Below are 56,489 nucleotides of genomic sequence, written 5' to 3' on the forward strand. Positions count from 1 at the left end.
TCGGCGGTGTGCGCCATGCCGGAGCCCAGGCCGCCCATGGTGAACGACGGCCGGATCACCACCGGCAGGCCCAGCTCGGCGACGGTGGCCTCGACCTCGTCCATCGAGTGGCAGACCCGGGAGCGGGGCACCAGGCCGGCCGGGTCGTCGAGGCCGAGCCGGACGCCCGCCTTGGCCACGATGTCCTTGAACAGCTGCCGGTCCTCGCCGCGGCGGATCGCCTCGATGTTCGCGCCGATCAGCTCGACGCCGTACTTCTCCAGCACGCCGGACTCGTGCAGCGCGACCGCGGTGTTCAGCGCGGTCTGCCCGCCGAGGGTGGGCAGCACGGCGTCCGGGCGCTCCTTGGCGATGACCAGCTCGACGAACTCCGGGGTGATCGGCTCGACGTACGTGGCGTCGGCGAACTCGGGGTCGGTCATGATCGTCGCCGGGTTCGAGTTGACCAGGCTGACCCGGATCCCCTCGCTGCGCAGCACCCGGCAGGCCTGGGTGCCGGAGTAGTCGAACTCGCAGGCCTGCCCGATCACGATCGGCCCGGAGCCGATCACCAGGATGTGCTTGAGGTCGGTCCGCTTAGGCATTCGTGCGCCCCTCGCTGTGGTTGCGGCCCTCGATGAGCTCGGCGAAGCGGTCGAAGAGGTAGTCCGCGTCGTGCGGGCCGGCCGCCGCCTCTGGGTGGTACTGGACGGTGAAGGCGGGCACGTCCTTCGCCCGCAGCCCCTCGACCACGTTGTCGTTGAGGCAGACGTGACTGACCTGGACGCCGCCGAACCCGGTCTCGATCACCTGGTCGGGCACGACCGCGCCCTGCCGGGCAGCCGGGACCTCGACCGCGAAGCCGTGGTTGTGGCTGGTCACCTCGACCTTGCCGGTCGCCCGGTCGAGCACCGGCTGGTTGATCCCGCGGTGGCCGTAGCCGAGCTTGTAGGTGCCGAAGCCCAGCGCCCGGCCGAGGATCTGGCTGCCGAAGCAGATGCCGAACAGCGGGATCTCGCGGCGCAGCACCTCGCGGGCCAGCGCGACCGGGCCGTCCGCGGTGGCCGGGTCGCCGGGGCCGGGCGAGAAGAAGACCGCGTCGGCGCCGGTGGCCAGCAGGTCGTCGATGGTCGAACCGGCGGGCAGCACGTGCGTGGTGACCCCGCGCGCGGCCAGCCGGCGCGGCACGTTGCGCTTGATACCCAGGTCCAGCGCGGCCACCGTGTACCGGTGCTCGCCCTCGGCGGCGACCACGTACGGCTTGGCGGTGGTGACCTCGGCGGAGAGGTCGGCGCCGACCATCGGCGGGGACTGCCGGACCCGGGCCAGCAACGCCCGCGGATCGGTCTCCACGCTGGAGACCCCGACCCGCATCGCGCCGCGCTCGCGCAGGTGCCGGGTCAGCGCCCGGGTGTCCACCCCGCTGATGCCGACCACGCCCTCGGTGGCGAGCCGGTCCTCCAGCCCACCGGTGGCCCGCCAGTTGGAGCCGATCCGGGCCGGGTCGCGGACCACGTAGCCGGCCACCCAGATCCGGCCGGACTCGTCGTCCTCGCCGTTGACGCCGGTGTTGCCGATGTGCGGCGCGGTCTGCACCACCACCTGCCGGTGGTAGGAGGGGTCGGTCAGGGTCTCCTGGTAGCCGGTCATGCCGGTGTTGAAGACCGCCTCACCGAAGGTCTCCCCGACGCTGCCGTACGCCTCGCCGTGGAACGTCCGCCCGTCCTCCAGGACGAGGATCGCGGGCCTGCGCTTCGCCATCACTTGACAGCCTTTCCGTCCAGGACCGTCGGCTCGCCGCGCAGGAAGGTCGCCACGATGCGACCCGGCAGCGTCATGCGGGCGTACGGGGTGTTGCGGCTGCGGCTGGCCAGTTCGGCCGGCTCGATCACCCGGCGGGCGGCCGGGTCGACCAGGGTCAGGTTGGCCGGCGCGCCGGGGGCCGGGTCGACGCCGTGGGAGTCCAGCCCGGCGATCCGGGCCGGGATGCGCGACATCCGCTCGGCGATCAGGTCCCACCCCGGGCCGAGCACGTCGAGGGCGATCGACAGCGCCGTCTCCAGGCCGAGCATGCCCGGCCGGGCGTACGCCCACTCGCACTCCTTGTCCTCCACCGCGTGCGGGGCGTGGTCGGTGGCGATGATGTCGATCACCCCGTCCACCAGCGCGGCACGCAGGGCGGCGACGTCGGCGGCGGTGCGCAGCGGCGGGTTGACCTTGTAGACCGGGTCGTAGGTCTCGGCACGCTCGTCGGTCAGCAGCAGGTGGTGCGGGGTCACCTCGGCGGTGACCCGGACCCCGCGGGCCTTGGCGTGCCGCAGCACCTCGACGCTGCCGGCGGTGGAGACGTGGCAGACGTGCAGCCGGCTGCCCACGTGCTCGGCGAGCAGCACGTCCCGGGCGATGATCGCCTCCTCGGCCACCGCCGGCCAGCCGGTCAGCCCGAGGCGGGTGGAGACCTCCCCCTCGTGCATCTGCGCGCCCTCGGTCAGCCGGGGCTCCTCGGCGTGCTGGGCGATCACCCCGTCGAACGCCTTGACGTACTCCAGCGCCCGGCGCATCAGCCGCGGGTCGGCCACGCAGTGCCCGTCGTCGGAGAAGATCCGTACCCGGGCCGCCGAGTCGGCCATCGCACCCAGTTCGGCCAGCCGCTCGCCGGCCAGCCCGACGGTGACCGCACCGATCGGCTGCACGTCCACCAGCCCGGCCTGCCGGCCGAGCCGCCAGACCTGTTCGACCACGCCCGCGGTGTCGGCCACCGGCGAGGTGTTGGCCATCGCGCAGACCGCCGTGTAGCCGCCCAGGGCGGCGGCCCGGGAGCCGGACTCCACGGTCTCGGCGTCCTCCCGGCCCGGTTCGCGCAGGTGGGTGTGCAGGTCGACCAGGCCCGGCAGGGCGACCAGTCCGGTGGCGTCGACCACCGTGGCGCCGGCGGCGGTCAGCCCGGCGCCGGCCTCGGCGACGACGCCGTCGCGGATCAGCAGGTCGGTCGGCGCGGCCCCCACCACGCTGACCCCCTTGATCAGGTACGTGGTCATGAGTTGTTCCCCCCGAGCAGCAGGTAGAGGACGGCCATCCGGACGGAGACCCCGTTGGCGACCTGTTCGACGATGGTGGAGCGGGGCGAGTCGGCGACCTCCGGCGTGATCTCCATGCCCCGGTTCATCGGGCCGGGGTGCATGACGATCGCGTGCTCGGGCAGCCGGCGCATCCGCGGGCCGTCCAGCCCGTAGCGGCGGGCGTACTCGCGGGCGGACGGGAAGTAGGAGTCGTTCATCCGCTCCCGCTGCACCCGCAGCATCATCACCACGTCCGAGCTGGGCAGCACCGCGTCCAGGTCGTAGGAGACGTCGGTGCCGGGGGCGAGCGCCTGCGCGATGTCGACCGGGATCAGCGTGGGCGGCCCGACCAGGGTCACCTTGGCGCCGAGGGTGGACAGCAGCAGCACGTTGGAGCGGGCCACCCGGCTGTGCAGCACGTCCCCGACCACCGCCACCGAGAGGCCGGCGAGCCGGCCCAGCCGGGCGCGCATGGTGTACGCGTCCAGCAGCGCCTGGGTCGGGTGCTCGTGGGTGCCGTCGCCGGCGTTGACCACCGAGCCGTCGACCCAGTTGGCGAGCCGGTGCGCGGCGCCGGAGGCGGGGTGGCGCACCACCACCGCGTCGGCCCCCATCGCCTGCAGGGTCAGCGCGGTGTCCTTCAGGCTCTCGCCCTTGGCGACGCTGGACCCCTTGGCGGAAAAGTTGATCACGTCGGCGCTGAGCCGCTTCGCCGCCGCCTCGAAGGAGATCCGGGTGCGGGTGGAGTCCTCGTAGAAGAGGTTGACCACGGTGCGGCCGCGCAGCGCGGGCAGCTTCTTGACCTCGCGGCCGGCGACGGTGGCCATCTCGGCCGCGGTGTCCAGGATCTGGGTGGCGGTGGCGGCGTCCAGGTCGCCGCCGGAGAGCAGGTGCCGGATCATGCGGGCGTCCCCCCGTACAGCTTGACCTCGTCGGCGCCGTCGGTCTCGGCGAGCGTCACCTTGACGCTCTCGGCCAGCGAGGTCGGGATGTTCTTGCCGACGTAGTCGGCGCGGATCGGCAGTTCCCGGTGGCCGCGGTCGACCAGGACGGCGAGCTGCACCGAGGCCGGGCGGCCGACGTCGTTGAGCGCGTCCAGCGCGGCCCGCACGGTGCGGCCGGAGAAGAGCACGTCGTCGACGAGGACGACCCGCTTGCCGTCGATGCCGCCGGGCGGCAACTGGGTGGGCCCGACCGCGCGGGTGGCGTGCCGGCGCAGGTCGTCGCGGTAGAGGGTGATGTCGAGCACGCCGACCGGGACGGCCACGTCCTCGAAGGTGCTGATCCGGGCGGCGAGGCGCTTCGCGAGCGGGGCGCCCCGGGTGGGGATGCCGAGCAGCACGGTGTCGGCGGCGCCCTGGGTCTTCTCGAGGATCTGGTGGGCGATCCGGTCGACCACGCGCTGGACGTCGGCGCTGGTGAGAATCACCTTCACCGAGGGTTGTCGGGCGATCGGCGACCGGGCAGCCGGTGGGTAGGCCACGGCGGACCTCCTTCCCCGCCTCACGGGACGGGTCGTTAAAGGACGTCGGATCCTCCCGCCGGACCGTACCCGGCCCGGCGAGGGCTGCAGCCACGTTACCAGTGGTCACGGCCCGGACCGCCGCCGGCCACTGAGCACCTGGTCAGCCCGGCGAAATGGGGATAACTCCCCCGGCGTACCCAACGGGAAGGTCACGACCACTTGACCAGGTGTCGCAATCCCCGTACCGTCACGCTCCGTAGCGATAGCTGGGAGAACCCCGAGCAGCACTGGGAGTGTCCGAATGCCCTCTGAATACGCCAAGTCGCTGGGCGCCCGCCTGCGCTCCATCCGCCAGCAGCAGGGCCTGTCCCTGCAGGGGGTGGAGGAGAAGTCGAACGGGCGGTGGAAGGCGGTGGTGGTCGGCTCGTACGAGCGCGGCGACCGGGCCGTCACGGTGTCCAGGCTGGCCGAGCTGGCCGACTTCTACCGAGTTCCCGTCTCGGAGCTGCTGCCCGACGGCAGCGGGGTGCGCCACGAGCCGACCAGCAAGATCGTTCTCGACCTGGAGCGGCTCTACGACGAGGCCTCGGAGGACCTGGCCTACGTCGCCCGGTACGCCCGCGCCATCCAGCAGCAGCGCGGCGACTACAACGGCCGGGTGCTCTCCATCCGCGCTGACGACCTGCGCGCGCTGGCGATCGTCTACGACGCCTCGCCGTCCGGCCTGATCGAGCGGCTGACCGAGCACGGTGTGCTGGTCGCCGACCCCCGGGCCTTCTTCGCCTCCTGACCGCTGTCGCACCGAAAGGGCCCGTGCCGTCCGGCACGGGCCTTTCGTGGTCGGTGTCGCTTTACGCGGGAGGCGGACCGGCCGCGGTCAGCGGGTGGCGTACTCCGCGATCCGGCCGAGCACGCCGTTGAGGAAGCGCGGCGAGTCGTCGGTCGACATCTGCCGGGCCAGCTCCACCGCCTCGCTGATCGCCACCGCGTCGTCGATCTCGTCGACGTAGAGCAACTCGTAGACGGCGGTCCGGGCCAGGTTGCGGTCGACCGCCGGCATCCGGTCGAGCGTCCAGCCCTCGGCGTAGCTCGCGATCAGCTCGTCGATCCGGTCGAGGTGGGCGGCGACGCCCTCGACCAGGCTCACCGTGTAGTCGAGGTGCTCCGGGCGGGGCTTCTCGATCCGCTCGAGGTAGCCCGCCAGCACCTCCACCGGCGGCCGGTCGCGCAGGTCGGCCTCGTAGAGCACGTCCAGCGCCCGCTTGCGCGCCTTGCGGCGCGCCGGCATCTGCTGTTTGGGACCCTCGGCCATCAGGCGCGGCCGAGGTAACGGCCGTCGCGGGTGTCGACCTTGATCTTCTCACCGGTGGTGATGAAGAGCGGCACCTGCACGGTCGCACCGGTCTCGACGGTGGCCGGCTTGTTGCCGCCGGTCGAGCGGTCGCCCTGCAGACCCGGCTCGGTGTAGGTCACCTCGAGCACGACGCTGGTGGGCAGCTCGATGTAGAGCGGGACGCTCTCGTGGGTGGCCACCGTCGCCTCGGCCTCGGGCAGCAGGTAGTTGGCCGCCTCGCCGACGGTGCCGCCGGGGACGGTGATCTGGTCGAAGGTCTCCAGATCCATGAAGACGTAGTCCTCGCCGTCGGCGTAGAGGTACTGCATGGTGCGCTTGTCGACGGTCGCGGTCTCGACCTTGGTGCCCGCGTTGAAGGTCTTGTCGACCACCTTGCCGGAGAGCACGTTCTTCAGCGTGGTACGCACGAACGCACCACCCTTACCGGGCTTGACGTGCTGGAACTCGACGACGGACCAGAGTTCCCCGTCGAGGTTGAGTACCAGGCCGTTCTTCAGGTCGTTGGTGGTGGCCATTTCCTGCCTTGATCATCAATTGGCGGACAGACCTGGCAAGTCTACTAGCTGCGCCGGATGCCGGTGCCCGCCGTAGCCCCTCGCCGGCCGCTGCCGCCAACCACCGCCGGCCCCTGGCGGTTGCGACGGGCACGGCCGGGCCGGCTCAAGGTGCCGGAGTTGGTGGAGGCGACCGCTCCCCGCCGTCGGCGGACGCCGCGACGACAACGCCACCGACCGTGGCCACCCGCCCCCGGAACCAACCCCACCCATCCCCCTTTGCTCTGCTTCAACCCACGCAACGGTTACCGCCGGTAGGCGACCTGCTCCGGAGGCCCCACGGGAAGTCCCAGATCAGCGGGTGCTGCGTCGGTTGAAGCAGAGCAAAGGGGCCGGGGGCGGGGTGGTCGCCCCGACCCCGCGGTGAAGGCCGGTGACGACCGGTGACGGCCGCGGCGGAGCCACCGTCGGTGACGAGGGCGACGCCGGCGACCGTCAGTCAGCTCCCTGGCCGGTCCGAGCGGCCAGGTGGTGCAGGGCGAGGCGGTAGCCGTCCACGCCCAGCCCGCAGATCACCCCGGTGGCCACCGCGGAGACCACCGAGTGGTGCCGGAACTCCTCCCGGGCGTGGATGTTGGAGATGTGCACCTCGATCAGCGGCCCGCGGAGCATCGCGCAGGCGTCCCGGACCGCGTACGAGTAGTGCGACCAGGCGGCCGGGTTGAGCACCACCGCGGCGCCCTCGTCGGCGGCGGCGTGCAGCCAGCCGAGCAGCTCGTGCTCGGCGTCGGTCTGCCGGACCGTCACGTCTAGGCCGAGCTCGCGACCGGTCGCCTCGCAGAGCGCCACCAGGTCGGCGTAGGTCGTGGCGCCGTAGACGGCCGGTTCGCGGGTGCCGAGCCGGCCCAGGTTCGGCCCGTTCAGCACATAGACCCTCATGACCCGACCTCGCGGTAGGCGGCGTGCAGCAGCGCGTCGTCGGGGCCCTCCAGGATCGCCGGCCGGGCCAGCCCGTCCAGCACCACGAAGCGCAGCCTGTCGCCCCGGGCCTTCTTGTCCACCCGCATCGTGGCCAGCAGCTCCGGCCAGGCGTCCGCCCGGTAGCCGGTGGGCAGGCCGAGCGCCGCCACGGCGGTGCGGTGCCGCCGCGCGGTGGCCTCGTCGAGCCGGCCGGCGAGCCGGGCCAGCGTGCCCGCGTAGACCAGGCCGACGGCGACCGCGTGCCCGTGCCGCCAGCGGTAGCCCTCCACCTTCTCGATCGCGTGGGCCAGGGTATGCCCGTAGTTGAGCACCTCGCGCACCCCGGACTCGCGCAGGTCGCCGGAGACCACGTCGGCCTTGACCCGGATCGCCCGCTCGATCAGCTCGCGGGCCACCGGGCCGGTCGGGTCGACGGCCGCCGCCGGATCCCGCTCCACCAGCTCCAGGATCACCGGGTCGGCGATGAACCCGCACTTGACCACCTCGGCCATGCCGGCGGCCAGCTCGGCCGGGGGCAGGCTGTCCAGGGTGGACAGGTCGCAGATCACCCCGGCCGGCGGGTGGAAGGCGCCGACCAGGTTCTTGCCCGCCGCGGTGTTGATCCCAGTCTTGCCGCCCACGGCGGCGTCGACCATGCCCAGCAGCGACGTCGCCACCGGCACCCAGCGCACCCCGCGCAGCCAGCAGGCCGCGACGAAGCCGGCCAGGTCGGTGACCGCCCCGCCGCCGATCCCCACCACGCCGTCGTCGCGGGTGAACCCGGCCTCGCCCAGCCGGTCCCAGCACGCGCCGGCCACCTCGAGCCGCTTGCCCGCCTCGGCGTCCGGCACCTCGATCGGCAGCGGCCGGACGCCGGCGGCGCGCAGCCGCTCGCCGAGGGCGTCGGCCAGGGCCTTGAGCGGGGGGGCGTACAGCAGCGCCACCCGGGTCGCGCCGGGCAGCAGCCGCGGCGGCCGATCGAGCAGGTCGCGTCCCACCAGCACGTCGTACGGGCGCTCGCCGCCGACCGGGATCCGGGTCACCTCGTCCATCGCCGGCAGCCTAGTCCAGGCCCGGCCCGGCCGGTGGCGACCGTCCATCCGGTGGTCGGGCCGCCCAGCCGGCGAGCCGCCGGGCGTGCGCGGCGACCGCCTCGCGCAGGGCGTCCGGGCGGAGCACGGTGAACGGCCAGCCGAGGCCGGCGAGCAGCTGCGCCATCCCGTCCAGCCGCTCGACCCGGGCGCGCAGCAGCACCCCGTCGGCGGTCGGGGTCAGCTCGGCCACGCTGGGCGGGACCCGGCGTCGGGCGGTGGCCGGATCGGTCTCCAGCAGCACCTCGACGTCGTGGGCGTACGGCACCCCGGCCAGTGACCGGGTCACCTGGGCCACCGGGTCGAACCCGGCCGGCACGTCGAAGGTCTCCCCCTCCGCCACCACCTCGCCGATCCGGTCCAGCCGGAAGGTGCGCACCTCGCCGCGCAGCTGGTCGTGGCCGATGACGTACCAGCGGCCGGCGTGGAACACCAGGCCGTACGGGTCCAGCCGGCGGTGCGACGCGGCGCCGGCGAAGGACCGGTAGGCCAGCCGCACCCGGCGCCGCTGCCGGGCGGCCGCGGCCAGGGTGAGCAGCGTCCCGGTGGCCGGCCGGGCGGCGTCCTCGGCGCGCCGCAGGGTGAACCCGAGGTGCTCCTGCACGGCAGCGAGCCGGTCGGCGAGCGCCGGTGGCAGCACCCGGCCGATCTTCGCCAGCGCGGTGGCGGTGGCCGGTTCCTCGGTGCCCAGCCCGAGCCGTTCGGCGGCGACCAGGCCGAGCAGCACGGCCACCGCCTCGTCGTCGGTGAGCATCAGCGGCGGGAGCTTGTAGCCGGGGCGCAGCCGGTAACCGCCGTACCGGCCGCGGTCGGCGGTGACCGGAATGCCGAGGTCGACCAGGGTGGTGGCGTAGCGGCGCACGGTCCGCTCGTCCACGCCGAGGCGGGCGGCCAGCTCGGCGCCGGTGAGCCGGTGGTGGCTCTGCAGCAGCTCCAGCAGCCCGAGCACCCGCCCGGCCGGATGTGACACAGGACACTCCTTGAATCCGGGCGGAAACCGTCCGGATTCAATCGTACGGTATCCCGGACCGACGAGAGAGGGAGATCCAGATGGCGACGTTCGTGCTGGTGCCGGGGTTCTGGTTGGGCGGCTGGGCGTGGCGGGAGGTGACCGCGACGCTGCGCGGTCAGGGCCACCAGGTCCACCCGGTGACCCTGACCGGGGTGGCCGAGCGGGCCCACCTGGCCGGGCCGGAGGTGGGCCTGGAGACGCACACCACCGACATCGTCCGGCTGATCGAGGTGGAGGACCTGCGCGACGTGCTGCTGGTCGGGCACTCCGGCGGCGGCCTGCCGGTCACCCAGGCCGCGGACCGGATCCCGGACCGGATTGCCCGGGTGGTCTACGTGGAGAGCGTGCCGATGCCCGACGGGATGTCCCAGTTCGACAGCAACCCGCCGGAGGAGCAGGAACGGCTGCGCGCGCGGATCGGTGCCGGGCACCTGCTGCCGCCGCCCGCCTGGGACCCGGCCGAGGATCCGGAGAACCTCGCCGGCCTGGACGACACCGCGCTCGGGCTGCTGCGGGCGCGGGCCACGCCGCACCCGCTGCGGGCCGCCACCGACCCGGTCCGGCGCACCGGCGGGCGGCCGGTGCCGACCGCGCTGGTCGCCAGCACGTACCCGCTGCCGGTGGTGGAGGAGATGATCGCGCAGGGACACCCGTTCATGGCCGGTCTGGCCGGTGGCCAGCTGCACGCCCTGCCCACCGGGCACTGGCCGATGCTCAGCGAACCGAAGGGCCTCGCCACGGTGCTCGACACGATCGCCCGGAGCTGACCCACGGCGCCGCCGGCCCGGTGCCCGGGCCGGCGGCGCCCGGTCAGCGCTTCAACAACGCGACGATCTCGGCGGCGATCTCCTCCGGGGTCCGCCCGTCGGTGACCACCGTCGCGGTGGCCACCTCGGCGTAGAGCGGGCGGCGCTGCTCCATCAGGTGCTTGAGCGTCGCCCGCGGGTTGAGCGCCAGCAGCGGCCGGCCGGCGCCGAGCCCGACCCGCTTCACCGCGTCCGGCAGCTCGACGGAGAGGTGCACGACCGGGTGCCCGACCAGCGCGGCCCGGTTCTCCTCGGCGAGGACCGCGCCGCCGCCGAGGGCGAGCACCCCCGAGCAGGAGGCCAGCGCCGCCGCCACCGCGGCCCGTTCGAGGGTACGGAAGTGCGCCTCCCCCTCGTCGACGAAGATCTCCGGGATCGGCTTGCCGGCGAGCCGCGCGATGTCGGCGTCGGTGTCGCGGAACTCGACCCCGAGGGCGTCGGCGAGCGCCTCACCGACAGTGGTCTTGCCGGAGCCCGGCGCGCCGACGAGCACGCACACCGGCCGGGTCGGCCCGGTCACCGGATCACCAGCGAGTCGAGGTAGCCGGCCAGGTTGCGGCGCATCTCGGCGACCGAGTCACCGCCGAACTTCTCAACGGCCGCCTCGGCCAGCACCAGGGCGACCATCGCCTCGGCGACCACCGCGGCGGCGGGCACCGCGCAGACGTCCGAGCGCTGGTTGATCGCGGTGGCCGGCTCACCGGTGGTGACGTCGACGGTGGCCAGCGCCCGGTTCAGCGACGAGATCGGCTTCATCGCCGCCTTCACCCGCAGCGGCTCACCGGTGGTGATGCCGCCCTCCAGCCCGCCGGCCCGGTCGGTGACCCGCCGCACCCCGGTCGCGGTGGGGATGATCTCGTCGTGCGCCTCGGAGCCGCGGGAGCGCGCCTGCTGCCAGCCGTCGCCGACCTCCACCCCCTTGATGGCCTGGATGGACATCAGCGCGGCGGCCAGCCGGGCGTCGAGCTTGCGGTCCCACTGCACGTGGCTGCCCAGCCCCGGCGGCACCCCGTACGCCAGCACCTCGACCACGCCGCCGAGCGTGTCGGCGGCCTTCTTCGCGGCGTCGACCTCGGCGACCATCCGGGCGCTGGCCTCCGGGTCGAGGCAGCGCAGCGGGTCGGCGTCGATCCGGGCGGCGTCCTCGGGGCGGGGGCGCAGCCCGGGCTTCGCGGCGACCGGGCCCAGCTCGACCACGTGCGAGACGATCTCGACACCGAGCGCCTGGCGCACCAGGGCCTTGGCGACGGTGCCGACTGCGACCCGGGCGGCGGTCTCCCGGGCACTGGCCCGCTCCAGGATCGGCCGGGCGTCGGTGTGGCCGTACTTCTGCATGCCGGCCAGGTCGGCGTGGCCCGGCCGGGGCCGGGTCAGCGGCGCGTTGCGGGCCTGCCCGGCGAGCTCCTCCGGGTCGACCGGATCGGCGGCCATCACCGTGCGCCACTTGGGCCACTCGGAGTTGCCGACCCGGATGGCCACCGGGCTGCCCAGGGTGACCCCGTGCCGGAGCCCGCCGATGATCTCGACCTCGTCCTGCTCGAACGACATCCGGGCGCCCCGACCGTAGCCGAGCCGGCGCCGGGCCAGCTCGCCGGCGATCTCGCCGGTGGTCACCTCGACCCCGGCGGGCAGCCCCTCGAGCATCGCGACGAGGGCGGGTCCGTGCGATTCACCTGCAGTCAACCAGCGCAACACAGCGCTCAGTCTGTCACGCCCGGTGGTCGCCGCGGCGCCGCGCCCGCCGCGTCCCGCCCTGCGGACGCGCCCGGCGCCGGACGGGGGGTGCCACCTCTTGTGGCGAACCCGTACGATCATGGCGGCGCGCCGGGAAGTCTGGTCGGCAGATCCTTCGTCGACCCCATTTTCGGGAGTTTCCGGTGCTGCTCTTCGCGTTCGCGGCGGTCCTGCTGCTCGCCGTCCTGCTCTCCAGCCTGGCGCACCGGAGCATCCTGTCCACCGCGGTGCTGTTCCTGGTCGCCGGTTTCGTGCTGGGCCCGGAGACCACCGGGGTGCTGGAGATCACCTCCGACGCCCCGATCGTGTCGACGCTGGCCGAGCTGGCGCTGTTCACCGTGCTCTTCACCGACGGCATGCGGGTCGGCTGGGCGGACCTGCGGTCGGCCTGGCGGCTGCCCGGCCGGGCGCTGGGCTGGGGCCTGCCGCTGACCCTGTTGATCACGGCGCTGCTGGCCCACTACGTCGCGGGGCTGGACTGGCCGGAGGCACTGCTGCTCGGGGCGATCCTCGCCCCCACCGACCCGGTCTTCGCCGCGGCGCTGGTGGGCAACGAGCGGGTGCCCGGCCGGCTGCGGCACCTGCTCAACGTCGAGTCCGGCATCAACGACGGCCTGGCGCTGCCGTTCGTCATCCTGTTCCTGGCCGTGGCGGCCGGCTCCGACGACCTGCACCTGGACGAGCTGGGCCTGGAACTGCTGCTCGGCGTGGTGATCGGGGTGGCGGTGCCGTGGCTGGCACTGCGGCTGGAGCGGATGCGGTTCTTCTCCGCCTCCACCCAGTACGAGCCGCTGAACGGGGTGGCGATCGGTCTGCTGGTGCTGGCGCTGGGCCAGGTCACCCACGCCAACCTGTTCCTCGCCGCGTTCGCCGCCGGCATCACCGTGGCCACCTTCGGCGAGCGGCAGCGGGAGAGCTTCGAGCACTTCGGCGAGCTGGTCGCGGAGCTGTTCAAGCTGGTCGCCCTGCTGGTCTTCGGCGCGCTGATCTCGTTCGAGTTCCTCGGCGAGATCGCCTGGTCGGGGTGGCTCTTCGCGGTGCTCGCCATCGTGCTGGCCCGGCCGCTGGCCCTGGCCGTGTCGTTCCTCGGCTCGCGCCTGAGCCGTACCGAGCAGTTCGCCGCGATGTGGTTCGGCCCGAAGGGCTTCGCCTCGGTGGTCTACGGCCTGCTGGTGCTGGAGGCCGGCATCCCGGCCGGCGACGAGGTCTTCCACCTGGTGGCCCTGACCATCGTGCTGTCGATCCTGGCGCACTCCTCGACCGACATCGTGATCGCCCGGATCTTCGACCCGGCCACCACGCCGGCCTGGTACGAGCGGCTGCGCCAGGCGTCGGTGCAGCGGCGGGACCGCCGCCGGGAGCGCTGACCGCGGCACCCGCGGGGCCACCCCGGTGGCGCCGCCCGCGTCCTCAGGGCTTGCGGATCGCGATGATCGATTTCGTCAGGCCGAGCAGCCGCTCGTTCCGGATGACGGCCTCGGGGAAGAGATACCGCAGCTCGGCGCGGCCGATCAGCTCGGTGGTCAGCACCTGGCGCATGGCCGCCTCGTAGGACTTGCCGGGGGTGTACGCCAGCGGCCACTTCCGGGCGACCACCACCCGCGCCGACACCGGCAGGAACTGCATGCCGGGCGCCACCCAGTGCGGCTCGACCGGGAAGTACCGGTACGGCGTCTGCACCCAGTACGCCGGCGCCAGCTCGCGGATCGCCTCGGCCATCCGCCGGCGCCGCTCGTGCCCGCCCACGTGCTCCAGCACGCTGTTGCTGAAGACCAGGTCGTAGCGCCGGCTGAGGATGCTCTTCGGCAGCTCACAGGCGTCGGCGTGGTCCGCCTCGGCCCAGTCGGGCAGCTCCGCCGGCAGCGGCTCGAGGTTGACCACGTGCACGCGTGCCGGGCGGACCGGCACCCGGGCCCAGCTCTCCACCCGACCGCCGAGGTCGAGGACGGTCATCTCCGCGAGGTTCGGGAACGTGTCCGACAACCAGGCGGCGCGCCGCGCCCGCCGCTTCGCCCCGTAGGAGTTCGGCGAGTCGACCAGACGGAACCTGAGCGAGTGGAGGGCCATCGGCGGAGTCCTTGTCTACGGGGTCTGGGCCGGCCCGCTCCCGGGACGGCGGCGGGCAGGCAGTGGGCGCGGCTCAGATGCCCCGGCCGCGCTTGTGCAGGGTGCGCAGCACCGCGTCGGCCCGCACCATTCGCCCGGCCACCGCGAGCGCCAGGTAGGCCCGGGGCTCGCGCGGGTTGCGGCGGATGGTCCGGCGGGCCCAGCGCACCGCGCCCCGCCGGTCGCCGGAGGCGGCCCGGGCGAAGGCGATCTGCCCGGCGACCCGCGCCTCCCCGGCCGGCTGGGTGCCGAACTCGGGGTAGCGGGCCAGCAGCCACTGCAACGCCTCCGAGATGGTGTCCCAGCGCTGCGCGAAGTAGGACCGCTTGTGCCAGCGCACCAGCACGTACGGGGTGCGCAGGTTGACCAGCGGGGCGCTGCGGGCGGCCCGGAGCAGGAACTCGTAGTCCTCCGCGTAGCTGCCCGGGATCTCCTCGTCGACCAGCCCGAACCCGTCGCGCAGCGCGGCCGCCCGGATCAGGAACGTCGACGGGTGCAGCTCGGTCATCCGGTCGCGGAGCAGGTCGGCCAGGGCGACCGAGTCCCGGGGCAGCGACCGGTCGACGGTGTGCCCGTCGTAGCTGACCCGGATGCCGCAGCTGACGAACTCGCCGCCCGGCACGGCGGTGAGCGCCTCGACCTGGGCGCGCAGCTTGCCGGGCAGCCACTCGTCGTCGTCGTCGCAGAACGCGATCAGCTCCCCCTCGGCGGCCAGGGTGCCCGAGTTGCGGGCGCCGGCCAGCCCCGGGGTGCGCCCGTTACAGATCACCCGGACCGGGCGGCCGGCGCGGCCGAGGTCGGCCAGCGAGGCGTCCGGCTCGGACTGGTCGTAGACCACCACCACCTCGACCGGGCCGGGGTAGTCCTGGTCCAACACGGCCCGGACGGCGGCCCGCAGCAGCTCCGGGCGGGCCCGGGTGGGCACGACCGCGCTCACGCTCGGGAGTTCGGTCATCGCCGCGCTCCGTTCCGCCCGGGCCGGCGCCACGGCCGCCACCACGCCCGGTGCCGCCGCCGCGCCGCCGCGGCCACCAGGTCCTCGACGATCTGCCCGACCCGCCGCACGGCAGCCCGCTTCGCGTCGGCCGCGCCGGCGTCGGTGGCGACGGTGAACCGGCCGGGGTCGGCCAGGCCGGCGGTGAGGGCGGTGCGCAGCGCCTCCCGGGACTCGCAGAGCGCCACCATGCCGGCGGCGCCCAGCCGCCGGGAGAACAGCTGCTGGTGGTCGTCGACGTGCTCGCCGTAGGCCGGGTCGCGGGGCACCACGATCGGCAGGTGGCCGTGCCGGCGGGCCTCCAGGATGGTCGCCGGCCCGCCGTGACAGACCACCAGGTCGGAGCCGGCCATCGCGGCCTGCAGCGCGTCGTGGCCGAGGAAGGGCACCGCGTCGCGCCGGGCGGGGGCCGGGGTGTGGCCGTGCTGCACGGTGAGGTCGACCCGGTCGGCGACCTCGGCGTGCCACTCGCAGAGCCAGTCGACCAGCCGGTCGAACGGGTGCTTGTCGGTGCCGAGGGCCACCAGCAGGTGGATCCGGTCGACCTCGGCCGGGTCGCGGGGGCGGGGCACCCGGGTCGCCGGCTCGGCCCGGTTGGCCGGCCGCGCCGGGCGGTGCCCCGGCCGGCCCGGGGCGACCCGGTGCGCCGGGGCCGCGTCGGCGGTGCCGCTCACAGCAGGGTCCCCACGACGGTCGCCTCGGGATACTGCCGGCGCTGCTCCTCCCACTGCACGAGCATCGCGGACAGGAACGGGCGGCAGAGCCGGGCGGTCAGCGTCGGCGTGTCGATCCGGTCGTACACCTCGATGTAGACGGTCGGGATGCGACGGAGCCGGGCCAGCACGACGAACGGGACGGCGACGCCCGCGCCGGTGGTCACCACCGCGGCGACCCGCCGCCGGCGCAGCACCCGCCAGGCCAGTACCGCGTTGCGCAGCAGGTTGGGGACGTTGCGGGTGGTCGGGTGGTGGGCCGGCACCAGTTCCTCGCCGGCGAGCAGCGCCACCGCCTCGGGCGTGTCGAAGGTGACCCAGCACCGGCGCCAGCGTTCGTACCAGGACCGCAGGGCCAGCAACTGGGCCAGGTGGCCGCCGCTGGACCCGACCAGCAGCAGGACGGGAGGATCCCCGACATCCTCGATGTTCGTGTCCACGCGACTCCCCACAAGTTCGCTTGGAAGTACGGTCGGCGCCACGTCGAAGCAGATCACAGCTTTCCGGGCCGGTGTATAGGGCGACCGGACGGTCAACTGATCACCGTTCGTGGCGAAGGAGGTGCGCCGTCCGACCGCCGCCCATCGACGGTCGTCACGACCTGCGGTTTCCCGGTGACTGTCCGCTAAGGTACCTGCCGACGGTCCCGGTGATAAGACCCGATCAGCCGCTATGTCGTTTCTGGACGACGTCCAGCAGTGCGGGATGGAGGGTGCGGTTCCAGCCCGCCCCGGCGTCGGCCAGCCGCCAGGTGCGCAGCCACATCTCCACCAGGTAGGCGTCGGCGACCAGCCGGCGGGCGGCCGGGTCGAGGCCGAGCGCGGCGCCGTGCCGGGCGAGCTGCGCGTCGACCGCCCGCGCGGCCGCGGCGACCGGTTCGCCGCGCAGTATCACGGCCCGCTGGAACGCGTCGTGCGCCAGGTCGAAGCCGAGCGGCACATCCGGGCCACTGTGCTCCCAGTCCCAGGCGACCAACCGGCCGCCGTACCGGCCCAGGTTCCACGGCACCCAGTCGCCGTGCCAGTGTCCGAACTCGACCCGGGTGCCGCCGTGCCGGCAGGCCAGCGCCGCGACCGCGGCGACCGCCCGGGCGCCGGCCGGGTCCGCCGCGGCGGCGCGGCCGGCCGCGTCGACCAGCCGGGTCAGGAAGGCCGACCCGGCCAGCGGCTGCGCCGGTGCCGGCGGGCGACCCCGGCGGGCCACCGCGAGCAGCGCCGCGATCGCCGGCGGCGCGCCGACCGGCGTCCCCCGCACCGCCGGGGGCAGCGGCTCCACCAGCGCGACCGCCTGCCCGGCCCAGGACGTCTCGGCCAGCAGCCGGGGGGCCACCGGATGCCCCGGCACGCCGGCCAGCGCGGGCAGGTCACGCAGCGCGGCCGCCTCGGCGGTGACCAACGCCCGGGTGGCGCCGTTCCAACCGATCTTGGCGTAGCCCCGGGGTCGCCCGTCGGCGGCGAAGAGTTGCAGGGTGGGCTTGTGGTTCGGGTCCGGCGGGCGGACACCGCACGCGGCGTAGCCGGGCCCGCCGTCCAGCGCGGCGGCGAGCCGCTGCGCCAGCAGCACGTCGGCGGGCAGCAGCCCGGCGGGCAGCGACACGGTGAGGGTGGGGAACGGCAGCCGGTCGACCGCGCCGACCCGGGCCAGCCCGCCGAGCGCCGCCCGCACCGCCCGCACCTTCGGCGGGCGCAGCGCGTTGTACGCCAGCAGCGCGGCGGCCGTGGCCCGGGGCGCGCCGAGCGGCAGCAGGAACCGGGCCCGGCGCACCGACGGGACGATCGCGTACCGGGCGACGGGGCGGTGCCCCGGCGGCGGCGGAGCGCCCACCGTCAGGGCGATCCGTTCGTCGCCGAAGACCGCCCGGGTGACCCAGCCGAGCCCGTCCGCCCGGGAGCGGGGGTCGGTGGCGGTGCCGGCCGGCGCGGTCACGCCGCCCGGTCCGACCAGTCGAGTGCCAGCCCCAGCCGCTGCCGCAGCGCCTCGTTGTACGGGCGGTAGTACCCGGTCAGCTCCGCCCGCACCGCCGGCTCGAGCGGTGCCGAGCGGCGGTCGTTGTAGACCTTGAAGTCGGGCAGGTCGTACGGGGGCAGGCCGAGGAAGTCCAGGGTGCGGCGGTAGGTCGCGCGCGCGTCGGTGTAGAGGTCCTCGCTGGGCAGGAAGAGGATCCGCGACCGGTCGAAGCGCGCCAGCCACGGCTCCAGGTGCTCCAGGTACCGGCCCCGGGCCCGGTAGCTGTACCAGTCGTACGCCTGGCTGAAGTACTCCGGCTCGGCGATCAGCCGCTCCCGCTCCCCCGCCGTGCGCTCCTCCTCGGCGGCCAGCGCGGCGGCGAAGTCCAGCGGCTCGATGCCGTGCGTGCGGCGCTCCTTCCAGTGCGAGTACGCCCGCTCCACCGGGTCGCGCAGCAGCACGATCAGCCGCACCGCCGGCATCAGCGCGGCGACCCGCTGCGCCGCCAGGGGGTGGAACATGTACAGCGGGGCCGCCTCGCCGACCCGGACCGGTCCGCCGTACCGCCGTTCCAGCGCCTCGCGCTGCCGGACGGTCGGGAAGTGCGACCGGTACCACGCCTCCCCGCGCCCCCAGTGCTCCTCGAAGTAGTGCGCGGACTTGGTGTTCCAGGCCGGGAAAAGCCGGGGCACCAGCGGATGCCGGATGAGGTAGTTCCAGAGCGAGGTGGTGCCGCCCCGCTTCGTCCCGATGATCAGGAAGTCCGGCAACGGCCGCCGGTCGCTGGTGCGTACCCCGTAGTCGACGAGGCTCTCCCGCACCCGGTTGGTCACCTGGGTCGGCACGAGCTGCTTCACCCGGTCCCGGATGGACGACACGACGACCTTCACCTGCCCTTCTGCGACGCCGGGGTAGGGCCGACGGCCCGGGCCGCCCCCTCCCGCCCGCGGATCTGCCTCATGGTCACCCGGATGCGGCGCCGCACCGGCGGCAACGTCAACAAGCCGACGGATCCGGCCGCCAGCAGCCCGGCCGCCACCGCCAGCCCGGGGATGCCGCGCCCGGCGGCCAGCACCCCGGCGGCCGCCGCCCCGCCCACCCCGGCCGCGGTGACCGCGGCGGCGCGCAGCAGCACCGCGTCCACCAGGGGCTCGCCGACCACCGCCCGGGCGCAACCGAACGCGATGAGGTTCTCGGTGGCGATGCCGGCCGCCCAGGCCAGCGCCGCGCCGGTGGCGCCGTGGCCGGGGATCAGCCACAGCCCGAGCGAGACGGTGACCAGCAACCCGGCCAGCGCGGCCAGCAGGTGCAGCCCGCTGCGCCCGCCCATCAGCAGCAGGCTCTGCACGTTGCCGACCCCGGTGTTGACCAGCATCGCCAGGGCGAGCACGGTCATCGCCGCCGCGCCGGCCCGGAACCCCGCGCCGAACAGGTCGAGGAACGCCACCCCGAAGACCGCCAGCAGCAGGTAGACCGGCCAGGACAGCACCAGCCCCCAGGTGGTCAGCTGGCGGTGCACGGCGGCCGCCGCCGCCCGCTCGCCCCGGCCGAGCAGCCGGGACAGCTGCGGGGAGACCGCCACCCGCAGCCCCTGCATGGCCAACTGTCCGGCCAGGACGTACCGGCCGACCGCGCCGAACACCCCGGCGTCGGCCGGGCCGGCCAGCACCGAGGTGAGCAGCACCCCCACCCACATGCTGCCGGCGTCGATCGCCGCGGAGGCGGCCCGCGGCAGGGCGAAGCCCCAGAAGACCCGCCAGTCGCCCCGATCGGGCCGCAGCCGCGCGCCGCGTCCCACGCCGAGCGGGCCGGCGACCAGCGCCAGGCAGACCAGCAGGGCCGCCGCGGCCGGCAGCAGCCAGCCGGTCATCCCGGCGAGCAGCCCGGCGCCGGCCAGGGCCGCCGCGCCGACCAGCACCGGGCGGGCCACCGGGAGCAGGAGGAACTGCACCCCGACGTACGCCCGGATCGGCCGTACGCAGCGCAGCGCGGCCAGCAGCAGGCTCATCGCCGCCACCACCGGCACCGCCGCGAAGGTGACCGCCAGCAGCGGCACGGCGGCGGCCCCCGAGCCGCCCAGCAGCCGGGGCGCGAGCGGGCCGGCGGCGAGCACCCCGGCCACCGCGACGGCGGTCGCCACGAGCAGCGGCGGGACCAGGGCCACCGGCAGCACCCGGGCGGCGTCGCCGGCGGCCCCGGTGCGCCGCCGGGGCAGCGCCCACATCAGCCCGGTCTCCGCGCCGAGGGTGCAGACCGCCGCGGCGACGGTGACCACCCCGATCGCGGCGAAGAACGCACCGGAACCCGCGGTGCCGTAGCCGCGGGTGATCACCACGGCCAGCACGAAGCCGAACAGGCCGCTGGTGGCCGCGCCGACCAGCCCGGCCGCCCCGCTGCGGGCGCTGCGCCGGGTCTCCGCCGTACCGTCGGCGGGCGCGGCACCGGGCGGCGGGCCGGGCCGGGTGGCGGCGGTCACGCCGGCGCCCCCGCCGGCCGCCGGGCCGGCCACGCCCGGTGGGCGAACCCGGCCAGCCGCTCCCGTTCGGTCAGCGCCAGCGCGAAGGCGACCGCGAAGAAGGCCAGCGCGAGGTTCGGGTTGGCCATGCCGTAGAACGGGATCTGCACCAGGCAGACCACCGGCACCACGGCCAGCCACTGGCCGGCCGCCGACGTGGCCCGGGCGCAGCTCACCGCGGCGGCCACGAACCAGGCCAGGAAGCACAGCAGCGCCGGTACGCCGTGGCTGAACAGCACCATCCACAGCTGCCCCTGGCTGCCGATCGGTGCCGCGGCGGAGACGGTGTCGGCGTTGACCGGCGCACCGTAGCCGAGCCACGGCGAGTCCTGGATCCGCCGGAGCACCTCGGCGTAGAGCGAGAGGCGGTCGCTGTTCGTGTCGCTGGACTCGACCCGGTTGTTGATCATGTCGGCGATCGGGATGAACACGGTGGCGAGCGCGCCGAGCACCACCACCCCGACCAGCGAGGCGGCCACCCGCACGTTGCCGCGCAGGCTGGCCCGCACGCCGAGCACCGCCAGCCCGACGCCGAGGCTGAGGAACATCGCCCGGTTGAGGGTGAGGAACGCCGGCGCCAGCGACACCGGCAGCGAGACCAGCAGCGCCCAGCGGAGCGGGCCGCGCCGACGCAGCATGGTGACGGCGACCACGCAGGGCAGGGTGATCGCGTACGCGCTGCCGTAGTTGTTGGTGTACGCGAACGGCGCCGCCGGCCGGTAGATCGGGTCGAGGGAGCGGGCACTGTACTCCGCCGTGGTCAGGTGGACCATGTCCTGGATGAACGGGTTGCCGGCGATCCCGCCGGGGAGCAGCGCCTCCGTCGGGGTGGTCAGCGCGAACCGCGGCGCCAGCACGCTCAGCCAACCCAGCGCCACCAGGCCGAACCAGAACGCGCACAGCGGCCCGAGCACGGCCACCTGGTCCCGGCGCTCCCGCGCCACGGCGTACACGTAGACGCCGACCACCAGCGCGGTGAGGTAGAACGCCAGCCGCAGGCCGAAGGTCAGCACCGAGGAGCCGGACCGCAACTGGGTAGCGCTGACCACGACGAGGGCGAGGAAGAGCAGCCAGATCCCGGTGGCCGGCGGCAGCGGCACCCGGCCCCGGGTCACCATCAGCGCGAACAGCAGCGCGCCGAGCAGCGGCCAGCCCAGATAGAGCGCGCCGGCCAGCCACCAGAGCGGCACCAGGCCGAACATCATCGCCAGCGGCCAGAGCGGCAGCCGGGGTGGCGGCGGGGCCGGGAACGGTGGCGGCGGCTCCGCGCCGCCGGGGCCGTCACCGGCCGGTTCGGCGGTCGCCGGGGCGCGGGTGGCCGGCACCGGTCAGCCCCGGCCGCTGCGGGTGAGCACGAACCCCAGCGGGGTGACCCCGGCGGCGCGCAGCCGGTCGGCGAGTCGGCGCAGGTCGCCCTGGCGGGTGCGGTCCCGCTCGACCACCACCACGGCGGTGCCCTGCCGGGCGACCGCGACGCCCCGCTCGTCGGACTCGGCCGGTGGGGCGTTGTAGAGCACCAGCCCGTGGTCCGCGCCCTGGCGCCAGGTGCCGAACCGAACGCTCCCGGCGCCCACCGCCACCGCGTCGGCGCCCGGGGACCGGCCGTTCCCGGCGCCGGCGGAGGCGGCCACCCGGGGCAGGGTCAGCGTGGCGTCCGGGTCGGTGGACGGGCGGGCGCCGACCGGGTGCGGCGACGGCCGCCGGGGGGCCGCCGGTTCCCCGGCGCCGCCGCCGGTCGCCGAGCCGCTGGGCCGGGGCTTGGGCACCGCCGGCCGGGCCGGGTCGGCGGCGGCCGGCAGCCGCTCCCGGTCGGCCAGCACCGCTCCGCGCAACTGCTCGGCCCGGCCGCTGTCGTCGGCGACGAAGACTTCCCGGCCGGCGGCGGCGAGGGCCACCGCGAGGCCGGCGGTGATCGTCGTGGCGTCCTCCCGGGCGGTCAGCAGCGCGACCCGGGCGGGCTGGCGTACCCGCTCGGCGATGGCCATGGCGACGTAGCGCACGTCGGCGTCGGTCGCCTGCCGCCGGCCCCGCAGGTGGCGGCGCCGGACGGTGCCGAGCAGCGGTAGGCCGGTGGCGTCCCGCCCGTCGGCCACCGACCGGATCCGACGGTCCACCGACTCCCAGACGTACGCCAGCACCACCCCGGTCAGCAGGCCGCCGAGCAACCCGGCGAGCAGGTAGAGCGGCCGGTGCCCGGCCGAGGAGACCAGCGCCCGCTCGGCGGTCTGGGTGACCCAGCCGGGATTGACGTCGACCGCGGCGATCTCGGTACGCGCCGAGTTGAGCTGGGTCAGCTGGCTGTTGATCCCGGCCAGCTCGGCGACCACGGCGTCGACCGCGCCCTCCCGGGCGCTGGTGATCCGCCTCTGCAGGGCGGTCTGCTGGGCGGCGACCTTGGCGATGCTCTCGTCGTAGGAGCGCAGCATCTCCTCGCGCTGCTTCTCGTACATCGTGCGGCGCACGTCGAGGTAGGCCCGGGCGGCGAGGTTGGCGCTCGCCACCGCCTGCCGGGCGTCGGACGCCCGGTAGACGAAGCGCAGGATCTGCCCGCCGGTGGGCACCTCGACCTCGAGCGCGTCACGCACCTCGCGCGGGTCCCGCCCGCCGGCGTCGGCCAGCCGCTGCACCACCTCGGTGCCGGTGGCGATGCCGCTCTCCACGTTCATGTTCACCGCCCGGTCGGCGGCGGCCCCGCTGGGGGTGAAGGCGTCGGTGACGACCGGGCGGACGGCCACCACCGCGCTGGCGGTCACCGCGGCCGGGACCAGGAGCACGTAGCCGACCGCGGCCAGCAGGCCGACCGCGGCGACCGTCACCACCAGCCGGAACCGGTGCAGCGGGACGCGGAGCAGGTCGATCAGGGTGACGGTGCGACCCGGCGGGAACCGGCTCGCGGCGTCGGCGGTCCAGGGACCCCCAGGAGCGTCAGTCATTGAACTTCTTCACCGTCTGTTGTGGATTCCCGACGACCACCACCCGCGGCGGCACGTCGGTACGGACCACCGTCGCGGCGCCCACCACGCTGTCCCGACCGATCCGCACGCCCTTGAGCACCAGCGCGTGGGTGCCGATCCAGACGTTCTCCTCGACGACGATCGGCGCCAGGGTGGCCGGGGTCGGCGGATCGTGCCGACGCTCCGGCGGCAGGTTGTGGAAGTCGTTGTCCAGCAGTTCGCAGTCCGACAGCAGGCAGCGGTCGCCGATGGTGATCGAACTCCAGGCGCCGATCCAGGTCGCGTTGAGCAGGCAGTCGGCGCCCACCCGCACCTCGCCCGGGCCGGCGAACCGGACCAGCTTGTTCAGCCGGGTGCGGTCGCCGATGCTGACCCGGACGCCGCGGCGCAGCCGGATCCGGCCCCGGATCTCCACGCCCCGGCCCAGCGTCAGCCGCGGATAGCGCAGCCGGTACCAGCCGCGCTTGACGGCGAAGGCCGTCCGCACCACGAGCCCCCGGCGGATGCCTCCCGCGCCGACCAACGCCCCTCCCCACGTCGCGGGGCCGGCGACAGTGGACCCGTCGCCGGCCCGACGCGAACAATCTACCGATGTTCGGTTACGAACCGTCGCGACTCACTGCACGGAGAAGAACATCGACGGTGTTGACCAGGTCAGCTCCGGCGTCGGCGCGGCGACCACCGTGGCCGCCGTCCCGTCGACCACCGGGGCGGCCGTCGGGTCGAACGGCACGCTGCGCAGCGTCCCGTCGGTGGAGCCGTACACGATCCGGCCGCCCACCCAGGCCATCCCCCGCACCGCCGACCAGGTCACCCCGGTGGTGGGCAGGCTGAACTCGGTGGCGCCCAGATAGTTGCCGTCGATCTCGAAGTACCGGTAGTAGAGGGCGTTGGCGCCGGTGCGGGTGTAGTAGAGCCGGCCGTCGAGGAAGAACGCGCCGGTCATCGCCGCCGGGTTGAACCAGTCGTTGTAGCCGGACGCCTCCCACGGCGCGCCGATGGCGCCGCCGTTGAACAGGGAGATGTCGATCCGGCTGCCGGTGGGGGTGCCGGCCACGGTGTGCGACCAGTAGATCCGGTCGGACACCCGCCAGGTCGCGCCGGCGGCGGTGTAGTTCGGCTGGCTGACCGTGGCCGGGGCGCCCACCGCGGCGCCGTCGAACGGCGCCTTGGCCAGCACGCCGCTGCCGGTGCCGAGGTAGAGGTTGCCGGTGGTCGCCGTCGGCGGGTTCTTCGGGGTGATGGTCCGTCCGCCGGCGAGCGGGAACATGCCCAGCCGGCCGTGGTACTCCTCGGCCATCGCGTCCGAGTTCTGCCCGAAGTAGAGCCCGTCGCTGCCCCGCCAGAGCACCGGCACGGAAGAGCCCCAGGTGGTGGTGCCGGCGGGCATCGAGGCGCCGCCGCTGCGGCGCGGGTTCCAGTTCACCGGCAGGCCGGTGGCCGGGGTGACCGCCGCGATGCCCAGCCGGTCCACCGCGCCGTTGCCGGCCCGGTCGCTGGCGTTCGGGTTGTTCAGCCACCGGAAGTGCCCGCCCAGGTAGATCACCCCGTCGGCCACCTCCACCGAGGTGATGGTGTCGTTGCCGGTGAAGTCGACCCAGGTCGCCAGCTGCCCGCCGCCGCGGGCGGCGGTCTCGAAGCGGACCAGCGCGTCGCAGTACGCGGCCGGCCAGCCGCCGCCGCCGTTCGTGCCGACCACGAACCAGCTGCCGTCGGCGCCGAACTTGACGTCCTGCACGTAGTGCACGAAGGTCGCCGGCGCCGCGCACGGCGGCACGAACTTCTCCGTGCTCCAGTCCAGCACGGTGGGCGTGCCGGTGAGGTCCACCAGTGCCATCTGGTTGCGCGGCAGGCCGTTGACGGACATGAAGTTGCCGCCGACGGCGAGGGTGTCGCCGGCCGGCGTGACGTCGATGGTCCACGCGTACGGGGCGGTATCGTGCCGGCCGGCGCTGATGTTCACGTTGAAGGTCGGGTCGATCGCGCCGGTGCTGGCGTTGAGCCGGCCGAGTCCGGCGTGCGCCGTGCCGTTGAGCCAGTTGAACGCGCCGGCCACGTAGAGCCAGTTGCCGTGCAGCACGAGGTCGCGCACCGTGCCGCCGTCGGAGCGGCCGACCCAGCTGTCGACGATCGCCCCGGTGGTCGGGTTGAGCGCCACCAGGTTGCGTCGGCTCACCCCGTTGACGGTCTTGAACGCGCCGCCGACGATCAGCGTGCCGCCCGGCCCGGCGACCAGCGTGTTGACCGCGCCGTCGAGCACCGGCAGGAAGCTGGTGGAGATGGTCCCGGTGGTCCGGTCGTACCCGAAGAGGTAGCGCTGGGTGGTCCACGCCGCGCTGGCGGTCTGCCGGATCTGGGTGAAGCTGCCGCCCACGAAGACCATGCCGCCCACCTGGGCGAAGGCCCGGGTCTCACCGTCCCGGGCGTGCGGGGTGACGTCGGCGGGGTTGGCCGAGACCAGGGTCGCCGGCGCGGGGACCGGCACCACGGCGGCGGACGCCGCGGTGGGCACGGCCAGCACCGCGGCCACGGTCGCCAGCGCGACCAACCCGGCCCGGGCGCGGAAGCCGGCGGAACGCCGAGAAAGCGGGAGTGTGGGCACGCGGCGCCTCCAAGGTGGATGAGAACGCGCGTAGCGTGCCTCGACAACCTCGACAGGCGATATCCGCCGATTGGGCGGTCACCGCGTCGGCAAGGCGACCGAGCACGGGTTGAGTCGGATGTCCGACGGAACATCCGGCGACCCTGCGTCACGCTGCCACTACATGCCGTCAGCGGCTCCCTCCGGTGGGCTGCCGCAGGTACGCGTCCTGCCCGGCGCGGGCGAACCCGGCCAGCGCCGCGGCGTCGTGGTTCATCGTCATGTTGCAGGTGCTCGACCGGGTGGTCATCCCCGCCGAGTTGAAGTAGACCGCGGCCTTGATCTTCGGGTGCGCCTTCAGCGCCGCCGGGAACTCCTCGAACCAGCGCCGCTTGGCCGACGGGTCGGCCGCGTTGAAGTTGGTGCCGAACTCGGCGAGCATCCGCGGCTTGCCGGCGCCGATGCCGTGTTCGTCCAGCCAGCGGTAGAAGCCGCCCACGGTGGCGCCCGGACTCTTCCACACGGTGCTGCCGTTGCAGACGTGGAAGTTGTACGGGTCGTAGGCGACCCAGTCGACGTAGCGGTCGCCCGGGTAGAGGGCGGCGTAGCGGTGGTGGTGGCCGGACCAGCCCATCATCGTCCACACCCACACCGCGTTGTCCGCGCCGGCCGCGACGAACCGGTCGTGCACGTGCCGCCAGGCCCGGACGAAATCCGCGTCGCTGCCCTTGGCCGGCTCGTCCTCGGGCTCGTGGTCGAAGCCCATGAAGACCGGCACCCCGGTGGCCCGGATCCGACCGGCGACCGCGTCGATCGTCGCGTCGTAGCGGCCACTGTAGACGTCCCGCCAGGTCAGCACCGCTCCCGAGGAGAAGATCCGGGACTCCCAAGCGAAGAACATCAGCCGGCCCTCGTTCATCTGCCGCTGCTGGTACCCGTCCGGGAAGGCGCCGTTGCTGCCGGCGTTGGAGAAGTCGTGGTAGCGGTGCACGATGTCGAACTTCCGGCCCACCTGCGCCTCCACCTCGGCGACCGCCCGGCCGTGGTCCCACCCGTCGCCCGCGTCGGCCGGCGAGTACATCCCCCACCAGGCGCCGCAGGACGGCACCAGCTTCTCGGACACCTGCCCGCAGCGGGCGACCGGAGCGCTCGGCGTCGGGCTCGGCGTGGTCCGGGTCGGGCTCGGGCTCGGAGTCGGCCGCGGGGCGGTGGTCGTCGGCGCGGCGGACGGGACGGCCGGGGTGGTCACCACCGGGTCGGGCCGGGTGCCCAGGTCGTAGCGGACGACGAGGCGCGGGCGCAGGTCGGGGTCGCGGTTGTCGCTCGACGCCCAGTAGGTCCGGGTCTCCGGGCCGGCCTGCGCCAGCGAGACCGTCCAGGAGCCGTTGCCGCGCACCAGCTCCGAGACGTCCCACTCGTTGAAGCCCCGCGCCACGCCGGAGACGGTGTCCAGAGTGGCGCCCGCCGCCACCGGCGCGGGGCGGACCGCCCGCGCGTCGAGCCGCGAGGCGTGCGCGGTGACCGTCGCGGCGGACCGTTGCCAGGCGTGCACCCGCAGGGTGGCCCGGACGTTGACCGCGTTCGCCGGCAGGCCACCGACGGTGAACCGGATGACCGCCTCCCGGGCGCCGCGCGGATTGCCGTCGCAGCGGGCCGGGCAGGTCGCCAGCGTGCTCTTCACGCTGTTGTCCCCGTCCTGCGGCACCGCCGTGGCGGTGGTGTCGGCGCTCGCCCGGAACGAGAGGTCGTCGGCGGCCAGCAGCGGCATCATGGTGGCCGACAGGCCGGCCACCACCGCCGTGCCGAGGACGCCCAGCAGCACCGCCTTACGGCGGGGGCCGCTGTGCCGGGTGAGCCGGTGCAGTCCGTGCCGGGCCAAGGCCAACTCCCTGTGTCCGAAGTGGTGACGCTCAGCAGCGTATCGACGGCCACGGTACGTCGTGGCGAGGACAGCCGGACGTAAGCGCGTCTTAACCGACAGCTAAGGACCGGTGCGGGAGCCGGCCGGGGACGGTTGGCGGCGTCAGCCGGCCCGGGCCGCGGCGAGCGCGGCGGCCATCGCCGCGCGGGGTGCCGGGACGCCGGTGAACTGCTCGAACTGGCCGACCGCCTGGGCCAGCAGCAGGTCGAGCCCGGAGACGATCCGGCAGCCGGCCGCGCGGGCCGCGGCGGCCAGCGGGGTGGGCCACGGGTCGTAGAGCGCGTCGAAGAGCACGGTCTCCGGTCGCCAGGCGACCGCGCCGGCGAGCGCGTCGGCGACCCCCTTCGGCACGGTCGAGACCACCACGTCGGCACGGCACAGGCCGGCGGCGTCGGCCCAGGGCACGCCGGTCATCGACAGGCCGACCGCACCCGCCACCGGGCGCAGCTCCTCGACCGCCGCCGGTCGGCGCGCCACCACGGTCGCGGCCCGGGCGTCGAGGCGGGCCGCCGCGGCGAGCGCCGCGCGGGCCGTGCCGCCCGCGCCGAGCACCGTCACCGTGGCGCCGGGCCGCACCCCGGCCCCGCTGAGCACCTCGACCATGCCGGCGACGTCGGTGTTGTCCGCGTACCAGGAACCGTCGGGGCGACGGACCAGCGTGTTCGCCGCGCCGACGGCGGCGGCGACCGGCGAGGCCTCGGCGGCCACCGCGAGGGCGGCCTCCTTGCCCGGCATGGTCACCGAGAGCCCGGCCCACTCCGGGCCCAGGCCGGCGACCAGGTCCGGCAGCTCCGCCGCCGCGCACTCGATCCGGGTGTACGACCACCCGGCCAGCCCGGCCGCCGCGTAGCCGGCGTTGTGGATCACCGGGGAGAGCGAGTGCGCGATCGGCTTGCCGAGCACCGCCGCCCGCCGTCGGTGCGCCATCAGATGATCCCGGCCTCCCGCGCCTTGGCCTCGTTCCGCTGGTGCTCCTCGTAGGTCTCGGCGAACGCCGAGTGACCCTTGTCGTCGATCGCCACGAAGAAGAGCCACTTCCCGGGCGGCGGGTCCATCGCCCCCTCCAGGGCCTGCTTGCCCGGGTTGTTGATCGGGGTGGGCACCAGGCCCTTCAGCTTGCGGTTGTACGGGTTCTTGGGGTTGTCCAGGTCGGCGGCGGTCATCTGCTTGGAGGTCTTGGTCCTCTGACCGGTGAGCTCCAGGTAGTAGTTGACCGTGACGTCCATCTCCAGGCAGTTGCACTGGAAGTCGCCGAACACCCGGTTGTAGGCCACCCGGGCCACCTTGCCCAGGTCGTCCTTGTTCCCCGCCTCCGCCTGGGCCAGCGACGCGACAATCAGCGCCTCGTACGGGCTGATCCCGCCGCGCTCCTTCTGCACCCGGTCGGCGAACTCCATCTGCCCGGTGACGGTGAGGAAGTTCTCCACCATCAGCTTGAGGATGCTCTCCGCGGTGGCCTTCGGCGGGATCTCGTAGGTGTCCGGGAAGAGGAATCCCTCGATGGAGGGCTTGACCGTCTTGCCGTCGGTGCGCTTGAACCACCACTCCGGCACGCCGAGCGCGACCGGGTCCTTCGCCGCCGTCTCGAACTCCTTGACCGGGATCCTGGTCTTCTCGCTGAGCAGCAGGTAGACGTTCTTGGCGGTCCGGCCCTCGGGGATGGTGAGCCCGTTGACGACCCGGTTCTTCGGGTCGAGCATCGCGGCGACCGCGCTCTCCCCGCTCATCTGCTTGCGCAGCTTGTACATGCCCGGCTGGATGTTCTTGCTGCGGGAGTTCTCCGACGCCGCCTCGATGAACGCCTTGGGGCTCTTCACCACGCCGGCGGTGTGCAGCGCGTCGGCCATGTCGGCGATCAGAGCGCCCTGCTTGATCTCGACCGTCGCCTCGCCGGTGCCCGTGCCGTCGTAGTCGGGGGTGACGAAGTAGTTCTGGATCCGGTCGAAGCCGTAGAAGGCACCGCCGCCGATACCGCCGAGCAGCACCAGGGCCAGCAGCAGGGCCAGGACGGTCTTGCCCCGGCCACCGGAACGCCCGTTGCGCTTCTTGACGAAGCCGCGCCGGTGCCGGCCCTTCTCCCCCCGCTCCTGCTCGTCGAACCCGAGGTCCAGATCGTCGATCATTACGTCCGCCTCCGCTGCGCGTCTAGCCAGCTCTGCAGAATCTCCACCGCGGCGGCCTGGTCGACCACCGCCCGTTGCCGTTTCCCCCGGACACCACGCTCGGCAAGCCTACGAGACGCCACGACCGTGGACATCCTCTCGTCGGTGAGCGCTACCGGAACCGGCGCTATTACATCCGCCAAGCGGTCAGCGTACGCCTTCGCATGGAGGGCGGCCGGACCGTGCTTGCCGGCGAGGTTGACCGGAAGGCCGACCACCACCTCCACCGCCTCGTGCTCCGCGACCAGGGCGGCGAGCTCGGCGAGGTCGCTCGGCACCGCGTCGGGCGCCGCGCCGAGGTCGCGGGCGAGGGTGACCAACGGGGTCGCCAGCACGCCGTGCGGGTCGGAGCGCGCGACGCCGACCCGCACCTGCCCGACGTCCACGCCGAGCCGGACGCCTCGCGACAACCCTGTCACCGAGGGTCACCGCCCCCGGAAAGCGGACCAGGGCGGACCGGTGTGGTCCGCCCTGGTCGGGGATGGCCGCCCATCACGCCTCGGCGATCGCCTTCTCGACCGTGAGCAGCAGGTTCGGCGCCTCCGCCGCGGGCAGGCCGCCACCCTGCGCGAGGTCGGGGCTGCCCCCGCCACGCCCGGAGAGCGCCGCCTTGACCAGGTCGGCGGCGGCGATCCCCCGGCTGCGGGCGGCCGGGTTGACCGCGACCACCAGGGACGCCTTGCCACCGGCCCGGGCGGCGACCGCGACCACCGCCGGCCGGGCCGGGTCGATCTTGCCGCGGATCTCCTGGGCCAGCGTCCGCACGTCGTTGCCGGCCGCGCCCTCCGGCGCCTCGGTGCCCACGTACGCGATCCCGCGCACGTCCTTGGCCTGCGCGGCGAGCGCCCCCGCGCCGCCGAGCACCAGCTGGGCGCGGAGCTTCTCCAGCTCCTTCTCGGCGTCGCGCAGCTGGGTCACGGTCTGCTCGACCCGGTCGCCGACCTGGTCGCTGGGCACCCGGTAGAGCTCGGCGAGGCGGGCGACCAGCAGGTGCTCCCGGGCCAGGAAGTTGAACGCGTCCATGCCGACCAGCGCCTCGACCCGGCGCACCCCGGAGCCGATCGACGACTCGGAGAGGATCTTGACCAGGCCGAGCTGGCCGGAGCGGGCCACGTGGGTGCCACCGCACAGCTCCCGGGCGTAGTCGCCGACCTCGACGACCCGCACCTCCTCGCCGTACTTCTCGCCGAACAGCGCCATCGCCCCGATCCGGCGCGCCTCGTCCAGCGAGGTGATGAAGGCGTGCACCTCCAGGTCGGCCAGGAGCACCTCGTTGACCTGCTGCTCGACGTCGCGCAGCACGCTCGGCGCCACCCCGGTCGGGGTGTTGAAGTCGAACCGAAGCCGGCCCGGCGCGTTCAGCGAACCGGCCTGGGTGGCCGACTCGCCGAGGAAGTTGCGCATGGTCTGGTGCACCAGGTGGGTGGCGGTGTGCGACCGGGAGATCGCCCGCCGCCGGCTGGTGTCGATCTCGGCGAAGCCGGTCTGGCCGGGACGCACCTCGCCCCGGACGACCCGGGCCCGGTGCACGATCAGCCCGGGCACCGGCTGCTGCACGTCGAACACCTCGACCTGGCCGTCGCCGACCGTGATCATGCCGAGGTCGGGCTGCTGCCCACCACCCTCGGCGTAGAACGGGGTGGCGTCGAGCACCAGCTCGACGGTGTCCCCCTCGACCGCCGCGCCGACCGGCCCGGCCGTGCCGAGCACCGCCCGGACGGTCGACTCCCGGGAGACCTCGCTGTAGCCGGTGAACCGCACCGGGCCGCCGGCGTCGAGCACCCCGCGGTACGCCGACAGGTCGGTGTGCCCGGTCTTGCGCGCCTGGGCGTCGGCCTTCGCCCGGGCCCGCTGGTCGGCCATCAGCCGGCGGAAGCCCTCGGCGTCGACCTGGAGCCCCTGCTCGGCCGCGATCTCCAGGGTCAGGTCGATCGGGAAGCCGTACGTGTCGTGCAGCTGGAACGCCTTCTCGCCGGAGAGGCTCTTGCCACCCGCGGTCCGGGTCTCCGCGATCGCGGTGTCCAGGATGGTGGTGCCGGCGCGCAGGGTGGAGAGGAAGGCGTCCTCCTCCGCGTACGCGTAGTCGGCGATCCGGTCGAACTCTCCTGCCAGCTCCGGGTACGACGGGGCCATGCAGTCCCGGGCCACCGGCAGCAGCTCGGGCAGCGCCCGGTCCTGCCAGCCGAGCAGCCGCACCGCCCGGATCGCCCGGCGCATGATCCGGCGCAGCACGTAGCCGCGCCCCTCGTTGCTCGGGGTCACCCCGTCGCCGATCAGCATCAGGGCGGTGCGCACGTGGTCGGCGATCACCCGCAGCCGCACGTCGTCCGGGTGCGACTCGCTGGCGACGTGGCCGGAGTGCGCGCCGTAGCGCTTGCCGGTCAGCTCGGCGGCCTTGTTCAGGATCGGCCGGACCTCGTCGATCTCGTAGAGGTTGTCGACCCCCTGCAGGATCGACGCCATCCGCTCCAGGCCCATGCCGGTGTCGATGTTCTTCGCCGGCAGGTCGCCGAGGATCGGGTAGTCCTCCTTGGTGGTGCCCGGGCCCCGCTCGTACTGCATGAAGACGAGGTTCCAGAACTCCATGTACCGGTCCTCGTCGACCGCCGGGCCGCCCTCGCGGCCGTACTCGGGGCCGCGGTCGTAGAACAGCTCGGAACAGGGGCCGCACGGGCCGGGGATGCCCATCGACCAGAAGTTGTCCGCCTTGCCGCGGCGCACGATCCGCTCCGGCAGCACGCCGACCGAGCGCCAGATGTCGTACGCCTCGTCGTCGTCGAGGTAGACCGTCGGCCAGATCCGCTCCGGGTCGAGGCCGAAGCCGCCCTGCTCCTGGGACTTGGTGACCAGGTCCCAGGCGAGCGGGATCGCCCCCTCCTTGAAGTAGTCACCGAAGGAGAAGTTGCCGTTCATCTGGAAGAACGTGCCGTGCCGGCTGGTCTTGCCGACCTCGTCGATGTCCGGGGTGCGGATGCACTTCTGGACGCTGACCGCGCGCCGGTAGGACGGGGTCTGCTGGCCCAGGAAGTAGGGGACGAACTGCACCATGCCGGCGTTGACGAACAGCAGGTTCGGGTCGCTGATGGCGGGCAGCGGAGCGGACGGCACCACGGCGTGGCCGTTCGCCTCGAAGTGGGCGAGGTACCGCCGCTTGATCTCCGCCGTCTTCATCGCTGGTGTTCCTCCGGAAAGATTTCTCGGTCGCCGATGCGCGGGTCCTCCCGCAGGTCGGCGAACTGGTCGTCGTAGGTCTCGCCCCGGGCGAACGCCTCGTGGATCTCCTGCTCGCGTTCGGCCATCCCGGTCCGGACGTCCTCCACGAAGCTACGCAGCGACCCGACCAGCCCGCCAGCCGATTCCGACAACGTGCTGGCGATCCCGGCCGGCGTGTACGCCTGCGCGGTGCGGGTCGCCTTGCGGACCACCACCACGCCGACGGCCAGCCCGATGCCCAGCCAGAACAACCGCCTCATGCTCTCAACCTCCTGGTCGCCGGGCGGGTCAGCGGTCGCCGCGGCGGGCGGCCCGACGCTGCTGCTTGATGGTGTCGCGCACCTCGCGCTCGGTCTCGGCGTGCCGGCGGGCGGCGGCGGCCTTGCGGACGCCGTAACCGAAGGCCGCCACCTTCACCAACGGGTTGGCGGCCGCGGCGGAGACGACGGCGGCGAGATTCGCCACGTTCGCGGTGACGTTCTGGGCGTGGCTGGTCATGGTGTCGACCTTGGCCAGTTGCAGGTTCACCCCGTCCAGCGAGATCTGCACCTGCTCCAGCGCGGTGTTCACGTTCTTCACCGTGGCGTTGACGTCGCCGAGCAGCGGGGCGGTGCGGTCGTTGAGGTCGTTGATCATCCGGGTGGTGGCGTCCACGGTGTGCCGCAGCCGCAGGATCGGCAGCGTCAGGATCAACACCAGCATCGCGAACGCGATCGCCGCGATCAGTGCCGCGACCTCTCCATAGTCCACGCCTGTCCTCCTCAAGCAGGGGTTCCGCGGACCGGACGTCCGCGAACCGCACGACCCTTACCCATGCCGGCGCTCGGCGACCCGTGACGGGCCGGCGGGAGCAGGCGGGCCCGCCAGCCCCAGACCCTACCGTCCGTGATGAAAACCGGCTCAGGACGGTGAGGGTGTCACTTCGCCCAGTGGATCCTCGCTGAGGGTCGGGAACGGGTCCTCCCCGGTGAGCGACGGGTCGGTGCTCGGCTGCGGCCGGGTCCGCTCGTCGTCGATCGCGTTGCGGACCTTCACCGACACCAACGATCCGGTGCACCCCTGCGCTGCGGCCGACGGGCTGGGCGAGGGCACCACGGCCGGCTCGCCGTCGACCGGCGGCGGTACGCAGGCCGGCTCGCGCACCCACAGATCGAGGGTCAGCTCGTCGCGTCGCCAGCAGGTGTAGCTGCCCTTCGCCGGTTCCTCCGGGCAGCGGGTCACCTTCCACGGGCGCCAGCCGTCGGCGGCCAACGCCTGTTCGTAGGCCTTGGCGGTGTCCTCCGGCGACCCCTCCGAGGTCACCGTGCGTTCGCGCAGCCGGCAGTCGAGCAGGCACCAGCGGCTGCCGCTGACGTCATCGACCGTCTTCACCGCCGCCCAGCTCGGCACGTCCAGCTGGTCGAGGGTGTCGAACACCGGGTCGCGGCTCAGCGTGCGGATGCCGAAGTAGAGCGGGACGGCACCGAGCAGCACCAGGCTCACCAGGGCGAGCACGGCCATCCGCAGCCGGCGTCGCTCCCGCATCTGCCGGCGCAGCTCCGACCGGGCGCCGCGCAGCCCCCCGGCGGCGGGATCGTCGTCCGCCACCGGGTCCGGGTCGGCGGCCACGCGCAGCGGCGGTCCGCTCACCGGCTCGGGTTCCGGCCGCCCGAGGGCCGGCTCCGGTGGCCGGACCGCCGCGGCGGCGCGGGCCACCGCGGGCGGCTCGCCGGCCGGACCCGGCGGCGGCACGGGCGGGACACCGGAGGGCTCCGGCCGCCCGGGCTCCCGGTGCGGCGGGGCGGCCCGGCCCAGGGACCGGTCCTCCGGGCCGGGTCGGGCCGGGCCCGCTGCCGTGGGTGGGCCGGGCGGCGCGGGCCGCGGACCGTTCGACGGTTCCGGCCGTCCCCGGCCGTCGGCGCCGGGCGGGCGGCCCGGGCCGGCCGGTGCGGCGCCCGGGCGGGCGACGCCGGGGGGTGTCACCGCGGCGGCGGCGCTGGGCCGGGGCACGCCGGGCTGGGCCGGGGCGGGGCCGGGTGGGGGGGCGGGTGGGGGGCGGGTAGGGGTGGGGGTTAGTGGGTTAGGAGGTGGTGGGAGTCGCGGAGTTTGGGCCAGGACTTGGGTTCGGCCGGTGGGGTGGACTTGCGGGCGGTGGTCGGGACGTCGGGGCGGCCGGGGGTGAACAGCCAGGTGGTGAGCAGGTCGTCCAGATCCAGTCCGGAGATCCGCTCGGCGAGGGCCTGGAACTGCTCGATGCTGGCGTTGCCGTGCCGGTGCTCGGCCGTCCAGGCCGGCAGGATGGCGAAGAACGCGTCGTCGCCGACGGCCAGCCGGAGCTGGTGCAGCGCCATCGCGCCCCGGTCGTAGACCGCGTCGTCGAAGATCCGGCTCGGGCCTGGCTCGCCCGGCGGCACCTGCCAGAACTCGTCGTCGGCCGGGTAGCTGGCGTAGGTGAAGTCGAACAGTTCCTGCGCGGTGCCCTCGCCCTGCTCCTCCGACCAGAGCCACTCGGCGTAGGAGGCGAAGCCCTCGTTCAGCCAGATGTCGCTCCAGTCGGCCACCGACACCGAGTCGCCGAACCACTGGTGGGCGTTCTCGTGCACCACCACGTAGGTGTTGGCGCCCCGGCGCCAGAAGCCCGGCCCGTACACCGACCGCGTCTGCGTCTCCAGCGCGAAGCCGATGCCGTCGACCGGCCCGGCCACGCCGCCCTGCGCCTCGAACGGGTACGGGCCGAAGATCCCGCTGGCCCACTCGACGATCTCGGCGGTGCGCTCGATGCTGGCCCGCGCGGCCGGGCCCAGCTCGCCCAGCGTGGTGCTGTACGCGTTGACCACCGGCTGGCCGTTCGGCGCGGTGTCGCTGACGATGTCGTACTGGCCGATGGCGAGGAAGGCCAGGTAGGTGGCGGTCGGCGAGGTGGTGCGCCAGCTCCACCGGGTGCGGTTGCCGGCCTCTGCCAGCGGCGGCCGCGGCTGGACGCCGTTGCTGATCACCTCGACCCCGGTCGGCACCGACACGGAGATGTCGTAGGTGGCCTTGTCGGTCGGGTGGTCGTTGCTGGGGAACCACCACCAGGCGGACTCGGGTTCGTTCACCGCCATCGCCCCGTCGTCGGTACGGGTCCAGCCGGTGTAGCCGCCGACCAGCGTCTCGGACGGCACGCCCGAGTAGCGCACCACGACGGTGAGCTGCTGGCCGGCGGTCACCGCGCGGCGCGGCGTGACGACCAGCTCGTGCACCCGCTCCCGGGTGGCGGTGGCCTGCCAGCCGTTGACCCGTACCGAGTCGACGTCGAGCAGGAAGTCCAGGTTGAACCGGGACAGGTCCCGGGTGGCCCGGGCCAGGATGGTGGTGGTGCCGATGAGCAGGTCGGTCCGCGGGTCGTAGCGCAGCCGGACGTCGTAGTGCTCGACGTCGTAGCCGCCGTTGCCGTAGTCCGGGAAGTAGCTGTCACCGAGGCCCGGTCCGCCGGGTTGCGGCGCGGCGGTGGGCAGGACCGGCCGACCCCAGCCCGGTAGGGCGGCGTGGCCGGGGGTGCCGGCGACCAGGGTGCCGGCGGTGGTGACGGTCAGGGCGGCGATGGCCGCCGTGAGAGCTCGTCGCACGGGGTGGACTCCCTCCATCGGGGTGTTCGCACGGTCAACCTAATCGACACATGTGAACATGTCGCCCCCGCCGTGCCCGCCGCTGTCCGTTTCCGGCGGGCTACCGCCGCTCGTCGGCCCGGACGGAGTTCTCGCCCTCCTGGGTCGCTGTCCGTACCTCCCGGTTGGCCGACGTCGGGTCGCAGCCGGTGGCGCGGAGCAGTTCGCTCGCGGCGGTGCGCAGTTGGGTCACCACCGCGGTTCCGAAGTCGCCGACTCCGAGCGCCCGGGCCCGGCCGGCCCGGTGCACGGCGTCGACGATCTTCTGGTGGGTCCCTTCGGGTGGGCGCCCGGCACGGTGTTCGTGACGCAGCAGCTCGACCGCGTCGGCGAGTCGGCAGACGCCGGCGGACAGGTCGGCGGGAAGGGGCTCGTCGTACTGCAGCGCCAGCGCGGTCCGGTGGGCCAACCCTCGGCTGTGTTCGATGACCCGTTCCACGTGCACGGTTCCGCGCGCGAAGCGTTCCACGTCCTGGCGACGCCGCCAGCGAGCCGGCGCCAGGCTGACCACCTCCTCGGCGCCGCTGAGCGCCTGGTGCATCCGATCGAGGTCGGGTCCCATGCCGCGGAGCGCTTCCAGCGCGCGAACCGCCCGTTGCTGATCGTGCGTGGTCAGCGCGGCCGAAACCTCCCGCAGCTGACGGGCGAGGCACTGGAAGATCGGGGCGGCGTCGCGGTCGAGGATCCGCATCGGGTTGATCGGCAGCAGCAACGCGACGACCACGAGGCCGACGACGCTACCGACCATCGCGTCGACGATCCGCGGCCATTCGAGGTCCTGCTGCGCGGGCGACAGGGTCGCGAGCAGCACCGCCGTGCCGCCGGCCTGTCCGACGGCTGCCCCGGTGCGCCCGAACAGCACGAGCGTGGCCAGGATGGCGCCGCCGACGACAACTCCGGTCTGCCAGAGCCCGGTGCCCAGAACCGCCAGCAGGACGTCGGTGGTGGCGATACCCAGGCCGACTCCGAGCAGCAGTTCGACGGTGCGGTGGGCACGCTGGCCGAGCGCGGCGACGATCGTGCCCACCGCGGCGGAGGGCGCGAAGACCGGCGAGGGGTTGCCCAGCAGGTCGTGCCCGATCGACCAGGCCAGCACCGCGGCGAGCCCGGCCTGCAGCGAGATCGCCAGGGCGACTTCGAACTGATGCAGCCGCAGTCGACCCGCCTGACCGCTTCGACCTCGAATCCGAGCCGCGGTGCCTTTCACCTGTTCAGCACCGCGATCGACCCGCGACCGGACACCGCCTGACCGGCGATCATGAGGACTCACCGAGCACTCGTACCCTGCGCACGCTCGGCAAACCCGGCCCGCCGCCATGGACCCTGCTCCGCCGGGCACGACGTCTGCGGCGCCGATCCGTGGATCCGCGACGGCAGCGCGGCGAATCGAGGCGTACCCGGACGCCGCCGGCTACCGGTACGGTTACCTGCCGGCATCGACCGCGGTCACCGGCTGAGACCCGCCGGCGCGACGGAGGTCGACACTCCACAGCAGAACGCCGGTCGCCGTCGCTTGCCGTCGGCGGGGACACTGGGTGGATCGGACGCACACGGCCCGCCACGATCGGGGGGTATCCATGCGGGAGTTGACCGGCCAGAAGCAGTCACCGCCGTCCCGGGACCGGATCCCGGCCGGCGGGCTGGAGTTCCTCGCCCTGCTCGCGCGCCTGCTGCGCCGGCCGCGCCGCGGTGACCGCCGGCTGCCGCTGCTCTGGCTGGTCCGCACCCCCGACACGCCCGACCTGATGGCGCTGCTGCGCCGCTTCCTCAGCCAGGGCCAGCGTCGCCGCGTCCCGCACGCGGTGCTCGACCTGGCCACCCAGCCGGCCGGTGTCGACGTGCCCACCCTGCTGCGGGAGCTGCACCGGCAGCTCTCCCTGGAGGCGTTCGGCGCCGCCCGGCTGCGCTTCCGCCACTATCCGCTCGCCGACTGGCTGATGCACCAGAGTCTCACCTTCGGCGTGGACGCCGAGGACGGCCGGGCGGCGCTGGTGCGCCGGCTGCGCGACCGGCGCGGCGCCCGGACCGCCGGCGAGGCGGTGCCCGCGGGTGGGGACGCCACCGCGATCGTCTCCCAGGTGCTTCTCTGGCTGGTCCGCCGCGCGGTGCCCGGGGCGGTGTTCCGGGTGGCCGTCTCCGGGCGGGTGCCGCTGGTCGGGCGGCACTACCGCTGGTTCATGCGCCAGCAGTACCTCGCGCCCCGGCAGTCGACGACGTTCCTCGGCTTCGCCGAGCGGCTCACCGCCGGCTGGCGCGACGGCGAGCAGCCCGACCAGGTGAACAAGCTGCTGCTGCACGCGTTCCTGGAGGACCTGCGGCAGGCGTACCGGCGCCGGCTGTGGCGCCCCGCCGACTGGCGGCGCACCGCGTACCCGGTGCTGCTGGTCGACCACGTCGCGCCCGGCGCCGTCGGCCACGTCCTGGTCCGGCTGGTCAACGACGTCCGCAACGAGACCGGCCGCAACGATCCGTTGCTGGTCGTGGCGGCCGGCGACCAGCCGCCCCCGGAACTGCCCGACCCGCACCCGCTCGACGAGGCCGACGAGGCGTACGACGAATGGGCCGAGGCGCTGCCGGAGATGCGCCGGCTGCGCCGGGCGGCGGCCTGGCTGGTGGTGCTGCGGCCGGACGCCACCGAGAGCGGCCCGCCGCCGCGCGGCGGGGTGCGACCCTTCGCCGCCCCGGAGCCGCCGTGGTGGTCCCGGCGCTTCCTGCCCGCGGCGGTCTGCCTGGTGCTGCTGGCCGGGGCCGGCGCCTGGGTGTCCACCCGGTGGGGGCCCGGCTGCCACCCGTCGGTCAGCGGCGGGCGGGTGTCGGTGCAACTGGTCGACGGGGAGTGCGTCGGCTACAGCGACAGCGCCGCCCAGGTGTTCAACAACGACCCCGGCCAGCAGCGGCTGCGCACCATCCAGGAGCGGATCTTCGCGCAGAACCGGGCCGCCGAGGAGGTCTGGCAGCGCAGCGACCGGCGCCGGCCCTACCTCACCCTGGTCTACCTGGGCACCCTCACCGGCAACCGGACCAGGGCGGACGAGGAGTCCTACGTCTCCGAACGCGAGGAGCTGGAGGGGATGGCGACCGCGCAGTACGCGCTGCTGAAGGAGTCCGCCGGGGCGGACGGCGCGGCGCTGCTGCGGATCGTGGTGGCCAACGGCGGCCGGCAGATGCGCCACGCCGACCGGGCGGTGGCCATGCTGGCCGAGCTGGCCCGCGACGACCCCACGGTGCTCGGCGTGGTCGGCCTGGTGGACAGCCGGGCCAGCACCGCCCGGGCACTGCGCGAACTCAACCGGATCGGGCTGCCGGTGCTCGCCCCGACGCTCTCCGCCGACCGGATCGACGCCAACTCCCGGCTCTACCTGCAGATCTCCGCGCCCAACGACGACCAGGCGCGGATGGTCGAGGCGTACGCCCGGCAGGTGCTCGGGGTCGACGAGGCGCACGTCTACTGGACCACCGGGGAGGGCAGCTCGCTGGCGGAGGACCTCTACGTCCAGACGCTCGTCGAGGGGCTCCGGCAGCGCTTCGGCACCCGGATCACCCGGCTCGACGAGTGGCGCACCGGGCGGCGGCTCACCGCCGAGTGCGGCTACCAGGGCCTGCTCTTCTACGCCGGCCGCTGGTCGGAGTTCGACGGCTTCCTGCGGGCGCTGCGCGAGTGCGGGGACAATCCGCCCCGGCACCTGGTCGGTGACGACTCGGTCAACCGCTACATGGCCAATCCCGGCCTGCGGGCCGCCGCCCCGGGCAACCTGCCGGTCACCTACGTCTCCAAGGCCGCGCTCGGCACCTGCGCCGCGCTGCGCGCCGCCCGCGACCGGCGCGACGAGGCCCGGGCCAGCTTCCTGACCTGGATCCAGGCCGACGACCTGCTCGACCCGCCACGCTGCCGGCCGGAGCGCCCGGAGCAGGTCGGCGAGCGGGTGAGCCTGGCCTACGACGCGGCGATGATGATGATCCGGGCGGTGGAGAGCCTGGCCGCGCGGCTGCACCACGCCGACCCCCGGCAGCGCTGGGACCCGGAGTCGATCAACCCGATCGGCGTGCACGCCGAGGTGCTGCGGCAGAACGCCGGTACGGGCCACCGCGGCGTGGCCGGGCTGATCCGGTACACCCCGGACTCGGGCGAGCCGGTGGAGAAGCGGATCTCCCTGATGCGGGTCGAGCGGGTGCCCGAGGTGACCGCCGAGCCGGTGGAGATCTACCGGTGCGGCGCCGCCGACGAGCCGGCGCCGGCCCCGTGCGCAACCGTGACGCCCCAGGTCAGTTAGGTCTTCGCAGGGACCAGGGGCGCCGGCGACGGGAGCGGTGGATGGGCGGGCTCGCGTCGGCGTACGGGCAGGCGGTGGCCGCCCACCGGGCCGCCCGGGCGCACCTCGACGCCGCCCGCCGGGCACTGGACCCGACCGGACAGCCGGCGGCCCCCGCCGATCTGGTGGCCCGGCTGGCCCGCCTCGGCGACGCGCTGGCCGGGCCGGCCCCGCTCGCCGGCACGCCGGCCGCCGTCCGGATCGGGTCGGCGTCCACCCCGGACGGCGACTTCCCGGTCCTGGTGCCGCTCGGCGCCGGCCACCACCTCGCGCTCGACGTGGATGCCCGCGATCCCCGGGTGGCCGGGCTGCTGCGCGCCGTGGTGCTGCGGCTGCTCGCCGCCGCCCCACCGGGCGGGGTCCGGGTCACTCTCCTCGACCCGGCCGGCGCTGAACCCGTCGACGTCGATCCCGCAGGCGTCGACCGCGCCGGTCCGGACTCCGCCGGCGGCGACCGCGCTGGTGCGGGCCCCGCCGGGCCGGGGTTCGCGGTCGGTCCGCTGCGGCCGCTGGTCGACGCCGGCACGCTGGCGCCGCCGGCGACCGGCGAGGCCGAGGTCACCGCGCTGCTCGACGCCGCCGAACGGCACGCCCAGACCGCCCGGTCCGACCGGAACCTGCTGGTCGTCGTCGCCGCGGCGGTCCCCGATTCCGGGACGGCGGCCCGGCTCGCCGCGCTCACCCGGGCCGGCCCGGCCGCCGCGGTCTGCGTCCTGGCCGCCGGCTGGCCGCCGCCGGGCGACCCGCCGGCCACGTTGGCCGCCACCACCCGGGTCCGGCTGGCCGAGCGGCACGCCCACGTCGGCGACCCGCCCGGCGCGCCGTTCAGCGCCGACGGCAGCGGGCTCGCCGCCCCGGTGCTGCTCGACGGCGACCCGCCGGCCGCCGAGGTGGCCGCGCTCGCCGAACGCCTCGGCGCGCCCTCGAACGCGGCGGTGACCTTCGCCGAACTGCTGCCCGAGCGGCACTGGACCGGCTCGGCGGCCGGTGGGCTGCGTACCGTGGTCGGCCGGGCCGGCACGGGACCTGTCGCCGCCGCGCTCGACGACGCCACCCCGCACTGGCTGGTCGCCGGGCCCGCCGGCGCCGGCCGGACGTCCTTCCTGCGCGGTGTCGTGCACGGCCTGGCCGCCCGCTACGCCCCGGCCGACCTCCAGCTCTACCTGCTCGACTTCACCGGCCGGGTGGGCTTCGGCGACCTCGTGCCCACCGCCGGGGAGCCCGGCTGGTTGCCGCACATCCGCGCGGTCGGCGTCGAGCCCGACCGGGAGTACGGCCTGGCCGTGCTGCGCGACCTGCACCGCGAGCTGCCCCGGCGCGCCGCGACCCGGCGGCGGCACGGCGTCGCCAAGCTGGCGGACCTGCCCCGGGACACTCCGCTGCCCCGGATCGTCGCCGTGGTCGACGGGTTCGACCTGCTGCTGGCCGGGGACGACGCGCTGGCCGGCGAGGCGGTGGACCTGCTGGCCGAACTGGTCGGCGCGAACGGCTCGTCCGGGGTGCACCTGGTGCTGGCCGGCCCGAGCCCCACCGCCGCGCTGCCCGGCCGGGCCGAGGCGCTCCTCCGGCGGCTTTCGCTACGGGTGGCGCTGCCGGGTGGCGGCGGGGTGCTCGACCCGGGCGACGACCGGGCGGACAGCCTGCCGATCGGCTCGGCCGTGCTCAGCACCGCGGCCGGTACGGACACCGTCCTCCGGTTCCCTGACGCGCACGCCGCCGGCGGCGAGCTGGCCCGGCTGCACCGCGAACTCTGGCGGGCCCGCCCGGCCGGCGCGCGCCCGCCGTCGGTCTTCGAGGGGTACGCGACCGCGCGCGTCGAGGACGACGCCACGTTCGCCGGGCTGCGGCCGGGCGGCCGGCGCCCGCTGGCGCTGGTCGGCCGGACCGTCGACGTGGACGGCACGTCCGCGCTGTTCATCATGGACACCACTCCCGGCCGGCACCTCGCCGTGGTCGGCGGCGCGGCCACCGGCGCGGCGGTGCTGCGCGCGGCCACCCTGAGCCTCGCCCGGCAGCACGCCCCGGGCGACGCCCGGTTCCTGCTCGCCCCGCTGGTCGCCGCGGCCGACCCGGCCGCCGCGGACACCGCCGCCACGCTGGCGGCGGCCGGCCATCCGGTCGACCGGCTCGACGCCGCCGGGCTGCGCAGGCACCTCGCCGCCCTCGCCGCGCGGCTCCCGGCGGCCGATCCCGCTGCCGCGGCGGCGGTCGCCGAGGTCACCGCCCGCACCTACCTGGTGCTGTTCGGCGCGGACGCCGCGAGCGCGGCGCTGGCGACCGCCGACCGGGAGACCTCCCGCACCGGCCACGACGACCTGCGGGTCCTGCTGCGTCACGGGCCCGGCCGCGGTGTGCACCTGCTCGGCTGGTGGCGGGACCTGCTCCGGCTCGCCGACGACCTCGGCGCCGCGCGGCAGCCCGACGACATCGCCTGCCTGGTCGCGCTGGACGTGCCCGGCGCCGAGCTGGGGCCGTACCTCGGGGTGCCCGACCTCGCCTATACGCCCCGGCCCGACCGGGCGCTGCTGGTCGACCGGCACGACCAGCGCACCCGGCTGATCGTGCCGTTCACCGGCGACGGGCACGAGCCGGACCGGGAGGGCTGAACGGATGTCCACCTTCGCCGAGTACGCGGCGCTGGCCCGGCAACTGGCCGAACAGCGCCGGGAGCCCGAGCGGGACGGCGACGCGGAGCGGGACGGGGCTCCCGAGCGGAACGGGGCTGCCGAGCGGGACGGGGCTGCCGAGCGGGACGGCGACGCGGAGCGCCGGCGCAACCTGCCCGTCAGCGCCGAGTACCTGGACCGCCGGCTCACCGCCCAGGGCGAGCGCCTCGACCAGCTCGGCCGCGCGACCGGGCAGCCACCCGCCACCCCGCCGGCCGGTTCGGCGGCGGCGTCGGAGCCGCGCCCGGCCGGGGTCGACACGGTGGTCGCGCTGGAGCTGGCCCGGCGCTACGCCGACGAGGCGGACCGGCACGGCCACCAGGCCGAGCTGCTGGCCCAGCGGCCGGCGCTGCTGCCGGGCTGGTCGCCGATCGCGCGGGCCGTCGCCGTCCAGCTGGCCGCCGCCGGGGTCGGGGCGCTGGTCATGCTCGGCATCGTGCTCGCCGCCGGAGTCGAGGTGCTCGGCAACCGGTGGCTGTGGGCCGGGCTGCCCGCCGCCGCGCTGGTCGCCGGGTGGCTGGTGCTCCGGCGGTGGGGAAGGCCGGCGATGCCCGCTCCCGGTGGCGGTCAGCGGGCGGTCCTCACCCGGGCGGTCTTGACCAGCCGGGCGAAGCGCACGTCGGGACACGGGTAGTCCTCGCCGCAGCCGCAGAGCCAGCGGGTCACCACCCGGGGCGGATGGCAGAAGAGGATGTCGTCGGCGTCGGCGATGTCCTCATCGGACGCCAGGGGAGTGCTGGCGTCGCCCGGGCCGGCGCGCTCCGGGTTGCTGCCGTCCGGCGGTGTGCCATCGCGGTCGTGGCGGGGGAGGTCGTGCACGGGTGCGCTCCTGTCCGGGGTCTCCTTGCTGCTGACTCGGGGCGATGTGGGCAGGCCACGGCACGCCCGGCCGGCCGTTCGGGTCGGCCGGCCAGGCGCTCTGCGCGGTGGGGAAGGACCAACTCCGCGGGTGCTGACCAGGGAGCCGTCAATTCGAAGCCTAGGATAACAAGCTATCGCAGTCAAGCTATCACTTGCGATAACAAGATGAGCAGTGGTCAAATGGCGGTGCTGACCAGGGAGTACCGCCATGCCGCCGAGCCCCAAGTGGGTTGAGCTTGCCGAGCACATCCGCAAGCAGATCGCCTCGGGCGAGTTGTCGCCCGGAGAGAAGCTGCCCTCCACCTCGCAGCTGTGCCAGATCCACAGCGTCTCCGCGATCGTCGTGCGGAACGCGATGCTGACCCTCAAGGCCGAGGGCCTGGTCGTGGGCGTGCCGGGCGTCGGCGTCTTCGTCGCGGAGCGCTGAGTCCACGCCATTGTCGTACTGGGCCGTCAATCGGTGACGGTAGTCGGTGCGATTCGATAGAGTGCCTGGTATGACCGGCCCGGTGAGCAAGAAATCCTTCTCGTTGCCGCAGGACGTGGCGGAGCGCCTGGATCGTGAGCCCAATGCCAGCGCGTACGTGGTCGAGGCCGTCCGGGCCCGGATGCGTGCCGAAGACCTCGACGCGGAACTGGCCCGCCGTGGCATGACGGTCTCGGCCGAGGGCCGGGCCCGGGCCCGGGCCCGCCGTGCCGAGGTGGAGCAGGAGTGGTCGCCCGGTCGGCGGGCGGCGCTGCGGGACCGCTCGCGTCGCGCGGCACAGGAGATGTTCGACGGCGCCGACCGTTCGGCTCCGGCGGCGTGACCGGGCCCGACCTGCCGGCGGTGCGGCTGGTGCTGGACCGGTCCGCGCTGCTCGCCTACGTCGCCGGCTCGATGGACGTCGCCGAGCCCATTCACGAGGTCGCCCAGGACGGGGTGCGGTTCGGCGTGCCGGCCGTCGCCGTCGCCGAGGCGCTGGCAGTGCTCGACGACCCGGCCGACCGGGCGGTGCTGCATCGGCTGCTGGACCGCTCGGCCTGCGCCGTGCTATCGACCTGGGGTGAGGACTGGCAGGAGCTGGCCTACTGGCGAACGGTCACCGGCCGGGTGGATCTGGCCGCGGCGGTCATGGCCGTCCTGGAGCACGACGCCTGCGTGCTCACCGGCGAGGGCAAGGCGTACGGTGACGGTGGTGACCTGCCGGTGATCCGCTTCCCGGCCTGACCGGACGGGGTTGGCGCTGAGCGGTCAGGTGCGTTCGATGACCACCACGGGGATCTCCCGGTCGGTCTGCTGCTGGTAGCGGGCGTACGTCGGGAAGACCTCGGTCATCAGCTGCCACAGCCGGGGCCGTTCCTCGGCGGTGGCGGTGCGCGCCCGGGCCGGGAACGTCTCCGCGCCGACCTGCACCCGCACCTCGGGATCGGCGCACAGGTTCAGGTACCAGTTGGGGTGCCGCTGCGCCCCGCCGTTCGAGGCGACCAGCAGGTAGCGGTCACCGTCGCGGCCGTAGATCAGCGCGGTGCGGCGCAACGTGCCGGAGCGGCGGCCCCGGGTGGTGAGGAGCAGGGTGTCGTAGCCGTGGTACTTCCCGCCGTCGGCGCCGTCGGTTGCCAGGTAGCGCCGCACGTGGCTGGCGACCCACCCGACGGGGCTGTCCTCAATGGTCTCGGCCATCGGGCCAGGGTAGCGGTCTCAGCGGTAGTCGGCGGTGACCCGGACGGCGCCGAACCGGGGGAAGATCCGGCTGACGGTGAAGTCGTGCTCGTCGGCGGCGAAGCCGGACATCGCGTCGGCCACGAACTCCAGCTCGTAGCCGTGGTCGCTGGCCGCCCGGGCGGTCGACTCGACGCCCATCGTGGTCACCAGCCCGGCCAGCACGACGGTGTCGACCCCGCGTCGGCGCAGCTGCTCGTCCAGGTCGGTGCCGTGGAAGGCGCCCACCGTCCGCTTGACCACGGCGATGTCGCCCGGCGCGACCAGGTCCTCGGCGAAGTCGCTGCCGGGCGGCTGCTCGGCGACGCCGGGCCGCTCGACGCGGACCTGCACCACCGGTTCGCCGGCGGCCCGGAAGGCGGCGGCGAGCCGCCGGCACCGGTCGAGGACCTCGGCGCCGGTGTGCGGCGCCAGGTCGAGGGCGATGATCCGGGGCATCAGGTCGATCAGCACGAGGGCGCGGGTCACGTTGATGATCATATGCCGCCGGCCCCGGCCCCTCGCGTGACGCGGGGACCGGGGCCGACTCCGGGGCACGGGTGAGCTACTGCGACGCCGGGACCGGCACCAGTTCGTCCGCGCCGGCCGGTACGCCCGGGGCGGCCCCGGCCCGGCGGCGCCGGTGGGCGGACGGGACGGCCAGCGCCGCGGCCATGGCGGCCAGCGACAGGGCGGTGAGGACCAGGAAGCCGAGGGTGAAGCCGGCCTCCCGGGGCAGCCCGTTGGCCTGCGGGTGGGCGGTGATGATGCCGCTGACCACGGCCGCGCCGATCGCGCCGCCGATGGTACGGATGTTGGCGTTCATCCCCGAGGCCACGCCGGTCTGCCGGGCCGGGACGTTCTGCACCACCAGGTTGGCCATCGAGGCGAAGGCCAGCCCGATGCCGAGACCGAAGAGCCCGGCGACGAGCGCGACCTCCCAGCGGGTGTCGTGCGCGACGGTCAGCAGGGCGAGCGCCACGGCGCTGACCGCGGCGCCGCTGACCAGCTGGGCCTTGGCGCTGAACCGGGCCTCCAGCCGGCCGCTGACCACGCCGGCCAGGAACATGGTGACCAGCATCGGCAGCATCAGCAGCCCGGCCTCGGTGATGCTGGAGCCGAAGCCGTAGCCGGCCAGGGTGGGCGTCTGCGCGAACTGCGGCAGGAACGCGAAGACGGCCATCATCGACCCGCCGTAGAGCAGGGCGGCCAGGTTGGTCGTCCAGACCGAGGGCAGGCGCATCATCCGCATGTCGATCAGCGGGTTGTCGGAGCGGATCTCCGCCACCAGCCAGCCGGCCAGCAGCACGGCGGCGAGCGCCAGCAGGCCGAGCACCGGGCCGGAGGTCCAGCCCCAGGTGGTCGCCTTGCTGATCGGCAGCAGCAGTGCCACCAGCCCGGCGGAGAGCAGCACCGTGGCGAGCCAGTTGATCCGGCCCGGGGTGCGCACCGGCGACTCGGGCACCAGCAGGTGCGCGGCCAGCGCGGTCAGCCCGACGATCACCATCGGGATCCAGAACAGCCAGCGGTAGTCGAGCGCGGCGACGATCGGCCCGGCCAGCACCACGCCCACGCCGCTGCCGGCGGCGATGATCGCGGAGATGACGCCGACGGCCGAGGAGACCCGCGCGGCGGGAAACTCGTCGCGGATGATGCCGAACGAGAGCGGGAAGACCGCGCCGCCGATGCCCTGGACGACCCGGGCGACGATCAGCACGCCGATGCTCGGCGCGACCGCCGCGAGCAGGCAGCCGACGGCCAGCGCGACGAGGGAGACGACGAGCATCCGCCCCTTGCCGACCATGTCGCCGACCCGGCCGAGGATCGGTGTGAAGATCGCCGCTGAGAGCAGGTAGGCGGTCAGCACCCAGGTGACGGTGTTCTGTGAGGTGTGCAGGTCGTGCTGGATGGTGGGCAGCACCGGGGTGATCAGCGACTGGAGCATCGCGAAGAACCCGGCACCGGCGGCGAGGACGAGGAAGGTCAGCCGACGCGAGCCGCGTCGGGGTGTCACTGCCACGGTTGGAACTCCAAAGACGTGAGGTACGGGCGCCGGCGACGGTGGTCGCCCGGCGTGGTCGTGGTCTGTGGGCCGTCGATCGCCGCGCGCCGGGATCGAGCAGGGGAGCCGGAGTACGCTATCCGGAGGCACGGCTCCGGTCAGTTCCGGAGGGGTGCCTCCACTAAGGTAACGGAGGGATGCCTCCGGATGCAACCGACGAGGGGTGACCTGCGCCATGACCAACGGTGAAGAGGTGCCGGCGGTCTTCGCGCGGCGCCCCAAACGGGCCGACGCCCGGCGAAACTACGACGCGCTGGTCGCCGCCGCCCGCGAGGCGTTCGCCGAGTGCGGCGCGGGCGCCTCGCTGGAGGAGGTCGCCCGGCGGGCCAAGGTCGGCATCGGCACCCTCTACCGGCACTTCCCGACCCGGCGCGACCTGTTCGAGGCGGTCTACGTCGACGAGGTCCAGGCGCTCTCCCGCTCCGCGGCCGACCTCGCCGACCTGCCGCCGTGGGACGCGCTGGTCGCCTGGCTGCACCGGTTCGTCGGCTACGTGGCCACCAAGCGGGCGCTCGCCGAGGAGCTTGTGCACGACTCCGAGGTCTTCCGCACCTGCCGCGTCGAGATCTACGCGGCCGGCGCGCCGATGCTGCGCCGGGCGCAGAGCGCCGGCGCGGTGCGGCCGGACGTCTCCTTCGACGACGTGCTGCGGCTGATCAGTGGTCTCACCATGGCCCAGTTCACCGCCCCGGAGCAGCGCGACCGGGTGCTCGGCATCGCCCTCGACGGCCTCCGGCAGCCGGCGAACTGACGGCCGCCCGCTACCGGGCGCCGCGCCGGGCGGGTTCAGCGGTCGGCCAGCACCAGCCACTCCTCGTCCCACCGCTGTAACGGCGGTCCCGGCCGGCCGGGACCGCCGGACGGGCCGACGCGCGTGCGGGGAGCGCCCGGCCGCGGCCTCCCGCCTCCCTGCCGGCTGACAACCCGTTGCGGGGCAGGGGAAAGCAGTGCTCCCTTGTGGAGATTCGGGGAGCGAAATGCCGGATTGCCTGCTCTGTGGAACAACGGGTTACCGGCGCGTAACTTTACATTGACGTTTCTGGATTGTGACGCGCATCATCGTCCCACGGTCGATCGGACACCCCACCCGTCTCCCCGGTTCGCCGGGTGCCTCCCGTCGGAGGTGCAGCCATGCTGCTCCGAAAGATCGTCACCGCCGCCGCCCTCGCCACCGCCGCCACCCTGCTCGTCCCGGCCACCGCCGCCGTCGCGGCGCCGGACCGGGCGGACGCCGCACCCGCCGTCACCGCCACCGCCGCCGCCAACCCGGTGATCGTCGTCGGCGGCCTCAGCGGAGTCGCCGTCGCCTACGAACCGCTCGCCGCCCGACTGCGCGGCGACGGGCACCGGGTCTTCATCTACCAGTTGCCGGGCCTCGGGCTCGGCGACATCCCCGCCTCCGCCCGCTCCTTCGCCGGGTACGTCGAGCAGGTCCGCGCGGCCACCGGCGCGGCCAGAGTGGACCTGGTCGGCCACTCCGAGGGCGGTCTCGTCTCCCGCTACTACCTCAAGCGGCTGGGCGGCACCGGCGCCGTCGCCCGCTACGTCAGCCTCGGCTCGCCCCAGTACGGCACCTACGTGGCCAACATCCTGAAGTTCCTCGGCCTCGGCAGCTGCGCCGGCGTGGTCGCCTGCCAGCAGATGTCCATCGGCTCGGCCTTCCTCGCCGACCTCAACGCCGGCGACGACACCCCCGGCACGCTCCGGTACACCACGGTGCGGACGCTCCAGGACGAACTGGTCCGGCCGGTGGACCACGCGCTGCTCAACGACGGGTCGACCAACGTGCTGATCCAGTCGTACTGCCCGCTGCGGGTGGTCGGCCACCTCGGGCTGGTGCTCGACGGCACCACGTACACGGTGATCCGGGGCGCGCTGGCCGACGCCCCGGTCCGCCCGAACTGCTTCGCGGTCTAGCCCGGCCGCCGGGCGGGCGGGGCTGTCCCCGCCCGCCCGGCGCCGCTCAGACCGCCTTGGTCAGCGCCGCGAACTCGTCGCCGGTCAGCCTCACCTCCGCCGCGGCGACGTTCTCCTCCAGGTGCGCCACCGACGACGTACCCGGGATGGGGAGCATGACCGGCGATCGGCGCAACAGCCGGGCGAGCGCCAGTTGCGCGGGCGTCGCGCCGTGCTCGGCGGCGATCACGTCCAGCGGCCCGCCGGCCGGGCCAGGTTGCCGGTGGCGATCGGGAACCAGGGGATGAACGCCAGGTCGGTGCCGGTGAGCTGCATCGCGCCGTAGCCGAGCCGGTCCCCGGAGGTCCCCGCCGATCCGGTCAGGTGCCGGCCGCCGTCGCCGGCCGCCGGTCGCCGTCGATTGCCATCAGTCGTGGTCCTCTCGTCTCCTGCGGCCGAATCTCGCCACCGCGCCGGGCGTGGTGTCGGCTTTGCGCTCGCCGGCCGTCGTACCGGTCTGCTACCCCTGATGAGGCACGGCGGAAGCCGACCGGGGAGGCTGGATGTGGCGACGGAACAGTGACCCGGTGGGCCGGCTGCGCCAGCGGCTGGACGCGTTCGGTTCCACCATGGACCCCCGGCACGTGCTCGACCCGGGGGCGATGCGGGACGCGGACGCCGTAGCCGACCTCATCTCGCGGGCCGTCCGCCCGGACGGCATCGACGACGGCACGGCGGAGGCCGTCTTCCTCATCGCCTGCCTGCACTGGTACCGCTACCAGGTGCTGCCGGCCGGCCAGGACCAGGCCGACCTGGACCACGCGGTCCTGCTGACCGAGATGCTGCTGAAGGCCGCGCCCGAGCGGGTGCCCCCCTCGCTGGTGGCCCTGCTGCGGGTGCACGGCCCCCGGTCCACCGCCGCCCGCGCCGCCGTGCCGGACCAGCGCGCCGCGCCCCGCGACGCCACCGCCCGCACCGCCCCGGGCGGCTCTCCCCGGGCCGGCTCCGGCGGCCCGGGCGCGGCCGGCGGCTCGGGCGGCGACGAGCCGATGGCGCTGTTCCTGGAGGCGGTGCGGCTGATGGGCGGGGCGGAGCGGACCGGCGACTACCGGGTCGCCGAGCGCGCCACCGACCTGCTGCGCCGGGCCGTCGCCGGCACGCCGGCCGGCGACCCCGCCCGGCCGCACTACCTCTCCGCGCTGGGGCGGGTGCACCGGGACACGTTCCTGCACCTGGGCCGCGCGCCCGACCACCTGCGCCGGGCCGTCGAGGCGCACCGGGAGAGCCTGGCGGCCACCCCGCGGGGCGACCGGGAACGCCCGGTGCGGATGTTCAACCTCGGCAAGGTGCTCGGCGACACCTTCGAGCTCGACGGCGACCGGGCGGCGCTGGACGAGTCGATCACCCTGCTCGGTGAGGCGGCACGGGCCGAGGCGGACCCCCGGATCCGGGCCACCGCGCAGGCCAACCTCGGCCAGCGGCTGCGCGACCGCTGGCGGCTGCGCCACGACCCGGCCGACCTGGATCGCGCGGTCGACGCCCTGACCGATGCCGCCGAGAAGCAGGGCGACGGGCGGATCGCCGCGGTGCTCGGCACGGTTCTCGCCGAACGGTTCGTGCTCTCCCCGGCCGCCACCGCCGACCGGGACGCGGCGATCGCGGCCTACCGCTCGGCGCTGGCCGCCGGCGGCCTCGGCCCGGACCTGGAGCCGGTGGTGCGGGTCGGCCTGGCCGCGCTGCTCGGCGCCCGGCACGAGGCCGACGGCGCCCCGGCCGACCTCGACGCGGCGATCGACGCCTACCTGGCCGCCGCCGGTGCCGGGCCGGACCGGGACGGGCTGCGGCACGCCGCCGGCAAACTGCTGGAGACCCGGTACGCCCGGGACCGGCGCGCCGACGACCTCACCGAGGCGGTCCGGTTGCTGCGGGCCGGCGTCACCGGCGCCCCCGACGACACCGAGCGCGGCGTCCGCCTCGCCGACCTCGGGTACGCGCTGAGCCACTGGCACGCCGCGCTCGGCGGGCTCGACGCGCTGCGCGCCGGCGAGGACGCCTGCCGCGAGGCGGAGCGGTTGCTCCCGGCCGGGCACCGCCGCCGCCCCGACGTGCTGAACAACCTGGGCAACCTGTGGCGGGAGATCGCCGACCGGACGGGGGCGGCCGACGGGTTGGAGCCGGCCGCCGCGCTGCTGCGGGAGGCCGTGGCCGCGGTCGGGCCCGACTCGCCGAAGCTGCCGGCGTACCTGTCCAACCTCGGCCTGGTGCTCCAGGCGATCTTCGGGCGGACCCAGGACCTGGCCACCCTGACGGAGGCGGTCGACGTGCTGCGCCGGGCGCTCGCCCTGGCCCCGGACGGGCACCCGGACCGGCTGCTCTGCCTGACCAACTACGGTGCGGCGCTCAACCGCCGGGCCGAGGTCAGCCTCGCCGCGCCGGGCGGCGCGGCCGCCGCCGAGCCGGACCTGGCGGCGGCGGTGGTGGCGTTGCGCGAGGCCGCGGAGCTGACCGGCCGGGGCGCGGGTCCCGAGGAGCTGGGCAAGGTGCTCGGCACGCTGGCCCTGGCGCACCTGCAACGCCACCAGGCCAGCGGTGACCCGGCCGCGCTGGACGAGGCGGTCGACGCGCTGGAACGGGCCCGCGACGTGACCGACGTGCACTTCCCGGAGCGGCACCGGCTGTTGACCAACCTCGGCAACGCGCTGCGGCTGCGGTCCCGGCTGCCCGGCCGCTCCGCCGACCTCGCCGCGGCGGTCCGGGCGTACCGCGAGGCGCCGGCCAGCCTGCCCGCCGGGCACGCCGGGCGGACGACCTGTCTGGCCAACCTGGCCACCGCCCTGGACGAGGCCGCCGCCGTCCTCGACGGCGGCGACCCGGTCCTCGGCCGCGACGCCGCGCAGCGGGACGATCCCGACGCGGCGGGAAGCGGACCCGTCGAGCCCGACCCCGGTGCGTGGGCCGACGCCTCACCGGACGGGCTGCGGGCCGAGGCGCTGGCCGCGCTCCGGGAGGCCGCCGCCGTCGAGGCCGCGCCCTCGCTGCTGCGGGCGACAGCCGCCCGGCAGTACGCCGCCCTGGCCGAGCACCTCGGCGACCAGGCCGCCGCCCTGGCCGGGTACGCCTCGGCGATCGAGCTGATCGACCTGGTCGCCTGGCACGGCATGGACCCGGACGACCAGGCCCGGCTGCTGGCCCGGTTCCCGGGGCTGGCCGGGGCCGCCGCCGCGTGCGCCCTCGACGCCGGGCGGCCGGAGCACGCCGTCGAGCTGCTGGAGTACGGCCGGGGCGTGCTGCTCGCCCGGGTCCGGGACGCCCGGGTCAGCCTGGACGCGCTCCGCGACCGGGCACCGGAGCTGGCCGACCGGTTCGCCGAGGTACAGGCAGAGCTGGACGGTCTCACCTCAGCCGGCACGCCGGAACGGCGGCACGAGCTCGCCGTCCGGCGGCGGGGGTTGCTGGCCGACATCCGTCGGGTGCCCGGGTTCGCGGGTTTCCTCCGGCCGCCCGCCTTTACCGAGCTGGCCCGGGCCGCCGGTCGGGGGCCGGTGGTGCTGGTCAACGTGGCGCGGCGCCGGTGCGACGCGCTGCTGCTCGACGGCACCGGCGTCCGGGTGGTCCCGCTGCCCCACCTGACCTCGGCCGACCTGGTCACCCGGGTGGTCGGCCTCATCACCGCGGTCGGCACGGCCACCGCGCTCGCCGCCGGGGCCGCGCCCGGCGGGTCCGGCGCCGCCGGTGGCGGCCCGGCCGAGGCGCTGGCCGACCAGCGGCGCCGACTGGCGGCCCGGCGCACCATCACCGAGACGCTCGACTGGCTGTGGCAGGCGGTGGCCCGGCCGGTCCTCGACGACCTCGGCCGCGCGGCCGTCGACGCCACCGAGCCGCCTCGGCTGTGGTGGTGCCCGACCGGGCTGCTCAGCCTGCTGCCGCTGCACGCCGCCGGTCCGCCGGCCGGCGACGGGGTGCTCGACCGGGTCGTCCCGTCGTACACGGCCTCACTGCGGGAGCTGCTGCGCGCCGACGACGGCCCGCCGGCCGGCGCCGGGGTGGACGCGGCGCTCTTCGTCGGCCTGCCGCAGACCCCGGGGCTGGCCGACCTGCCCGGCGTCGCCCGGGAACAGGAGATCGTCACCGCGCACCTGGCCCGGGTCCAGCCGCTGACCGGGTCGGCGGCCACCCGGCGGGCCGTGCTGGACGCGCTGGCCGGCCGCCCGGTCGCCCACCTGTCCTGCCACGGCACCCAGGACCTGGCCGCGCCGGCGCTCGGTCGGCTGGCGCTCGCCGACGGCCCGCTGCACGTCCGCGACCTGTGGCAGCTCCGCGCGCCCGGGCCGGCCGGACTGGCGGTGCTCTCCGCCTGCGAGACGGTACGCGGCGGCGCGACCCTGCCAGACGAGACGATCAGCCTCGGCACCGCGTTCCAGCTCGCCGGGTTCCGGCACGTGATCGGCTCGCTCTGGTCCATCTCGGACGCGGTCACCGCCCGGCTCTGCGCCCGCCTCTACGCCGGGCTGGCGGTGCCCGGCGCGCCGGGCCGGATCGACCCCGAACGGGCCGCGTCCGCCCTGCACGCCGCGGTACGCGAGACCCGGCACGCGCTCCGCGAGGCACCCGAACTCTGGGCCGGCTACGTGCACGTCGGCCCCTGACCGCCCCGACCTGCCCGGCGGGCGGGGCGCCCGGCCGGCCGTCCGAGTGGCGGCTGCCCGTCCGAGCGGCGGCGGCCGGGGAGGGTCCGCCCCGTCTACCGCTGGGCGGCGGGTGCGCAGGCCGGCACGGCCGTGATCGAGGTGGTGGCGGTCAGCGGCACCTGGACCGGCCCCGCCGCGGTGGCGACCGTCAGCGCCCCGCCGGCCGTTCCGGTCACCGTTCCGCAGACGGTGCCGGTGCCGGTGCCGACCTGCACGAACGGCCCGGTGCGCGGCGGCCCGTACCAGGTCACGCCGACCGCCGCGACCAGCAGCGCGGCGCAGAGCAGCACCAGGCGTACCCCGGTGCGCAGGGCGCGGACCGCGGCGACCGCCTCCTGGTGGTCGCCCGTCGGCGGGGGCGGCAGCGCGGCCACCGGCGTCACGGAGAGCCGCCCGTGCGCGGCGCGCAGCAGCGCCAGCGCGCCCACCGCGCCGCAGACCAGCGCGGCCAGCAGCAGGACGCCGACCAGCGCCGCCCAGCCCGCGGCGAGGGTGCCCACGTCGGTGCGGCCCCGGATCAGGCTGAAGCCGACCAGGGCGAGCAGCAGGGCGCCCAGACCGTTGCGCCAGGCCAGCGCGGCGGACCGGACCCGGTCCAGCTCGGCCCGGAGCAGCCCGGCCAGCGCCTGCGCGTGGCGCAGGTCCGCCACCGTCGCCGGCGGCCCGGGGCGCAGCCGGATCACGGCTCGACGTCCAGCCGCAGGGTCCAGTACGCGCCGCAGCCGACCTGCCCCTCGGACCGGTGGGGGTGGGCGACCTCGCAGGTGCAGAAGACCGTCCGGTAGGCCGCGGCCGTCGGCGCGGTCGCCTCCCGGGGCGCGGGCACCGCGGCCGGCCCGGCCGCCGGGCTCGCCACCGGCCCGGCCCCGGCGAGCGGCGGGGCGGGCGGGGCGTCCCGGCGGAAGACCGCGTCGACCAGGGTGAAGGTGATCGGATCCTGGCAGCGCGGGCAGCCGCCGCTGAGCACGACCGCCGCGTCGAACTGGCGCACGGTGAAGGTGGCGGCCGCCGCCAGCGCGTACGCCTCGTCGGTGACCTCCGCGTACGGCAGCGGCGCCGGTTGCGTCCGCGCCCGATCGTCCATCCGCGACCTCCGATGACCAGACCGTGACCGGACCGTCCACGGTAGTCGTCCGGCGCACCCGGGTCAGCCGACCTGCCGGCGGGCCGGGCGGTCCGTCGTCCCGGGCGGCCGGCTTCGGCGGTGCGCCGCCGGCGGGCGCAGTTGGCCCGAGCGACCGCGCGCCGGGACCGCGCGTGGGACGCTGGGCGCAGGTTAGCGAGATCCGGCGGAGCAGGGGGGCGTCATGGCCGGAGTGCCGCAGGTCGACTTCGCGCTCGACACGTACGAGTGCATCGTGCTGTATCCCGGCGCGGCCGGGCGGGCGCTGCCGGCGGAGACGGTCCAGCGGTTGCAGTCCGAGCACGGCGAGCACATGCAGGCGCTGCAACGGCGGGGGATCATCCTGGTCGCCGGCTCGGTGGACGGCCCGGCCCGCAACCCGGAACCGCCGATCGGCTTCGGCCTGGCCCGCACCGGCTCGGTCGACGACGTGCGCAGCGTGATGGAGGCCGACCCGGCGGTGCAGGCGGGGCTCTACCGGGTGGATGTGATGACCTTCCTCTGCCCGGCCGGTTC

At 74.9% G+C, this 56,489-nt stretch carries 52 protein-coding genes and 1 pseudogene (2 of these 53 only partly in view); 13 read left to right on the forward strand and 40 right to left on the reverse strand.

Going from position 1 to position 56,489, the window contains the following annotated elements:
- The 5 genes in view from carB to pyrR are tightly spaced (each overlapping or abutting the next) and all read right to left on the reverse strand, a layout consistent with a single transcriptional unit that may run on beyond the window.
- Positions 1-584 carry the beginning of a carbamoyl-phosphate synthase large subunit gene (carB, locus tag AC1WTP_RS06580; RefSeq protein ID WP_481648327.1) on the reverse strand. The gene continues 2,791 nt to the left of window position 1, outside the view, so 584 of the gene's 3,375 nt are visible here — the first part of the coding sequence; the start codon lies at positions 582-584; its stop codon lies off the left edge, out of view.
- The gene (carA, locus tag AC1WTP_RS06585; RefSeq protein ID WP_481648328.1) at positions 577-1,740 is read right to left on the reverse strand and encodes a glutamine-hydrolyzing carbamoyl-phosphate synthase small subunit; all 1,164 of its coding nucleotides are present in this window, start codon (positions 1,738-1,740) and stop codon (positions 577-579) included. The genes carB and carA overlap by 8 nt, the downstream gene beginning before the upstream one ends.
- Entirely contained in the window at positions 1,740-3,017 is a 1,278-nt protein-coding gene (locus AC1WTP_RS06590) for a dihydroorotase (RefSeq protein ID WP_481648329.1), read from the reverse strand. Before AC1WTP_RS06590 ends, carA begins: the two co-directional genes overlap by 1 nt.
- Complete coding sequence (locus tag AC1WTP_RS06595; RefSeq protein WP_481648330.1) at positions 3,014-3,940, reverse strand: aspartate carbamoyltransferase catalytic subunit; 927 nt, start codon at positions 3,938-3,940, stop codon at positions 3,014-3,016. The genes AC1WTP_RS06590 and AC1WTP_RS06595 overlap by 4 nt, the downstream gene beginning before the upstream one ends.
- Positions 3,937-4,521, reverse strand: coding sequence for a bifunctional pyr operon transcriptional regulator/uracil phosphoribosyltransferase PyrR (gene pyrR, locus AC1WTP_RS06600; protein WP_447137972.1), 585 nt, complete (start codon positions 4,519-4,521; stop codon positions 3,937-3,939). The genes AC1WTP_RS06595 and pyrR overlap by 4 nt, the downstream gene beginning before the upstream one ends.
- 283 nt (positions 4,522-4,804) lie before the next feature.
- Between pyrR and bldD the strand changes: the two genes are divergently transcribed.
- Positions 4,805-5,293 carry a transcriptional regulator BldD gene (gene bldD, locus AC1WTP_RS06605; RefSeq protein ID WP_013285505.1) on the forward strand — a complete coding sequence of 163 codons (489 nt, stop codon included), beginning with the start codon at positions 4,805-4,807 and terminating at the stop codon, positions 5,291-5,293.
- 87 nt (positions 5,294-5,380) lie between these two features.
- On the opposite strand, the gene nusB is transcribed toward bldD, so the two are convergent.
- The 5 genes from nusB to AC1WTP_RS06630 form a co-directional block, all read right to left on the reverse strand.
- On the reverse strand, positions 5,381-5,791 hold the full coding sequence (gene nusB, locus AC1WTP_RS06610) for a transcription antitermination factor NusB (RefSeq protein ID WP_447137993.1): 411 nt from the start codon (positions 5,789-5,791) through the stop codon (positions 5,381-5,383).
- 23 nt (positions 5,792-5,814) lie between these two features.
- The gene (gene efp, locus AC1WTP_RS06615; RefSeq protein WP_111245702.1) at positions 5,815-6,372 is read right to left on the reverse strand and encodes an elongation factor P; all 558 of its coding nucleotides are present in this window, start codon (positions 6,370-6,372) and stop codon (positions 5,815-5,817) included.
- A gap of 474 nt (positions 6,373-6,846) precedes the next feature.
- Positions 6,847-7,290, reverse strand: a complete 444-nt coding sequence (gene aroQ / locus AC1WTP_RS06620) for a type II 3-dehydroquinate dehydratase (protein WP_481648331.1) — start codon at positions 7,288-7,290, stop codon at positions 6,847-6,849.
- A complete protein-coding gene (gene aroB / locus AC1WTP_RS06625; RefSeq protein WP_481648332.1) occupies positions 7,287-8,363 on the reverse strand; it encodes a 3-dehydroquinate synthase in 1,077 nt (358 codons plus the stop codon). The genes aroQ and aroB overlap by 4 nt, the downstream gene beginning before the upstream one ends.
- Positions 8,364-8,373: 10 nt before the next feature.
- Entirely contained in the window at positions 8,374-9,372 is a 999-nt protein-coding gene (locus tag AC1WTP_RS06630; protein ID WP_481648333.1) for a helix-turn-helix transcriptional regulator, read from the reverse strand.
- Between the two features lie 80 nt (positions 9,373-9,452).
- Between AC1WTP_RS06630 and AC1WTP_RS06635 the strand changes: the two genes are divergently transcribed.
- Entirely contained in the window at positions 9,453-10,181 is a 729-nt protein-coding gene (locus tag AC1WTP_RS06635) for an alpha/beta fold hydrolase (protein WP_481648334.1), read from the forward strand.
- Between the two features lie 43 nt (positions 10,182-10,224).
- Here the strand turns inward: AC1WTP_RS06635 and AC1WTP_RS06640 are convergent, their stop codons facing one another.
- Together AC1WTP_RS06640 and aroC are read right to left on the reverse strand one after the other, a co-directional pair.
- Complete coding sequence (locus tag AC1WTP_RS06640; RefSeq protein WP_481648335.1) at positions 10,225-10,740, reverse strand: shikimate kinase; 516 nt, start codon at positions 10,738-10,740, stop codon at positions 10,225-10,227.
- Positions 10,737-11,915: a chorismate synthase gene (gene aroC / locus AC1WTP_RS06645; RefSeq protein WP_481648336.1), complete on the reverse strand. Its 1,179-nt coding sequence runs from the start codon at positions 11,913-11,915 to the stop codon at positions 10,737-10,739. The genes AC1WTP_RS06640 and aroC overlap by 4 nt, the downstream gene beginning before the upstream one ends.
- A gap of 182 nt (positions 11,916-12,097) precedes the next feature.
- Between aroC and AC1WTP_RS06650 the strand changes: the two genes are divergently transcribed.
- On the forward strand, positions 12,098-13,321 hold the full coding sequence (locus AC1WTP_RS06650; RefSeq protein WP_481648337.1) for a cation:proton antiporter: 1,224 nt from the start codon (positions 12,098-12,100) through the stop codon (positions 13,319-13,321).
- Positions 13,322-13,364: 43 nt separating this feature from the next.
- On the opposite strand, the gene AC1WTP_RS06655 is transcribed toward AC1WTP_RS06650, so the two are convergent.
- From AC1WTP_RS06655 to AC1WTP_RS06755, 21 genes are all read right to left on the reverse strand, one after another.
- Entirely contained in the window at positions 13,365-14,021 is a 657-nt protein-coding gene (locus tag AC1WTP_RS06655) for a methyltransferase domain-containing protein (RefSeq protein ID WP_481648338.1), read from the reverse strand.
- Positions 14,022-14,094: 73 nt separating this feature from the next.
- The gene (locus tag AC1WTP_RS06660) at positions 14,095-15,015 is read right to left on the reverse strand and encodes a glycosyltransferase family 2 protein (RefSeq protein ID WP_481648339.1); all 921 of its coding nucleotides are present in this window, start codon (positions 15,013-15,015) and stop codon (positions 14,095-14,097) included.
- Complete coding sequence (locus AC1WTP_RS06665; protein WP_481648464.1) at positions 15,012-15,590, reverse strand: glycosyltransferase; 579 nt, start codon at positions 15,588-15,590, stop codon at positions 15,012-15,014. The genes AC1WTP_RS06660 and AC1WTP_RS06665 overlap by 4 nt, the downstream gene beginning before the upstream one ends.
- A gap of 134 nt (positions 15,591-15,724) precedes the next feature.
- The gene (locus AC1WTP_RS06670; RefSeq protein WP_481648340.1) at positions 15,725-16,207 is read right to left on the reverse strand and encodes a UDP-N-acetylglucosamine--LPS N-acetylglucosamine transferase; all 483 of its coding nucleotides are present in this window, start codon (positions 16,205-16,207) and stop codon (positions 15,725-15,727) included.
- 223 nt (positions 16,208-16,430) lie between these two features.
- Positions 16,431-17,693, reverse strand: a complete 1,263-nt coding sequence (locus AC1WTP_RS06675) for a hypothetical protein (RefSeq protein ID WP_481648341.1) — start codon at positions 17,691-17,693, stop codon at positions 16,431-16,433.
- Positions 17,690-18,592 (reverse strand): sulfotransferase domain-containing protein, encoded by a 903-nt coding sequence (locus AC1WTP_RS06680; protein WP_481648465.1) that lies wholly within the window; start codon positions 18,590-18,592, stop codon positions 17,690-17,692. Before AC1WTP_RS06680 ends, AC1WTP_RS06675 begins: the two co-directional genes overlap by 4 nt.
- A gap of 8 nt (positions 18,593-18,600) precedes the next feature.
- The gene (locus tag AC1WTP_RS06685) at positions 18,601-20,190 is read right to left on the reverse strand and encodes a lipopolysaccharide biosynthesis protein (protein ID WP_481648342.1); all 1,590 of its coding nucleotides are present in this window, start codon (positions 20,188-20,190) and stop codon (positions 18,601-18,603) included.
- Positions 20,187-21,554 (reverse strand): O-antigen ligase family protein, encoded by a 1,368-nt coding sequence (locus AC1WTP_RS06690; RefSeq protein ID WP_481648343.1) that lies wholly within the window; start codon positions 21,552-21,554, stop codon positions 20,187-20,189. The genes AC1WTP_RS06685 and AC1WTP_RS06690 overlap by 4 nt, the downstream gene beginning before the upstream one ends.
- Positions 21,555-21,557: 3 nt before the next feature.
- Entirely contained in the window at positions 21,558-23,162 is a 1,605-nt protein-coding gene (locus AC1WTP_RS06695) for a lipopolysaccharide biosynthesis protein (RefSeq protein ID WP_481648344.1), read from the reverse strand.
- On the reverse strand, positions 23,155-23,706 hold the full coding sequence (locus tag AC1WTP_RS06700; protein WP_481648345.1) for an acyltransferase: 552 nt from the start codon (positions 23,704-23,706) through the stop codon (positions 23,155-23,157). The genes AC1WTP_RS06695 and AC1WTP_RS06700 overlap by 8 nt, the downstream gene beginning before the upstream one ends.
- Before the next feature lie 93 nt (positions 23,707-23,799).
- A complete protein-coding gene (locus AC1WTP_RS06705) occupies positions 23,800-25,731 on the reverse strand; it encodes a hypothetical protein (RefSeq protein ID WP_481648466.1) in 1,932 nt (643 codons plus the stop codon).
- 223 nt (positions 25,732-25,954) lie between these two features.
- Positions 25,955-27,643, reverse strand: coding sequence for a glycosyl hydrolase (locus AC1WTP_RS06710; protein ID WP_481648346.1), 1,689 nt, complete (start codon positions 27,641-27,643; stop codon positions 25,955-25,957).
- Between the two features lie 144 nt (positions 27,644-27,787).
- Positions 27,788-28,612, reverse strand: coding sequence for a shikimate dehydrogenase (locus AC1WTP_RS06715; RefSeq protein ID WP_481648347.1), 825 nt, complete (start codon positions 28,610-28,612; stop codon positions 27,788-27,790).
- A complete protein-coding gene (gene mltG / locus AC1WTP_RS06720; protein WP_481648348.1) occupies positions 28,612-29,808 on the reverse strand; it encodes an endolytic transglycosylase MltG in 1,197 nt (398 codons plus the stop codon). The genes AC1WTP_RS06715 and mltG overlap by 1 nt, the downstream gene beginning before the upstream one ends.
- Positions 29,808-30,266 (reverse strand): Holliday junction resolvase RuvX, encoded by a 459-nt coding sequence (gene ruvX / locus AC1WTP_RS06725; protein ID WP_481648349.1) that lies wholly within the window; start codon positions 30,264-30,266, stop codon positions 29,808-29,810. The genes mltG and ruvX overlap by 1 nt, the downstream gene beginning before the upstream one ends.
- Positions 30,267-30,339: 73 nt before the next feature.
- Positions 30,340-33,018, reverse strand: a complete 2,679-nt coding sequence (alaS, locus tag AC1WTP_RS06730) for an alanine--tRNA ligase (RefSeq protein WP_481648350.1) — start codon at positions 33,016-33,018, stop codon at positions 30,340-30,342.
- Positions 33,015-33,320, reverse strand: coding sequence for a hypothetical protein (locus AC1WTP_RS06735; protein ID WP_481648351.1), 306 nt, complete (start codon positions 33,318-33,320; stop codon positions 33,015-33,017). Before AC1WTP_RS06735 ends, alaS begins: the two co-directional genes overlap by 4 nt.
- A 28-nt stretch (positions 33,321-33,348) precedes the next feature.
- The gene (locus AC1WTP_RS06740) at positions 33,349-33,810 is read right to left on the reverse strand and encodes a DUF948 domain-containing protein (protein WP_481648352.1); all 462 of its coding nucleotides are present in this window, start codon (positions 33,808-33,810) and stop codon (positions 33,349-33,351) included.
- A 150-nt stretch (positions 33,811-33,960) separates the two neighbouring features.
- Positions 33,961-34,560: a hypothetical protein gene (locus tag AC1WTP_RS06745; protein WP_481648467.1), complete on the reverse strand. Its 600-nt coding sequence runs from the start codon at positions 34,558-34,560 to the stop codon at positions 33,961-33,963.
- Positions 34,561-35,111: 551 nt separating this feature from the next.
- Complete coding sequence (locus AC1WTP_RS06750) at positions 35,112-36,647, reverse strand: M1 family metallopeptidase (protein ID WP_481648353.1); 1,536 nt, start codon at positions 36,645-36,647, stop codon at positions 35,112-35,114.
- 100 nt (positions 36,648-36,747) lie between these two features.
- The gene (locus tag AC1WTP_RS06755) at positions 36,748-37,893 is read right to left on the reverse strand and encodes an FUSC family protein (RefSeq protein WP_481648354.1); all 1,146 of its coding nucleotides are present in this window, start codon (positions 37,891-37,893) and stop codon (positions 36,748-36,750) included.
- Between the two features lie 370 nt (positions 37,894-38,263).
- Here AC1WTP_RS06755 and AC1WTP_RS06760 point away from each other — a divergent pair, with 370 nt between their 5' ends.
- The 3 genes from AC1WTP_RS06760 to AC1WTP_RS06770 are packed head-to-tail and all read left to right on the forward strand — an operon-like array spanning position 38,264 to position 44,296.
- Positions 38,264-40,957 (forward strand): type 1 periplasmic-binding domain-containing protein, encoded by a 2,694-nt coding sequence (locus tag AC1WTP_RS06760; protein WP_481648355.1) that lies wholly within the window; start codon positions 38,264-38,266, stop codon positions 40,955-40,957.
- Between the two features lie 41 nt (positions 40,958-40,998).
- The gene (locus tag AC1WTP_RS06765) at positions 40,999-43,602 is read left to right on the forward strand and encodes an FtsK/SpoIIIE domain-containing protein (RefSeq protein ID WP_481648356.1); all 2,604 of its coding nucleotides are present in this window, start codon (positions 40,999-41,001) and stop codon (positions 43,600-43,602) included.
- A gap of 4 nt (positions 43,603-43,606) precedes the next feature.
- On the forward strand, positions 43,607-44,296 hold the full coding sequence (locus AC1WTP_RS06770) for a hypothetical protein (RefSeq protein WP_481648357.1): 690 nt from the start codon (positions 43,607-43,609) through the stop codon (positions 44,294-44,296).
- Here AC1WTP_RS06770 and AC1WTP_RS06775 read toward each other — a convergent pair.
- Positions 44,230-44,481, reverse strand: a complete 252-nt coding sequence (locus AC1WTP_RS06775; RefSeq protein WP_481648358.1) for a hypothetical protein — start codon at positions 44,479-44,481, stop codon at positions 44,230-44,232. The genes AC1WTP_RS06770 and AC1WTP_RS06775 overlap by 67 nt on opposite strands.
- Before the next feature lie 250 nt (positions 44,482-44,731).
- Between AC1WTP_RS06775 and AC1WTP_RS06780 the strand changes: the two genes are divergently transcribed.
- The 3 genes from AC1WTP_RS06780 (at position 44,732) to AC1WTP_RS06790 (ending at position 45,733) form a co-directional block, all read left to right on the forward strand.
- Positions 44,732-44,950 carry a winged helix-turn-helix domain-containing protein gene (locus AC1WTP_RS06780; protein ID WP_302921664.1) on the forward strand — a complete coding sequence of 73 codons (219 nt, stop codon included), beginning with the start codon at positions 44,732-44,734 and terminating at the stop codon, positions 44,948-44,950.
- A gap of 70 nt (positions 44,951-45,020) precedes the next feature.
- Positions 45,021-45,332: a hypothetical protein gene (locus tag AC1WTP_RS06785; RefSeq protein WP_481648359.1), complete on the forward strand. Its 312-nt coding sequence runs from the start codon at positions 45,021-45,023 to the stop codon at positions 45,330-45,332.
- Between the two features lie 71 nt (positions 45,333-45,403).
- Positions 45,404-45,733 (forward strand): hypothetical protein, encoded by a 330-nt coding sequence (locus AC1WTP_RS06790; protein WP_481648468.1) that lies wholly within the window; start codon positions 45,404-45,406, stop codon positions 45,731-45,733.
- Positions 45,734-45,757: 24 nt separating this feature from the next.
- Here AC1WTP_RS06790 and AC1WTP_RS06795 read toward each other — a convergent pair whose 3' ends face one another.
- The 3 genes from AC1WTP_RS06795 to AC1WTP_RS06805 all read right to left on the reverse strand — a co-directional run bounded on the left by AC1WTP_RS06795 (position 45,758) and on the right by AC1WTP_RS06805 (position 48,224).
- Complete coding sequence (locus AC1WTP_RS06795; protein ID WP_481648360.1) at positions 45,758-46,186, reverse strand: nitroreductase family deazaflavin-dependent oxidoreductase; 429 nt, start codon at positions 46,184-46,186, stop codon at positions 45,758-45,760.
- 18 nt (positions 46,187-46,204) lie between these two features.
- Complete coding sequence (locus AC1WTP_RS06800; RefSeq protein WP_481648361.1) at positions 46,205-46,693, reverse strand: isochorismatase family protein; 489 nt, start codon at positions 46,691-46,693, stop codon at positions 46,205-46,207.
- A gap of 76 nt (positions 46,694-46,769) precedes the next feature.
- Entirely contained in the window at positions 46,770-48,224 is a 1,455-nt protein-coding gene (locus AC1WTP_RS06805) for an MFS transporter (RefSeq protein WP_481648362.1), read from the reverse strand.
- Between the two features lie 217 nt (positions 48,225-48,441).
- On the opposite strand from AC1WTP_RS06805, the gene AC1WTP_RS06810 reads away from it, so the two are divergent.
- Both AC1WTP_RS06810 and AC1WTP_RS06815 read left to right on the forward strand, forming a co-directional pair.
- On the forward strand, positions 48,442-49,017 hold the full coding sequence (locus tag AC1WTP_RS06810) for a TetR/AcrR family transcriptional regulator (protein ID WP_481648363.1): 576 nt from the start codon (positions 48,442-48,444) through the stop codon (positions 49,015-49,017).
- Positions 49,018-49,397: 380 nt separating this feature from the next.
- Positions 49,398-50,183: a lipase family alpha/beta hydrolase gene (locus AC1WTP_RS06815; protein WP_481648364.1), complete on the forward strand. Its 786-nt coding sequence runs from the start codon at positions 49,398-49,400 to the stop codon at positions 50,181-50,183.
- 46 nt (positions 50,184-50,229) lie between these two features.
- On the opposite strand, the pseudogene AC1WTP_RS06820 reads toward AC1WTP_RS06815, so the two are convergent.
- A pseudogene (locus AC1WTP_RS06820) lies at positions 50,230-50,480 on the reverse strand (aldo/keto reductase); the annotation flags it as partial.
- A 245-nt stretch (positions 50,481-50,725) separates the two neighbouring features.
- Between AC1WTP_RS06820 and AC1WTP_RS06825 the strand changes: the two are divergent.
- The gene (locus AC1WTP_RS06825) at positions 50,726-54,808 is read left to right on the forward strand and encodes a CHAT domain-containing protein (RefSeq protein ID WP_481648365.1); all 4,083 of its coding nucleotides are present in this window, start codon (positions 50,726-50,728) and stop codon (positions 54,806-54,808) included.
- 95 nt (positions 54,809-54,903) lie between these two features.
- Here the strand turns inward: AC1WTP_RS06825 and AC1WTP_RS06830 are convergent, their stop codons facing one another.
- Positions 54,904-55,533 (reverse strand): hypothetical protein, encoded by a 630-nt coding sequence (locus AC1WTP_RS06830; RefSeq protein ID WP_481648366.1) that lies wholly within the window; start codon positions 55,531-55,533, stop codon positions 54,904-54,906.
- Complete coding sequence (locus AC1WTP_RS06835; protein ID WP_481648367.1) at positions 55,530-55,934, reverse strand: hypothetical protein; 405 nt, start codon at positions 55,932-55,934, stop codon at positions 55,530-55,532. Before AC1WTP_RS06835 ends, AC1WTP_RS06830 begins: the two co-directional genes overlap by 4 nt.
- A gap of 223 nt (positions 55,935-56,157) precedes the next feature.
- On the opposite strand from AC1WTP_RS06835, the gene AC1WTP_RS06840 reads away from it, so the two are divergent.
- On the forward strand, positions 56,158-56,489 hold the 5' portion of the coding sequence (locus AC1WTP_RS06840; protein ID WP_447136143.1) for a YciI family protein. The gene runs 34 nt beyond the window's last position; only the first 332 of its 366 coding nucleotides appear in the window; its start codon is at positions 56,158-56,160; its stop codon lies beyond the right edge, outside the window.

It is taken from the genome of Micromonospora sp. R311, from assembly GCF_056780015.1.

Coding starts and splice junctions, on each gene's coding strand:
- bldD (WP_013285505.1), top strand. CDS start 4,805: ATGCCCTCTGAATACGCCAAGTCGCTGGGCGCCCGCCTGCGCTCCATC.
- alaS (WP_481648350.1), bottom strand. CDS start 33,018: ATGAAGACGGCGGAGATCAAGCGGCGGTACCTCGCCCACTTCGAGGCG.
- AC1WTP_RS06595 (WP_481648330.1), bottom strand. CDS start 3,940: ATGATCCGGCACCTGCTCTCCGGCGGCGACCTGGACGCCGCCACCGCC.
- carA (WP_481648328.1), bottom strand. CDS start 1,740: ATGGCGAAGCGCAGGCCCGCGATCCTCGTCCTGGAGGACGGGCGGACG.
- AC1WTP_RS06795 (WP_481648360.1), bottom strand. CDS start 46,186: ATGGCCGAGACCATTGAGGACAGCCCCGTCGGGTGGGTCGCCAGCCAC.
- AC1WTP_RS06660 (WP_481648339.1), bottom strand. CDS start 15,015: ATGACCGAACTCCCGAGCGTGAGCGCGGTCGTGCCCACCCGGGCCCGC.
- AC1WTP_RS06760 (WP_481648355.1), top strand. CDS start 38,264: ATGCGGGAGTTGACCGGCCAGAAGCAGTCACCGCCGTCCCGGGACCGG.
- AC1WTP_RS06715 (WP_481648347.1), bottom strand. CDS start 28,612: ATGGCGCACCGACGGCGGGCGGCGGTGCTCGGCAAGCCGATCGCGCAC.
- mltG (WP_481648348.1), bottom strand. CDS start 29,808: ATGATCGACGATCTGGACCTCGGGTTCGACGAGCAGGAGCGGGGGGAG.
- AC1WTP_RS06785 (WP_481648359.1), top strand. CDS start 45,021: ATGACCGGCCCGGTGAGCAAGAAATCCTTCTCGTTGCCGCAGGACGTG.
- AC1WTP_RS06780 (WP_302921664.1), top strand. CDS start 44,732: ATGCCGCCGAGCCCCAAGTGGGTTGAGCTTGCCGAGCACATCCGCAAG.
- nusB (WP_447137993.1), bottom strand. CDS start 5,791: ATGCCGGCGCGCCGCAAGGCGCGCAAGCGGGCGCTGGACGTGCTCTAC.
- AC1WTP_RS06790 (WP_481648468.1), top strand. CDS start 45,404: ATGGACGTCGCCGAGCCCATTCACGAGGTCGCCCAGGACGGGGTGCGG.
- AC1WTP_RS06835 (WP_481648367.1), bottom strand. CDS start 55,934: ATGGACGATCGGGCGCGGACGCAACCGGCGCCGCTGCCGTACGCGGAG.
- aroB (WP_481648332.1), bottom strand. CDS start 8,363: ATGGACGAGGTGACCCGGATCCCGGTCGGCGGCGAGCGCCCGTACGAC.
- AC1WTP_RS06815 (WP_481648364.1), top strand. CDS start 49,398: ATGCTGCTCCGAAAGATCGTCACCGCCGCCGCCCTCGCCACCGCCGCC.
- AC1WTP_RS06635 (WP_481648334.1), top strand. CDS start 9,453: ATGGCGACGTTCGTGCTGGTGCCGGGGTTCTGGTTGGGCGGCTGGGCG.
- aroQ (WP_481648331.1), bottom strand. CDS start 7,290: ATGAGGGTCTATGTGCTGAACGGGCCGAACCTGGGCCGGCTCGGCACC.
- AC1WTP_RS06810 (WP_481648363.1), top strand. CDS start 48,442: ATGACCAACGGTGAAGAGGTGCCGGCGGTCTTCGCGCGGCGCCCCAAA.
- AC1WTP_RS06770 (WP_481648357.1), top strand. CDS start 43,607: ATGTCCACCTTCGCCGAGTACGCGGCGCTGGCCCGGCAACTGGCCGAA.
- AC1WTP_RS06590 (WP_481648329.1), bottom strand. CDS start 3,017: ATGACCACGTACCTGATCAAGGGGGTCAGCGTGGTGGGGGCCGCGCCG.
- efp (WP_111245702.1), bottom strand. CDS start 6,372: ATGGCCACCACCAACGACCTGAAGAACGGCCTGGTACTCAACCTCGAC.
- AC1WTP_RS06735 (WP_481648351.1), bottom strand. CDS start 33,320: ATGAGGCGGTTGTTCTGGCTGGGCATCGGGCTGGCCGTCGGCGTGGTG.
- AC1WTP_RS06765 (WP_481648356.1), top strand. CDS start 40,999: ATGGGCGGGCTCGCGTCGGCGTACGGGCAGGCGGTGGCCGCCCACCGG.
- AC1WTP_RS06825 (WP_481648365.1), top strand. CDS start 50,726: ATGTGGCGACGGAACAGTGACCCGGTGGGCCGGCTGCGCCAGCGGCTG.
- AC1WTP_RS06655 (WP_481648338.1), bottom strand. CDS start 14,021: ATGGCCCTCCACTCGCTCAGGTTCCGTCTGGTCGACTCGCCGAACTCC.
- AC1WTP_RS06695 (WP_481648344.1), bottom strand. CDS start 23,162: ATGACTGACGCTCCTGGGGGTCCCTGGACCGCCGACGCCGCGAGCCGG.
- AC1WTP_RS06745 (WP_481648467.1), bottom strand. CDS start 34,560: ATGGCCGTGCTCGCCCTGGTGAGCCTGGTGCTGCTCGGTGCCGTCCCG.